The following is a 43,536-nucleotide window of genomic DNA, read 5'->3' on the forward strand; positions in this document are numbered from 1 at the left end:
ACGAAGCGTCGTTAAGCTGCAGCTTTTCCAACGCGTCACGCAAGTCCGGGAAATCTTCCTGGGAGATCGGGAACATGCCGGAATAAACCATCGGCTTCGGTTCCTCGTAACCCTGCAACGGTTCTTCCGCACCCTTGCTAGCCCAGGTGATGGTATCGCCGACCTTCGTTTCGCGCACGTCTTTCACGCCAGTGATCACATAGCCCACCTCACCGGGACCGAGACCTTTACACGAGGTCGGCTTTGGCGAGACGATACCCATGTCCAGAATCTCCAGCTCAGTGCCGGTGTTCATCATGCGAACTTTTTGGCGTGGCTTGAGCTGCCCGTCGACGACCCTGATATAGGTGACGACGCCACGGTAAACATCGTAGACCGAGTCGAAAATCATCGCACGCGCTGGTGCATCGTCCGGATAATCGGTGTGTGGCGGCGGGGTCAGTTCCACGACTCGATCGAGCAGCTCGACTACGCCTTCACCAGTTTTACCGGAGACATGCAGAACGTCTTCTGGCTCGCAGCCGATGATGTTAGCTAGCTCCAGAGCGTATTTTTCTGGATCCGCAGCCGGCAGATCGATTTTGTTCAGAACTGGAATGATCTCCAGCTCGTGTTCCATGGCGAGGTACAGATTCGCCAGAGTTTGCGCTTCGATGCCTTGGGCAGCGTCGACAAGCAAAATTGCAGCCTCACACGCATCTAGGGCACGGGAAACCTCGTAGGTGAAGTCGACGTGACCTGGGGTGTCGTTCATCTGCAAGACAATGTTTTCGCCCTTGTGCGGACCAGAAGTAGGAACCCACGGCAAACGCACCGATTGAGCCTTGATGGTGATACCGCGTTCGCGCTCAATATCCATGTTGTCGAGGTACTGATCACGCATATCGCGCTCGTCGACGACTTTCGACAACTGCAGAATACGGTCTGCCAGGGTGGATTTACCGTGGTCAATATGCGCAATGATGCAGAAGTTGCGCAGGCGTTTAGCTTCGGTGAACGTCTGCGCTGCAAAATTATTCGACATTACTTCCCATTACTTCCTCGGACTACCTCTCGTTATAAACTCCCACCAGCCTACCCAACGACGACGCACCAAAGATAGCTAGCGAGGACTAACCATTCCTAGGAGCCCAAATAGCTAGGATTACAGGTATGTTTGCGTCGCGACGGAAAAATAAACGCTGGTCACCGTCTGCCCCAAATGAAGACCAATTGGAAAAAGGGCTGACATTGATCAACCAGCGACTGGGGATGTACAACACCTCCGGCCGCTCGGTCGCGCGTGCCGCAGCAAAAATTCGGGTATGGAAATCCCGCGCGCTCAACCGCAGCATCTTCTATGCCCCGGACATGGACGGACATGCGGATTCTGGGGAGGTTGTGTGGGTATGGACACCGACCGACGGCACCGATTCCCCACCCCGAGAACGCGCAGTATTGGTAATCGGGCGTACCAGCAACAGCGTGCTTGCATTGCTGATCTCGCCGAATCCCACGCACGATCACGATCCGCGGTGGACGAGCATCGGCACGGGCGAATGGGATGAGGCTGGTCGGCCGTGCTGGATCCGTGTCGATCGCGTGTTGGAAATCCAGGAGAAATATTTGCGTCGGCAAGGCGTGTTATTTCCGAAACGTCGGTTTGAACGCATCGCCACCCGTTTGCGAACTGAGCATCAGTGGGACTGAGCACAACTGGGACTAGGCCCCCATGGGACTGAGCATTAGTGGGACTGATCTCGAGTGGGACTGAGCATCAGTGGGACTGAGCACGAGCGGGACCGAGCACGACTGGGACTGAGCATGCGGTAATGGGCCTAAGCCCGCAGTTCTGCTAAACTCTATGAGGTTGCTCGTCTGTTGAGCTGCACCAAGCGGGGCGGTCAGGACCTTGGGTCCGCCCGATAACGGTTTGGTGACGCGCACAATGGCCATTAAAACACTGGTCAGCGTGTTGGAAATGCCCAGCAGAAGGAGTTTTCACGTCATTGTCTATCGACTATAAGAGGTATTTTCACCATGGCAAACATTAAGTCCAAGCAGAAGCGCATCCTCACCAACGAGAAGTCGCGTCGTCGCAACCAGCACGTTCGCTCCCGCGTTCGCACCATGATGCGTAACTTCCGCAATGCTGTAGAGGCTGGCGACAAGTCCGTTGCCGAGGAGAAGCTGCGCGTAGCTTCCCGCGAATTGGACAAGGCCGTTTCTAAGGGTGTTTTCCACCGCAACACTGCTGCCAACAAGAAGTCCGGCATGGCCAACCTCTTCAACAAGATGGAAGGCTAAGTCAGTTTCTCACTGAATAGCTGGTGACTTCGCAAGGTTGCCAACGAACGCCGACCTGGGTTTTACTGCCCAGGTCGGCGTTGTCGTCTCTACAGCAAACTCTTTCACTGCAGGATTTCCGGGTTATGCGACAAAAGTGCGTCTGATCGGGGCGTCGACCAGAGTATTGTGTCTTTTTTGCAAATAGGCCACCTGAAACCGGCCTTTTTCGCTCACTATTTGCAAAAAAGACAACATAGACATGATTACCGGCGATGGGCTAAGCGGGTGACGAAGCAAAAAGCGGGGGATATACGACAAAAGTGCGCCTGGGATTGTTACCCCGTGGTCGGGGTTAGGTTCCTATTCGCCCTTTCTCTACGCCTAAGTTGTGGTTGTAGGCGTTTGGGATAGCGTTGTCGTAGAGAGCTGCTCGTCCTGTTTGCTGGTCTGCTTTGTTTGCGTTGTGGGGATTATAAATGCGCTGTTTTTATCTCTTGCTTTTTCTTAAATGCGCCCCTAAAATTGGGGGACGCGCCGCACGGTGCTGCGCCGTAAGGTGCAATCCGGAATTATTGCGAGAATTTCACATTACTGATTCCGCAACTACTACTAAGGAGCCCCCATGAACGAACTTTTCGAGCAGATCATCTTCCAGCAGCAGGCAACCACCTTCTCCAGCGTTATCGAATCCATCGGCGTTGGCATCGCCGCTGTCATCTCCGCTGTGGTTGACCCAATCTTCCAGCTGGTTTCCTCCAGCAAGTAAAGCAGGCAAACCCCGCCTGAGCTTAGGTCTAAACCAAATTAGACTAGCCCCGCTAGCGCCGAAGCGCTGGCGGGTTTTTTATGCCCAGATAACCTCGTTTATTCGCTGCTTGCTTGAACAATTCACTTAGCCAATAATTACAAAATGAGCAAAGGTTAAATTAACTTAGTTGCGAAGTTGATCACACCACACGTCGCTTAGCTGGGGTTTTAATTCCCTGCAACACCTTTCGGTTGCTTTAGTTTTCCCCTGCCCCTAAAATTAGGGTCGCAATATAGAACGAAGCCTTAGCGAATAATTTTCGGCCTGGCCCATTCCAACATTTAAGGAGTTCTCTTGAACAAGCTTCCTGCAGACGTACCAACCACTACCGGCTTCCTGGCTATCATCGAACAGATCGGCGTTGGCATTGCATCCGTCATCTCCGCTATCGCTGAGCCTTTCATTCAACTTTTCGGCTCCAGCCTGTAATTTGAGCTAAATCAACTACGCTCACTCGGGATGGATGCACATCCCAGCAAATACGCTAAACCGCTAACGCACCTACGTTAGCGGTTTTGCTTTCGACTCAGCACCGGAAATACCGAGTCCTGAATTCCTAGCGGTAGTACCACACCTAAGTAACCGCGATCGTTGCAACGACCCCTAGAATCCAAGCGTTCTTAAGGGAAAGTGCTACAACGACCCCCTGAACTCAAGGTCGGTTACGAATACACAAAACTCCCCGGTGGACAACCACCAGGGAGTGTGAAAAATGCAGGCAGAGGATTAATCCCCTGCCTTAGCTATTCGACAGCTAATTAAAGCTTAGAACAGGCTGGAGGAACCCAACAGGTTGGTAGCAACGCCAGCGGTGCCAGCCAACAGGAACTCAGCAGCGTTGATCAGGTAGCCGAAGACGCCGTTAGCGGTGGTGGAAAGAGTAGCAAGAATGTTGTTGGCCATAGTCAACAATCCTTTCATTTGAAACGAATGGTACGGACCCCAGTCTAACAACTGATGATCCGTGATCCACAACCCAGAAAACCATTAAGAACTGATTCAATCCCCGCTCTCAGAAAGCATTTTTCGAATGCTCCACGTGTGATTGATCTAATTCTTGACCAAAAATACCGCTTGAACTCTATAAACCTTTAGTGATATTTTCCGAGGTGCCACGCCTGAATTCGTTACATTCTAGCCCCGGAATAGGGCATTACAGATTCTAGAGCCCCATATTTTAGGGGCAACACCCAGGCCTCATATGTAACCTGAATCACATGGGTTTAATCTTTATCTAACGCAAACTCGGCATTAATCGCCCATGAAGATCGCATAAAAAATGCCCAACCGTTTCCGGTTGGGCATGAGTCGAAATCGAAAGGCAAATGATAATTCCCATCAGCGCACAATAGGCGCACCCGTGGGCTAGTTTCCAAACATGGCCAGCAGTCCGTTAATAGCCAGCGACCCACCAATCACGATAAACAACGCTCCGGCAGCAATATCAATCCACGGCCCCGCAGCGAGCACTCGGCGTCGCACAGCCTTCGTCGACAAGAAAAACGCCACGAGGACGAACAAGAAAAACGCCGACAGCGTCAACGCAGCAATGACAGCGATGGATAAACCAAGAGACGGGCTTTGTGGCAGCAATGGAGCAACGATCGCAGCTAGAAACAGCACGATCTTCGGATTCGCGATATTCGTCAACAAGCCCGTCTTAAACGCAGCTTTCAACGAACCTAAACGCAACGCGGCCTCCGCGAGATCGACCGGCTTCACATTACGGTCTTGCCAGCCGCTTTTCGCCATATTGCGGCCCATCCATATCAGTGCGATGCCACCAATCAACTGCACGAAAGCCAGCACAGAGGGATACGCGGTCAGCACCGCCGACGCACCAAAGACCGTGAGGCTGCACCACATCACCACGCCCAGCTGAATCCCCGCCGCAGCAGCCAGCGCATGCGTACGCGAGCGCGTCGCCAAGCGCATGATCAAAATCATGTCCGGCCCGGGGCTGGCGGCACCCGCGAGGTTGAGCGCTAACAGGCTGGCCCACTGCGCGAGCGTCACTTGGTGTTCTCGAAACGCTCAAGCAAATCTGCACGCTCGAACATGCGCGCAGTATCCACCGCCGTCGGGTGCCCGTGGTTCGGATCCGCACCGGCTTCTAGCAGCACGTCGACGACAGCGTCTTCTTTCTTAAATACCGCGCCTGCCAGCGGCGACTGGCCACGATCGTTGAGCTTGTCGACGTCACCGCCGCGCGCAGCCAGTCCGCGCACCAGATCCGCGTGGCCGTGATACGCAGCCATCATCAAAAGGCTGTGACCTTCGTGGTTGACCAGATCTGCATTCAGGCCATGGTCTATATATTCCAGCAACGTAGCATCGCCAGCGCGGGCGAGATCAAAAAGCTTGGTGGCAAATTCTTGCAACTGCTGATCTTCAGCAGAATCTGTCGTGTGCGAGTTGTCTTGCGTATTGTTCTCAGTCATAGCGACACAATATTAGCGCGCAAGTTCAGAGATTTTCCGCACCGCAGATTCCAGCGCGTATTCAGCATCGCCACCCTGACCTTTGACGGTGGCATCCAATTCAGCAATGATGATCACCGCTCGCGACACGTTTTCCCCACGCCAGCGGCGGGCAACCTTCAATGATTTATCTACCAGCCACGGCGGCATTCCCAACTGCCCAGCAAGTTTCTGCGCGTTGCCACCATGCTCTGAATACAACCGGGCAATCGTTCCGACCTTGCTCGCCAACGCGTACGCCAGCTTCACCGGCGGCTCCCCTAATTGCAACGCTCGACGCACCGACGCCACCGCCTGTGCGGTATGCCCAGCAACCGCGGCATCAGCAATATCAAAGCCAGAAACCTCAGCAACACCTTGGTAATACTCCCTCACCGCAGCCTCAGTGACGTTGCCGTTGGTATCAGCAACCAACTGACTGACCGCAGAGGCCAATTCTCGCAGGTCTGAGCCAACCCCTTCTAACAAACCATGCGTGATTTCCGGACCCACGCGCACACCATGCCTGCGGAACTCCTGGTTTACCCAGCCGGCACGCTCGGAGGGTTTCAGCTTGGCGACGTGATGGTTTTCGGCAAGCTTGGCAATTTTTTTCATAATCGCCTGGTTACGCCCACCACCGGCATAAACGATGATGATCGTCACCGATGGTGCTGGGTCAACACAGGCATTAAGCAACAGATTCAGCGGTTCTTTGCCTGCGGATTCTGCCTGCGTGATCACCACAATCCGTTCGTCGCCGAACAACGAGGGGCTGGTCGCCTCAATCAATTCTGGTCCAGTGATATCCCCGGCGCGCAGCGTGGTCTGATGTACTTGTTCACCATCAGCGGCTGACTCGCGTACCGCCGCTGTCAGTTCCAGGCGCACCCGTTCTGCAAGGTATTCCTCATCCCCGGTAATCAGGTGCACGCTTGCGGTCGTCGACATGCCTCTATCGTGCCATAGCTGCCCCAAAGAATTAGCCACCTCGGCCGTTAGAACGCGCCGCTTTCAGCATGCTGGGTGCCATCAACGTGGATGGTCACCGGACCATCGCGTTGTGGAAACACGATCGGAATTCCGTTGGGGCTTACTACCGGCCTTGTTGCTGGCCGTCCGGTCGGGTCGGTGACAACAATCGCTTCGGTGTGCGGTGGAATGGTGTGTGGATCAATCTGTCCCGAATAATCCGTGATCTGTTCTAGTTCGTCGATGACCAGCACGTTATCCGGGTCAATATAGGCTGCGGCTGGTAGGCGTTGCTGCCAGCCCGCAAAGATCATGAAGGCAATCAGCACCCCGGCGGTAGTGCGCACAAAACCAGCCAGTAACGCGGCGATAATCCAGCCATAAACGAGCAACGCTGACCATGGCGTAATCTCAATGGTCGCCACTGGCAGCTGCTCTGCCTAACTGGCAACTCGATAGATCCACCAGGCGGCTGGCTCAACAACCGCGAACACGATTGTCTCGAGCGCTTCAGGCACGGGCAACGCTGCTAGCACCGTGGCGACAAGCCCCAAAACCAGTGCGGGGGCAACCGCCGGAGTCACAACTACATTGGCCACTACGCTCACTACTGAAACCTGACCTGCCATCAACGCCACCAGTGGCATCGTCACAATATCGGCAGCGATCGAGACCGCGAACGCACGCACCAAAATATCGGGAAGCCGGGTGCGGGCCAATGGGCGATACAACAACGGCTGCAATGCGATGATGCCAGCAGTTGCTGCCACCGATAACGCGAAACCGAAAGACACCGCTAAATCGGAATCATAGAAAAGCAGCGTGATCACCGCGATACACAACGCGTGCAGTGGCGGCATCCGGGATGAGTTGACAATTGCTGCCACCCCAACGAGCCCAGTGATACTAGCTCGCAGCACCGACGGGGCTGGCCCCACGACGCAAAAATACAATCCCATCACGCATGTCGAAGCGATCGCTTGGCCAACCGGGCCCAGCCGAACCGCCCGCGCGACGATTACCGCGGTAGCAACCACGGTTGCAACATGTAGCCCACTGACAGCCGTTAGATGTGTCAGCCCGGCATCGATGTACATTTGCCTTTCCGCTGTTGATTGCGCACTCGTATCACCGAGCACCATGCCAGGCAGCAGCGTCGCAGTATTCTCCCCCAGATACTGCTGGCTAGCGGTATGTAGCGATTGCGCAACGTTGTCTGCAAACTTGGCTAGCCCCGTCGGCGGGGCGATCTCAGTGATCTCGCCGCGAACCACCACCGGCGCCAGCCCTGGTCGGTCAGATTCACGGTAGGTAGCATCCACGAGGATGCGCGAACCCACTGCCAACCGTTCTGAGCTTTCCGGTTGCTGCGCAAACACCGCCAGCTTAGGGGCAAACCCATCGACGCGGACCGGCAAATAAATTCCGCCGTAATCGAGTGGTTTAGGGGCACCAGCGACAGTGGCAGATAAATGCTCAGGATACTGAAACTGCTCAGCCCGCCTCATTCTCACCGTAGCGACAAACACGCTGGCACCAGTAACGCCTGCCACAAGTACCGCATGTTGCCAATATCCGCAAACAACACAGCCCAGCACAACAGCAACCACCAATGCTACTGCCCAAGTTGGAGAACCTGTCACCAGTAATAAGATGACCGCACCCCACCCACACAGTGCGGTAGGCACTAAGCGTAAATCATGCATGTGCCTCCTTTCCGGATATTGCCACTACCCCACCAACGTTGCGCTCAGACCGTGACTTCATCCTGCAAACGAGAAAACTTCGCCGGTCCAATACCGCTGACATCAAGAAGCTGGTCGACGGAACTAAAGCCCCCGTTGGATTCCCGAAATTCGATAATGGCTGCCGCAGTGGCTTCCCCCACCCCGTGCAAGGACATCAGCTCAGCTGCCGTAGCACTGTTCAACGAAATCGGTCCCTTGCCGCCCCCACTGTGTCCACTTCCATGCACACCACCGCCAGAGTTGCCGACGGCATTAGCCGACGAAGTATCAGGTGGAGCCGGGTCATCGGGTCCTAGCACCACCAGCTGCTGTCCATCGCTCAAACGCTCGGCCTGGTTGATGCGCAGCAAATCTGCTTCAGGTAACACGCGTGCTATCGCCAGTGCATCGGCGGCACGGGCTCCCTCAGGAAGCGTCATCACCCCAGGATTTTCTACGAGCCCAACCACAGAAACCACGATCTCACCAGCTGCCTCGGTCGGTGCGGTCGCATCGCCTGGCTTGGTCTTCGCGTTGCCAGCCGCACCATCACCCGAACCACCAGCCGCGCCATCGCCGGAACTGGCACCTAGCGATTCAGGATTGGTCGCTGCACTAGATTCCGCCTCAGACCGTTGCGCCAGCGCCGCAAGCTCATGACCGTTATCCCCCTGCTTAGCGCCCGAGCTGGTAAGAAACCACACCAGGCACACCACCACCGCGATGCTCGCCCCGGCCAGCGCTGCAGCTTTGGACAGCGAAAACCTAGGTTGCGGATAAGCAACCGCCATGAGGTCTTCTTCCCCAGTCGGTCGCATCAACTCTGCGATGCGATCACGCACCCGCGAAGGCTGTATAGGCCTGCTCAACCGGGAAAATGGTTCAGTGCGGGGATGGTCTGGGGTGGGTGATTCTGTGGTCTCCATGTGCGTGATCCTAAAACCAGCACCGAAGAAGCAAAGCCCTGGTGAGCGAAAGCCTGTGAAAACCTTAGTGACACGACAACAAAAACCAACCAGCTGTGGATAACTACTGGACAACCACTACGCAGCTGCTTCGAAGCTACAAGCAATAAGTCGCTACTCACCCACGGTAAACACCGCAGAGACCCCAACTGCGCCTGAGCCGACGTGAATTTGTAATACCTCGCCCATTTCTTGGACCATCACCGACGACCCCGGCGCTAAAGCCTCTACCAACAGGTCATACAAGGTATCTGCGGCATCTTCAGCATCGCTATGCTGGATAGCCACGAACGCAGGCTCGCCCCCGGCTTCTTGGGAGATCAACTCCACCAATTTGTTAAACGCCTTTGCCTGCGTGCGGGTTTTACCCACCAGCTCCAGCTTGCCGTCGACAAACTGCATGATTGGTTTGGTCGCCAACAACGCCGTCGACAGAATCGCAGTGGTCGCCGACAGGCGCCCCGAACGGCGCAAATCATCAATCCGATGAAGGTACACCCAGGTGGCAGAACGCGAGAGCACCCCCAAGGCAGCATGCTGGCACTCATCTAAATCAGCGCCTTGCTGCGCAAGTTTCGCTGCCGTCATTACCGCTGCACCCATCGCCATCGCGATCGCCGGGGAATCAATAATGCGGATCTCATCGTCGTCGAAAAGCCCCACCGCGGTTTGCGCCGAAGTCCACGTCGAAGACAATTCCTTCGGCAAATGCATTACGAGCACACCATCGCCTTGACTGCGTTCAACCAACCGGCCATAAACCGCAGCCAATTCCAACGACGACAAACCCGCCGTGGAACGCTCCACAGAGCCATCCTTGGCGGGTTTTTCCACCACGTGCAGATCCAACACGGTGATGCCAAGTTCTGCGATAACGTCCTCGCTCAAACTAGCTGAGGAATCCGTAACCACCTGAACCGCCATTTAATCCCCTCGGCCCATGTTCCAGCCCTCCAAGAACCACTGGGCAGAGCGGGCATCAGCAGCGTCCGCAAACCGCGGCGCGCGACGATCAGCCGCCGGATCAAACGCCGGGCGAGCCACCAACTTAGCCCAGTGCGTGTTCTTGAGACTAGAAAGCATCGGAAATTGTCCAACTTCAAGATCCAACAATGCGCAGGCCAGTGCCGAAATCGCACCATTATGGGCAACCAACAGCACCCCGCCGTCGTCCCATTCAGAATATTCTTCCATCAACTCATCGACCACCGGCCGGATGCGTCGGCAAACATCCACCCGGGATTCACCACCCGGCGGCGTCCACGTCGCATCGTTGCGCCACTGCGCACGACTGCCCGGGTACTGCGCATCAACCTCGGAACGAGCCATCCCTTGCCAATCACCAAGATGCGTCTCACGCAAACGGCTATCAATGGTCACTTCCAAACCCAACCGCTCGGCAATATAGCCAGCAGTCGTTGCCGCGCGGTTCAAATCCGAAGCGACGATGCGGGTGATGTGGACGTCGGCAAGCAACTCTGCTGCTTGACGGGCCTGGGCATGGCCGCGTTCGGAAAGTTCGGTGTCGAGCTGACCCTGCATCCGCCCAGAGGCGTTATACGTCGTCTCCCCGTGGCGGACGAGGTACAGCGGGCGGTTCATGGGTGCTCCTCGCCCACCACTGGAATATCATCAATACGCCGAGCAGAACGAACCTGCTCGCCATCGGAATCCGCATAATTGCCTGGACGGTGGTACTCCACACCCTCGACCTCAACCAGCGGGCAATCGCCATACAAGCGATCCAGGCCGTAGAAATCACGCTCATCATTGTGCTGAACGTGCACGACGATATCGCCGTAATCCATCAGCACCCAGCGGTAATCGTGCTGGCCTTCCCGGCGCAACGGCTTGCGGCCGGCGTCTTTCAATTCCTCTTCAATCTCGTCGACGATGGCCTTGACCGCGCGCTCCGTATCCGCCGAGGCGATGATGAAAACCTCAGTGATGCCCAGGACATCAGAAACGTCCATGGCGACGATATTGGCCGCCGATTTTTCATCGGCGGCGCGAACGGCCACACCTGTGAGTTCGCGAGCGGTATCAGTAACGGTCAATGCGCACCTTCCTTAGTACAACGGGGGTTCTTAATACAACGGGGGTGGCCGTTGTTTAGCGTCTTCGAATCTGGTTTAGTTTCAGCCTCAACCCAAGCGTAGATATATTTTCGCACGAAAAGATCACTTTGGGCTAGTTTTGAGATTTTTTTCGGCATATAAATTGTTTTTCGAAATATACTGCACCACCCCGTCCGGCACCAAGTACCAGACTGGACGCCCTTCCTTCGCGCGCTGTCGGATATCAGTCGAGGAAATCGCCAACGCTGGAACGTCGACAAGATCGACGCGACGCTGATGAATATCCGGCATCATTGACTCGGACAATTCATAACCTGGACGAGTCACCGCAACGAATCGAGCCATTTCGAACATTTCTTCCCAGTTGTGCCAGGAGACGATATTCGCCATGGCGTCGGCGCCGGTAATGAAAAACAGCTCTGCATCGGGGTAAGTTTCGCGCAGATCGCGCAGCGTATCGACGGTATAGGTAGCACCACCACGGTCAATATCGACGCGGCTGACACCAAAGCGTGGGTTTGATGCGGTCGCGATCACCGTCATCAAATAGCGCGACTCTGCGGCGGTAACCTGCTTTTCGGCTTTTTGCCACGGTTGGCCAGTGGGCACGAAAATCACCGAGTCCAGGGAAAATTTGTCTGCGACTTCACTAGCCGCGACCAAGTGTCCATTATGGATCGGGTCAAAAGTTCCGCCCATCACCCCGATGCGCTTCCGCATGGGCTTTGCTGGGCTGGCCTGCGCAGGAGACGCGTTGACTCCAGCGGCGCTCATGGCACTCAGCCCCATGAGCGCGACTGCAAGAGATCGCGACCCGAAAGAAAAATTCATATCAGGAATTATTGCAGGTCACGAACCCGAATGCGAGTTTACTTATGGGGCTGTAATCTCCGCACCTTATGGGCGGGTGTGACCAGTGCCCTGCAAAATCCACTTGCTAGAAGTCAGCTCCGGCAAGGCCATAGGGCCACGAGCGTGCAGCTTCTGGGTGGAAATACCGATCTCTGCACCCATGCCGTAGACCTCACCATCGGTGAAGGCGGTAGAGGCATTCAACATCACTGCAGCGGCATCCACCTCGTTGGCGAACTTCTGCAAAATATCTGCATCTTGCGCCGCGATACCCTCGGTGTGCCCAGTGCTCCACTGTTGAATGTGTGCGATAGCACCATCGACACCGTCGACAACCTTGGCGTTAATATCCATGGATAGGGATTCTTCTGCCCAATCTTCCTCGGTAGCTTGCACCGCATTTTCCACACCGAAAGCGGAAAGCTCTTGGACTTCACCGTGGATAGTGACATCAGCGTCCTGCAGTGCGCGCACAACCTTTAGCTTGTCTTCATCACTGAGCGCGGAATCCAGCAGCACCGTTTCGGTGGAGTTGCAGACAGAGGTACGACGGGTCTTGCCATTGACCACCATCGCGATGCCCTTGTCGAGGTCCGCCGATTCATCAATATAGAAATGGCAGTTACCAGTACCAGTTTCGATCGTCGGCACGGTAGCGCCCAGCACAACGGCGTTAATCAGGCCAGCACCACCACGCGGAATAACCAGATCAACCAAACCACGGGCGGTAATCAGGTCCTGCACGGAATCACGAGACTCACAAGGCAAAAGTTGCACGGCCTCACGTGGGTGACCCAATTTTTCTAGGGTATCCTGCAAAAGCTCCACCAACTGCTTGTTGGACTCACGAGCGGACTTCGAACCACGCAGCAACGGCACGTTGCCGGACTTAATAGCCAAACCGAAGGCGTCGACCGTGACGTTCGGACGCGCTTCATAAACCATTCCCATGACACCGAGTGGCACGCGCACCTGCTTCATTTCGATGCCGTTATCCATGGTCGATCCCTGCAAGATCTCTCCTACCGGATCCTGCAAGCCAGCGACCAGGCGCAAGCCGTTGGCGATGCCAGCGATGCGCTCTTCATCCAAACGCAGCCGGTCGAGCAGCTGGTCGCTCAGACCAGCTTCTTTACCGTTGACGATATCGCGCTCGTTGGCGCCAAGGATGAGCGAGGTATTATCCAGCAAGTGCTGGGCCGCAGTTTCCAGGATTTCATTTTTCTGCGGAGTTGAAAGTTGGGCAATCACCGGGGCCACGTCCTTAGCGGCACGGGCCTTGGTGAGAACCTCTTCGCGCTCCTGGGCGCGTTCGGGCGACAAGTTTTCTGTAGCTTTGTCAGTCATGTCGCCCAGTATACGTGTTTAACAGCCTGCTTCCAGGTTTAAATAAAACGGTTGTCCGGTTTAGTAGCCTGCTGCAACATCAACTTCCGTCGGCATCTTCTCGCCTGCCGCGAAAGCTTCCATATTTTTCAACATGTGCGCACCGATGCGCTTACGCACCGAATACAGGGGGTTCGCCAAATGTGGGGTGATGACGCATTCCGGCATCTTCCACAACGGGTGGCCATCCGGCAATGGTTCAGGCTCAGTGACATCCAAACCAGCACCAGCGATGACACCGTCACGGAGCGCGTCGACAAGATCATCAGTGTTGACCAAAGGACCACGGCCCACATTCACAACGACGGCGCTATCTTTCATCTTCGCAAAAGCATCAGCATCCACAATGTGGTGGGTTTCGTCGGTCAACGGCATCAGCAGCACAAAATAGTCCGCACGCGGCCACACCGAATCCAACTCGGTGCTCGGCACAGTCTCATCCGCACCTTCAACAGGGTTTCCAGAGCGATTAACCGCAATAATCTCCGGGCCGAAGCCCGAGAGCATGTTGATTAATTCCGCGCCAATTCCGCCCGCACCGACAATGGCGACGGTGGAATCTTCGCACAAAAAGCGCGTCTTAGGTTCCAGCTCCTTCGGCAACCAAGTTTCCGCCTGCGTGGAAGGCTTGTGTGCATGCAGTTGCGCCAAAAGAAGCGCAATCGCGGACTCTGCCACAGTCTTGTCGTACAGGCCTGCAGCATTTGCCCACCGAGCCGACGAGGCCTTCATCTTGTCGACGTAAGCATCAACGCCGGCCAGGTGCAGCTGCACGAAACCAAGGGATTCTGGAATCTCCGGCAGCTCATTCGGCTTACCGTTAAACAACATGCAGTCCGCGTCGTCGATGTCGTCGACAAGCGTGTGACCGGCGTCTTCTAGGGTCTTTTGTACTTTATCCCAGCTGTGCGGGTACATCATAAACTTCATGGCCCCCAGGTTACCGGGATTTTCGGCGAAGCAACCAGTCCTAGCTTCTTCGCCGCAACTTCAAGACACCAGTTTTACAGACGCGAAGCGTAGTTCGAGAGGTAGTCCGCGTGCACAACCGGACGTTGCATTTCTTCTGGCATGTCTTCGGTCTTCTTACCAATGATCGATTTCAGCGCCGACGACGAGTAGTTGACCTCGCCACGGCCGACGACCTCAGAATTCGGCCCGACGATATCCACAATCTCACCGGCACGGAATTCACCATCAACATCGGTGATGCCGACTGCCAGCAGCGAGTTACCACCACGGGTAACTGCCTTGAGCGCACCTTCATCCAAGCGTAGAGTTCCGCCCGAATCGGCGGAGTACAGTGCCCAGAATTTCCAAGCAGACAAGCGACGTTCCTCACGAGTGTGGAATACGGTACCAACTCGGGCATCTTCCAACGCCGGGCCAATATTATCCGCCGACGTGAGCAGCACTGGCACGCCACCGCGGGCTGCCAGGCGGGCCGCAGAAACCTTTGAGGCCATTCCGCCAGTACCAACCTTGCCGCCGTCGCCTGCGGCAACACCTTTCAGGTCCTTACCGGTGACAACTTCGTCGACGAAGTTAGCATCTGGTTCCGCCGGATTCTTGTCATACAAGCCATCGACGTCGGAAAGCAAAAACAGCGCATCCGCGCCAGTCAGATGGGCTACGATTGCCGATAGGCGGTCGTTATCACCAAAGCGCATTTCGGAGGTCGCCACGGTGTCATTTTCGTTGACAATTGGCACCGCACGCAGAATACGCAAACGATCAATGGTGCGCTGTGCGTTACGGGTACGGTCGCGTCGACCAGCATCCGAGGCAGTCAAGAGCACCTGGCCACACGTGCGGTTATAGCGAGCAAACGAACGCGACCACTCATAGGCCAAATGCACCTGACCAACAGCCGCGGCTGCCTGCTTCGTCGCGAGATCCTGCGGGCGTTCCGTCAACCCCAGCGGCTTCATGCCAGCGGCGACAGCTCCCGAAGAGACCACGATGACGTCGGAGACTTCCATACGCGCCTGCAGCGCATCAACAATGTGATCAATCTTTTCCGGGGAGACGGAAAAATCATCCGTCAGCGAGGACGAACCGATCTTGACGACGACACGCTTGGCTTTCGTAATCTGCTCACGCAAAGCAGATTCGTGGCCCATGGCCAAGCTATCTTTTGCTTCTTCCGGCGGATCCGGGAACTTCGCTTCCGGCGAATTATCCTGGTACGGATCCAACGGGAGGTGGGCATGAATGTCACGGTCATGGGCGTTGTGAGGCATACTGTGTAGTTTACAAAAATCCGCGCTCGTTCTCACCCATCACACGATCTTAATGCTTAGCCCTGCCAGCGCTCGCGATCAGCACGCTCGTTCTCCACGTCGTCATAGACCAGCTCATCGATCAAACCACGACGGGCCTGGGATGCACGCTTACGCTCAGCAGCCGTGGCACGCTGCGTGGTTTCCAAACGAGCATCGCGTCCGCGTCCAGCCAAGGTTGGGTCACCGCCGATCATTGGCTCCCATTCAAAGGTGATCTCGCCAATAGTCACCGGGCAGCCTTCAACCGCACCTTGTCGGAACAACTCTTGCTCTACCCCGGCACGCGCAAGACGATCCGACAAGTAGCCAATGGCTTCGTCGTTTTCGAAGTCCGTCTGGGAAATCCACCGTTCGATCTTCTTACCCTCAACGATGAAGCCACCGTCGACTTCCTTATCTGGAACCACCGTGAAATCAGCATGGTGGCCGCCGCGCTTTACCCCGCGCCCCGCCACTGCCTGTGGGCGAATGATCTCTGGGGCAGGTTTGTCATCGGCGGCCGGGCGTTCGGCACGGTCTGCTTCGACGATTTCTGCCAGCTTGTAGCGCAACGCATCAAGGCCTTGGCGAGCGACCGCAGAAATAATAAAAACTGGCCAACCGAATTGTTCTTCCAGGTCTTGTTTGACGAATTCCGCCAGCTCGCGGGCTTCTGGAACGTCGGCCTTGTTCAACACGATCACGCGTGGCCGTTGCATGATATCGCCAAGACCGGTGTCTTCTTCCAATGCGTCTTGGTATTGTGCCAGCTCGTGCTCCAGCGCCTCGATGTCAGAAACAGGATCGCGGCCAGGTTCAATCGATGCCGTATCGACGATGTGAGCCAAGACGGCGGTACGTTCAATGTGCCGCAAAAACTCCAGGCCTAAGCCTTTGCCCTCGGATGCTCCGGGGATCAAACCGGGCACATCGGCAATCGTAAACACGCTTTCGCCGGCGCTGACGACGCCAAGGTTGGGAGTCAACGTGGTGAACGGGTAATCACCAATCTTCGGCTTCGCTGCCGACAGCACCGAGATCAGCGAAGATTTCCCTGCCGACGGGAACCCCACCAAGCCGACATCGGCGACGGATTTCATCTCTAAGATCAGGTCGTGCTCTTCGCCGGGCTCACCACGGAGAGCAAATCCCGGAGCCTTACGTGCAGCATTAGCCAGCGCAGCATTTCCCAGCCCGCCATAGCCACCCTCAGCAGCCATGAAGCGGGTGCCGATCGTGGTGAGGTCGGCGAGCATCTCGCCTTTCGCGTTGCGGACCACAGTGCCGACGGGCACCTCCAAAATCAGGTCTTCGCCGCGCTTACCTTGGCGGTGATCGCCTTCGCCGTTGCCTCCGCGCTCGGCCTTGATGTGTGGCCGGAAGTGAAAATCAAGCAGCGTGTGCACCTGGTTAGATACTTCCAGGATGATATCGCCACCGTGGCCGCCGTTGCCACCATCTGGGCCTCCGAGTGGTTTGAATTTTTCGCGGTGCACTGAGGCACAGCCGTGCCCGCCGTCGCCTGCAGACAGGTGCAGGGTTACTCGATCAACAAAGCGAGACATGGCGCAAGACCTTTCTAGAGATTTGAGTGGTGCCGGAGCCTGGCACCATTAAAGCAAAAACGCGCAGCCCCACGATCAGGTGGGAACTGCGCGTTGGAACCATTACGGCCCCGTTGAGAAGCTCAGTGTGCTTATGCGCTGGCTTCTGCGGCTACTTCTTGTGCCGGAACGATGTTAACGACCCGACGTCCACGCTTTACGCCGAAGCTGACGGAACCAGCTTCGAGAGCGAACAGGGTGTCGTCGCCGCCACGGCCGACGTTCTCACCTGGGTGGAACTTGGTGCCACGCTGACGAACGATGATCTCACCAGCGTTGACCTTCTGGCCGCCGAATCGCTTAACGCCGAGGCGCTTGGACTCTGAATCGCGACCGTTCGAGGTGGACGATGCGCCCTTCTTGTGTGCCATTGTGCTATCCCCTTAGTGCTTTACTTAATTCCGGTGATCTTGATGACGGTCAGAGGCTGACGGTGGCCCTGACGACGCTTGTAGCCGGTTTTGTTCTTGTACTTCAGGATCCGAATCTTTGGACCCTTGGCCTGTTCTACGATTTCAGCGTTGACAGAAACGCCGCTGAGCTCATCAGCCTTGGTTTTGACAGTTGCGCCATCGGCGAGCAGAACCGGGGTAAGAGCCACGGCATCGCCTGGCTCGCCCTCAAGCTTCTCAACCTTGACGAGGTCACCTTCAGCAACCTTGTACTGCTTTCCGCCGGTCTTGACGATCGCGTACATGGAGGGTTACCCCTTATCTATACTCGGCTCGGAACATGGCACCCGCTTCACACGGTGCACCAGCCCCAAGATGGACTTTAACTTCTTAAGCGTTACCCGCCGCGCGTTCCAGCCAGCAAAGTCTAACTGCTGGCTGTCTACATAGTTACCTATATAGCTACGCGCAGGCGCATAACAGCGACTGCCCAAGACTACCGTGTACACGCCCTAAAAGACAAACCCAGTTATTTCTTTACCAGCTTGCGCACCACGCGACGGCGCCGTGTGCTCTTGCGCACCACGCCATCAGCCTCGGCACCTCGCCGCTTCTTGTCGACGGATTGTGCTCCCGAATCGTCGGACTGTACTCCAGACTGCTCGCCGCTGTGCTGCTCACCGTTGTGCTGCTCAGCGGCAGTATCGCGGGCATTCGATAACCGTCGGACGACGCGACGACGCTTGGTACTCTTTCGCACTGCGGTTTTCTCTGCGGCACTCTCGAGTGCTGCACCACGCGCCCCCTCATGGCTAGCGTGGTCGTCGCTGTGGAAATCTTCCCGGCGCGGCCGATGATCAGACCGCGAATTGCCCCGCGTGCGTCGGCGCCGACGTGGGCTGGCCTCAAATTCTGCCACGGCTTGTTCATACGAACCTCGCCCAGACTCCGCCGCGGCGTCGGCACGGCTTGCTTGTGCATTCGCAGCCTCTGCTTGCTCAGGTTCCGGCTGTGCCTTGCCAATCACGCTCGCAGCCAAAGACTCGAATTCTGCGGCACTCGCCCGCTGGCGTTTTCTCTCGGCACGATCGGAACGCCCGGCACGATCACGGCCGTAACCATTTTCCGGTTCCTGGTGGTGCGTTTTCGCGGCCACCTCTGCCTGCTCGCGAGCATCAACCGGATCGCTGTTGATCACCACGCCACGCCCCGCACACGTCGGACACTCCATGCCATAGGCCTCCAACAAACCGGTGCCGATGCGTTTACGCGTCATCTGCACCAAGCCCAGACTGGTGACCTCAGAAACCTGGTAACGGCTGCGGTCTTGCGTGAGACGCTCTTTCAAACGCCGCAGCACCAAATCCTGGTTTTCTTCCAGAACCATGTCGATGAAGTCCATGACAATCATGCCGCCCAGATCGCGTAACCGAATCTGACGCACAATTTCGTCGACGGCTTCCAGGTTGTTGCGGGTGACGGTTTCTTCCAGGTTGCCGCCTTTGCGTTTACCCGTGAACTTACCGGTGTTGACGTCGATGACGATCATCGCCTCAGTACGATCAATCACCAGCGAGCCACCCGACGGCAGCGGAACGTGGCGGGAAAGCGCCGACTCAATCTGTTCATCGATGTGATACGCCGTGAACGAATCCTGGCCATCGAACTTGCTGGCGTCGTGCTTGGTGATGCGCTTGAGCAAATCCGGGGCAATGGATTTCACGTAGGAATAGACGACGCTATAGGCACGGTCGCCGTCGACAATCAGCTCGCTGTAATCCTCGTTAAACAGGTCGCGAACAACCTTGACCAGCATGTCCGGCTCTTCGAACAACGTAACCGGCGTGGTCGATTTCAATTCTTTTTCTTCTTCAACGCGCTGTTGAATGTGCAGCCACTGGTTGTGCATGCGATCAACGTCGGCTGCAATAGCACGCTCCGGAACGCCTTCGGCTGCGGTACGGATGATGGTTCCGCCGTCTTCAGGCACCACCCGTTCCAGCATCTCTTTCAGGCGCGAACGCTCTGGCGCTGGAAGTTTGCGGGAAATGCCTGCGTTGTGGCCGCCTGGTACGTAAACCAAGTAACGGCCAGAGAACGAAATATGCGCGGTCAGGCGTGCGCCCTTGTGGCCAAGTGGGTCTTTGATGACCTGCACAAGCACCCGATCACCAGGCTTCAGCGCAGCTTCAATGCGACGCTGAGAGCCGTGGAGACCACGCGCCTTCCAGTCCACTTCACCCGCATACAGCACGGCGTTGCGCCCTTGGCCGATGTCGATGAACGCAGCTTCCATGTTGCGCAGCACATTTTCGACGCGCCCCAAATAGATGTTGCCGATGATCGAGCCCTGGTTATCAGCATTGACGAAGTGCTCAACCAACACGTCGTCTTCCAGCAAACCCAACTGGGTGACGGTTCCCGGTCCATCCATGCGAGGGCGCTCGCAGACCACCATCTTGCGGGTGATGGCATCACGACGTTCCTGAAATTCACTCGCTGAGACGATGCGCTCGGTTTTGCGGGTTTCTTCGCGCAGCTCATTGCGACGACGGCGTTGCGCCTCCAGTCGGGATGAACCGCGCAATCCACGTGGCTCGTCAATCTTTTCGACGCTCTCGTGCTTGGAATTTTTGTCTTCGCGCGCAGGCTTCTCGGAAACAGCTCCCGTCGACTCGCCACCTTTGTTGTGCTTGGTGGATTCGTCCTTCGTGGTCGCGTGATCGTCATCATGCGACTGCTGCGTGCCAGCGTTCTCCGCGTTGCCTCGACCGCGAGAGCCACCGCGGCGCCCACGGCGACGACGTCCCCGCGAGTTCGTGTTGTCGTTGTTCCCGTTGTCGTTGCGGGAATCCTCATCTGCGGGTGCCTCGGTTTCGGCACCGGATGTGGTTGCTGCACCACCGCGAACACCACCGCGTGAGTCGGTGCGTGAGTGGGTTACAGTGGTTTTCCCGGTCGCATCTTCGGCTTGTTCAGTGAAAGCCACGATCTCATCGATATCGGATGTGGTGAGCTCCGATGGCACATCCGGTGCGCGAAAGACTGGCACATTCGCGCTCATCGCAGGTTTCGCTGCAGCCGGGACATCTGGTGCAGGCGCTTCAGCGAATGGGCGGGCAGGTGCTTTAGCGGCTGGGCGGGCAGGTGCTTCGACCGGAGCATCCGGTGCATATGTTTCGGACGCTGGGGCGTCTGCGAGAGTTTCGGTAGCTTCGACAGATGCCTTAGAGGACGCCTTAGACGACGTTGCAGCAGGAGTTCTTTCTGCTGTTGCGTTGTTCTCGTCAGCAACCACCGCGGTGATTTCTGCATCGACCTTTTGTGCGATCTGGTTGATTTCATTTTCGACGTTTTTACGTACGCGGTGGCGCAGTTTTTCGTCGGCAAGCTTGTCGTCTGGAACCTTCGTCGATTTCTTCGGAGCCTTGTTGGCTTTGTCTAGCTCGGAGGCTTTAGCACCCTCGGTGGTTTTGTCGGCCTTGCTACCCTTTTTGGCTTTGGGCTTGTCGGCCTTTTCTTTAGCCTTCTCGGCAGTGTTGTTTTCTTCAGCCTTCGAAGTCTTTGCAGCTTTAGTCGTCGTTGCAGCCTTAGTTTGCTTGGTGCCTGCCTTCTTGTCGTTTGGCTGCTTGTCGCTTGACTGCTCGGGGCTTGGCTTCTTGTCGCCGGTAGCGGCAATATAATCCAGTACCGACGTGATCTCATCCGGCGAGACGTTCGATTGCGCGCGCTTCGAGATCTGCAGCACCGCCAACAAGTCGATCATCTCGCGTGAGGAAAATCCCAGGTTCTTCGCCAACGTGTACACACGGGTTTTCTCGGGCCAGGCCGCGCTTGTCAGCGTCGAGGCTTTTTCAATTGTTTCCGGGCTAAATTTCACCGCTATCATGTCTCCTGACATCATGTTGTGCCCCGGGCGCAGCCATCCGGCCGCTGCCGCACAGGGCATCGCAAATATTCAAATATCAAGCTCACACCGAGCTTTTCCTACAAAACTTTGTGTTGCTATTTTCTTCGTCTTCGCGCCTGACAGTTTGCCGCCCGCGCAGGAACAACACACCTGGCATTATGTCACAGAATTCTTTACGACGAACATACGCGCTGGTCTAACTGCCACCAGGAATGCGCCATGGACAATTCTGCGTAATTAAAATGAGAGCTAGCTGCCGGCCAGAGTAAACCCTAGTTAGACTAAGGGCATGCTCAGCAGAAAGGGTCACCACCGTTCGACAACCACACAACTGTTTTTTAACGCTGCCGCCGCCGTGCCCGCAGGGCTTGGTTATGCCTTGATACTGCACGAACACTGGCTGTGGGGGCTGCTGAGCTTCGCATGTTTCATGGCCACCGGCGTATGGACGATGCGCGATCATGCGGTAACTGTGTCTACCGAAGAATACCGGGATACCGACTACACCCCGAAGCAAAAGCTCATGCTGTATCTTCCGTTATTCCCGTGGGGAGGAATTTTGCCGCTCCCATTTGCACAATTAGACGGTGTGCTCCACCCAGCTGCTTCTATCGCGACGACCGCAGCAGTAGCGACCATCGGCTTGGCCTTCCAGATCCTCGGCATTTATATCGGGCCACGACGCGTCGGAAAGCGACGGATCCAGCAGGTTCTTGCGAAAAGCGATCTGGAGGCTGTTACCCGTGAGCGCCTTGAGATCGTGGCCCAAAACCCGAAGGTGCTTCGAGACCTGTCGACCATCGGCGCCGGGGACAATGTATTCGTGCAAGTCGCCGAGTTTGCAAGCGCTAGTCGCCGTGACACTGATGAGTTGATCGCGGAGCTCGAGGAGCTGCGCAAAGCTGGTTTGGTGGATGCGCAGAAAATCACCGTGCGCGAGCAGCCGCACAAATGGAAATATAGCTTAACCCCTGCTGGTATTCAGTGCTTGCAGCACTACCAGCAGGGGCGTTAGCGGGGTTTCGTTCCAGGCTGCGTCACTGAGGTGCGTTCCTGCGCCCCCGTTAGTGCGGGGTTTGCAACGCCACCCTTGGCACAGACATTGGCAGCAATCCCTAGCTACGGTCAGTGTGTCTTTTTTACAAATAGTGCTACGAAATCGCCGGTTTTGCGGCCACTATTTGTAAAATTCGCACATAAACTGCGTCGGGTTATATAAATGCACGGAACGAGAACACCGAATAGATACAGATTCTTGGAACCAGATTCCGCTGCTTACAGGTTCGGGAACCAAATTCCGATCTCGCGCTCGGCAGATTCTGGCGAGTCCGAGCCGTGCACAACGTTTTCTGCCACGGACAGGGCGAAATCACCACGGATGGTGCCCGGAGTGGCCTTGCCGACGGGATCGGTGCCGCCTGCAAGCTGACGCCACGCGTCGATGGCACGCTCACCTTCGACGATGCCGGCGATCAGAGGTGCAGAGGTGATGAACTCGACGAGCTCACCGAAGAATGGTTTATCAGCGTGCTCGGCGTAGTGCTTCTCAGCGGTTTCGCGGTCTGCCACGCGCAGGTCGAGTTCTGCCAAGCGCAGTCCCTTGCGCTCAATGCGGGAGATGATTTCTCCCACGTGGCCGTTTTGTACGCCGTCGGGCTTGATCAAGATCAAAGTACGTTCAGTCATGGCTTCCATTCTACAACTTCCGCTTTACGACGCCCGCACCCTGGCAGAGTGCACAGACAGGCATCGACACTGCCCGTCCGAAGCAAACCGGGGCAGCTATTCCGTGCCCAAGTGCTGCGTCGTCAACAGCCCCCGGCGCATGCGTTCTAGCAGCATCGAACGCAAATAAAGCATGAAGCCCCAGACACCGATGAACAACAGCATGATGATGCCGATGGACCAGTGCACGAAAAACATCAGCAGCCCCAGTGCTTGCAGCACCAGAATCATCTTCACGGCCCATGGCTTGCGGACGAAGAACACCGCGACCACATGCAGGGAGCCCAAAATTGTGACGGCGAGCCAGTTGGGAGTCGTCCAATACGCTCCTGCGTCGATTTTCAGGATCACGGTCAGGCCCAAAAAGATACTGATCGCTTCCATCACTAGCGTGCCAGACATCATTCCGGCAAGACCACGCATCGGGTCTTTCACCGGTGCTTTACCTGGGCCTAACGGGCCGTAGTCTGTGCTGTTTGCCCGGCTGGCACGGTCATTGCTGGCAGCGCCGCCACCGTTAGCAGCATCGGCGCGAGCGTATCCATTGCTCCTGGCACGGTCATTGCTGTCGCGGTTGTGCGTCATGACGGTTCCTTTCCAAACAACGTGCGCGCTTCACCAGCGGTGACCACAGAACCTGTGATCACGATGCCGGAGCCCGACTGCACTTCTGCATCTTCCGCCAGCTCCACGGCCAGCGCATAGGCTCCGGGCAGGTCGTCTATGGTGTGTACGCGTTCTTCACCGAAGATCTCGGTGGCGTAGTCTGCCAGCGTATATGCATCGAGAGCACGCGGGGAACTGTTCTGGCTGATGACGACCTCGTCCAAGTGTGGTTCGAGCGCCAACAGCACGCCCTTGGCATCTTTGTCGTCAAAGACCGCAAGCACACCGATCAGGCGTTGGAAATTGAAATCGCGTGACAGCGCAGCACCCAGCGCAGTCGCGCCGTGCGGGTTGTGCGCAACATCGATGAACGTCGTCGGTGAGGTGCGCACGCGCTCCAGTCGCCCGGGCACGGTCACGGTACGGAAGCCTTCGCGCACGGTATCCAGATCCAGGCCATGCCCGGCGCGAGCACCGAAGAATGCCTCGACCGCCGCCAGAGCACACGACGCATTGGCTGCCATGTGGCTACCAGATAGCGGAATAAAGATCTCTGGGTATTCCCCACCCAGACCACGCAGGTGCAGCTGCTGACCACCGACGGCCACCGAGGTTTCCAGCACGCCGAATTCGCTGCCATAGCGGGCAACTCCGGCATCGACCTCGACAGCGCGTCGCAGGATAACCTCCATCGCCTTCGGGTCTTGCTCACCGATGATGGCGATATTTTCGGCGGGCTTGAGCACGTCGTCAAGATCGTCGCGTTTTTTGATGATGCCGGCTTTTTCTGCAGCGATCTCTTCGATGGTCTCACCGAGGTAGTTCTGGTGATCCAGCCCGACGGGCATGACGACGGATACTTCTGGGTTGACGACGTTGGTGGAATCCCAGGTGCCGCCGAGCCCAACTTCGACGACGGCGACTTCCACGGGCGCATCGGCGAAAGCGGCATAGGCCATGGCGGTGAGGATCTCGAACTTGGACAAGCGTACGTCGAAATGCGCGTCCGTCATCTGCACGAAGGGTTCGATCTCTTCCCACTGGCGGACATAATCGCGTGCGGGGATCGGGTTGCCGTCGATGCAGATACGTTCGGTCACCGTTTGCAAGTGCGGCGAGGTGAACATACCGGTGCGCCGGTGGAACCCGCGGACTAACGAATCGATCATGCGCACCGTCGAGCTTTTGCCGTTGGTACCGGCGACGTGGATGACGTGGAAGTTTTCTTGCGGGTTACCCAGCAAATCCAGCAGGTATTCGATGCGCTCCAGGCTGGGATCGATCTTGGTTTCCGGCCAGCGCGTATCCAGCTCCGCCTCAACGGCGGCGAGCGCGCTGAGTTCTTCCGGAGTTGCTTGCAGGGGTGCCGGTGGGTTGAGGTCTTCATCCGGCAGGCCCAGGTTCAACTTCAGGCCGTGCTCGTCCACCTCAACGTCGCCGTGGTCGAGGGCAGCGAGTTCTTGATCGAGATCGACGCCGTCAGCAGCCCCATCGGCTCCAAATGGATGTTCGTTATCTGCCACTATCCCAGTGCCTCCAAACGCGCGCCGATGCGGTCGACTTCTTCTTGTGCCAACTGTTGACGGGCTTTGATCTTGTCGACGACATCTTGTGGTGCCTTCGCCAAGAATTTCTCGTTACGCAGCTGGCCGCCGGTTTGCGCCAGCTCCTTTTCGGCCTTCTTCAAATCCTTCTGCAAACGCGCTCGTTCTGCTTCCACGTCGACGGCACCAGAGGTATCCACCGCGATGGTGATCGTGGCTTGGCTCAGGCGAACTTCCACCGAAGCGGATTCGGCGAAATCGGCACCTGGGGTTTCGACGTTCGCCAGGCTGCGCACCAGTTCCTCCTGACCAACCAGGTCAGCGGCGGCGAAGTCCAGCTTGCCGGGGATCTTCTGCGAAGGCTTCACGCCTTGGTCGGCGCGGAAACGACGCAATTCGGTGATCAGCACCTCGGCGTCGGCGATGCGGCGCGCAGCAACCTCATCGGCGTCCACTCCACCGTTGGTATCGGCCGCCGTCGGCCAGTTCGCGACCACCAGTGATTCGCAGCCGGTCAGCGCCTTCCAGGTCACCTCGGTGACATACGGCATGGTCGGGTGCAGCAGACGCAGCACCACATCGAGCACACGCCCCAGCACGATCTGTGTGTTACGGCCCTGGGTGGATTCGCCCTCACGTGGGATTTGGGTTTTCGCGATCTCGACGTACCAGTCACACAACTCGCCCCACGCGAAGTGATAAAGCAGCTCATTGGCTTTGGCGAACTGGTAATCGTCCAGGTATTTATCGACCTGCACACGCACCTGCTCGGTGCGGTCCAAAATCCAGCGGTCAGCGTCGGTCAATTCGCTGCGCGGCGGCAACTCATCAATGCCAGCGCCATTCATCAGTGCAAACTTCGTCGCGTTGAACAGCTTGGTGGCAAAACGCTTGGATGCCTCAGCCGCCTCATCACCAACCGGTAGATCCACACCTGGGTTGGCACCGCGTGCAAGGGTAAAACGCAGCGCATCGGCACCGTAATCGCGCACCCAGTCCATCGGGTCGATGCCGTTACCCAGCGATTTCGACATCTTCCGGCCGTGCTCATCGCGGACCAGACCATGCAGATAGAGATCATTAAACGGCACCTGCGGGCGACCGTCCGCAGCCGTACCGAAGGTCTCTGGGTCTTGGCTGGCAGCGAAGGTGCCGAACATCATCATGCGCGCAACCCAGAAGAACAAGATGTCATAGGCGGTAACCAGCACCGAGGTTGGGAAATAGCGTTCCAGATCAGCGGTTTTGTCCGGCCAGCCCATCGTGGAAAATGGCCACAGCGCGGAGCTGAACCAGGTATCCAGCACATCCGGGTCTTGCTCGTAACCTTCTGGGGCTTGCTCATCCGGGCCGACGCAAACGATGTCGCGCTCGCCGTTTTCATCTTCCGGTCCGTACCAAATCGGGATGCGGTGACCCCACCACAGCTGACGTGAGATCGTCCAATCGTGCATGTCATCGACCCAGTCGAAGTAGCGTGGCTCCATCGACGCCGGGTGGATCTTGGTATCGCCTTCGCGCACGGCATCGCCGGCCATCTGCGCGAGTTTGTCGACCTTCACGAACCACTGCAGCGACAAGCGCGGCTCAATCGGCTCACCACTGCGCTCCGAGTGCCCCACCGAGTGGGTGTACGGACGCTTCTCAGCGACAATGCGGCCCTGCGCATCCAACGCTTCGCGTACCTTAACCCTGGCTTCTTCGCGGGTAAGGCCATCAAATTCTGTGCCAGTACCAGCGATATGGCCCGTGGTATCCATGACCGTGGGCATGTCGAGGTTGTGGCGCAGCCCCATCGCGTAGTCGTTCGGATCATGCGCTGGGGTAATTTTCACCGCACCGGAGCCGAATTCCGGGTCCACGTAATCATCAGCGATGACTTCCAATTCCAGATCATCGCGGAATGGGTGCGCAAACTTCTTGCCCACCAGGTGCGTGTAACGCTCGTCATCTGGGTGGACGGCCACGGCGACGTCGCCAAGCATGGTTTCCACACGGGTTGTCGCGACAATGACGTGGTCTTCGTCATCGTTGAGCGAACCGTAACGCAGCGAAACCAACTCACCGTCGACGTCTTTGTGGACAACCTCAATATCGCTCACGGCGGTTTCCAGCACCGGTGACCAGTTAACCAACCGGTGCGCGCGGTAGATCATGCCCGCATCAAACATCTGCTTAAAAATGTGTTGCACAGCGCGCGAAAGCCCCTCATCCAGGGTGAAACGCTCGCGCGACCAGTCGACGGAATCACCGATCGCACGCATCTGCTGCTGAATGGTGCCACCGTATTCTTCTTTCCATTCCCAGACCTTGGCAATGAAGTCTTCACGCGAATAATCCCAGCGAGTCTTGCCTTCTTCTTCACGCAGCTTGGCTTCGACCTTCGTCTGGGTGGCAATGCCCGCGTGGTCCGATCCCGGAAGCCACAGCGTAGAAAAGCCCTGCATACGCTTGCGGCGAATAATCGAATCCATCAGCGTGTGGTCCAAAGCATGCCCCATATGCAGCTGGCCGGTGACATTTGGCGGCGGCAAAACCACGGAATACGCCGGCGCATCGGCGTCTTCACTCGGGCGGAAATAGCCTGCGGCCTCCCAGCCGTCGTAAAGCTCTCGTTCTACCTCGCCCGGCTGCCAATTCTTCGCGAGCAGCCCGCTGCGGTCGCGGCCCGGCGCGGCATCATTCACGCTCTGGGCGCCATCAGCGCCATGCTGGTCGTTCGAATTGCGGTTGTCTGGGTTTTGCTGGTTATCCGTCATCACGGCGCCTATTCTAGCGCCCGCCTGCAACATGAGTCTCGCTGCTTGCCGGCAACGCGGCGGCGACTTTCCACACTGCTAAAATTCGGTGTTATGTCTACCCAACCGTCGCAACCTGCAAAACGACTGCGCACTCATTATTTTTCCCGCGCCAAAGCCGCAAGCGAGCCCTTCACGGCACTCACTAGCTACGACAGCTTAACCGCAAGTATTTTCGATGAAGAGGGTATCGATCTGCTACTCGTCGGCGATTCTGCGGCGAATGTGGTTTTCGGGCACACCTCTACCCTGCCGATAACCACGGATCAGCTGATCAGCTTGTCGGCGGCCGTCGTGCGTTCTACCAAACGTGCGTTCGTTGTCGCAGATTTGCCGTTCGGCAGCTACGAAACCTCCCCGGCCCAGGCGGTGGATACGGCGGTGCGTTTCATGAAGGAAGCCGGTGTGCAAGCAGTCAAGATTGAGGGTGGGGTGGAAATCGCCCCGACCATCAAAGCGCTTGTCGACGCCGGCATCCCGGTCTGCGCGCACATTGGATTCACCCCGCAAGCCGAACACGCGCTCGGCGGCTACCGTGTGCAAGGTCGTGGTGAGGCAGCCGCCAAACTCGCTGCCGATGCGAAGGCGGTTGCCGACGCCGGTGCTTTTGCCGTCGTCATGGAGATGGTTCCCGCACAATTGGCTGGCGAGATCACCCGCGATTGCCCCATCCCTACCATCGGCATTGGCGCGGGGAACGACTGCGACGGGCAGATCCTGGTATGGACGGACGCTTTTGGCTTGGGCACTGGCAAAGCTCCCCGGTTTGTGCGGCAATACGCCCAGCTTGCCGACGAGCTACGCCGCGGTGTACGCGCTTATCGCGCCGACGTCGCAGACCGGAGTTTCCCGAATAGCTCGGAATCGTTTAGCGACGAATCCTAAGTCCAAGCCCGAGAAGTCTCCTAGCACCAAGCCTGAGACAGAACCTAGCTCCAAGCCCGAGACACATCCTGAGATACACCCTGAGATTCATCCTGTGACCGAGATGCAGATTTTCACCACTATCGCCGAAATGCGGGCCTTCCTGGCACAACACCGCAACCCGTCAGCCGCAGGCACGGCCACCGCTGCCTCACACCCACCAAGCGTCGGCCTGGTGCCGACGATGGGTGCGCTACATGACGGCCACGCTAGCCTGGTGCGCGCTGCCCGTGCAGACAACGACCTGGTAGTGGCATCAATTTTTGTCAATCCATTACAGTTCGCTGAGCTCGGTGATTGCGACGACTACCGCAATTATCCGCGGCAAATAGAAGCCGACGCTCAGTTTTTGCAGGGCTTGGGCGTCGATGCGGTCTTTGCGCCTGCGGTTGAAGAAATGTATCCGGGCTTTCACGACGCACGCGAATCGGCCCAAGGCAGCTCTGCAAGTCACGGCTCGCCTGCAGATCAAGACGGCTCTGCGGTGGCCCAGGCAGCCAGCGTTCCCCACATTTGGGTGCGCACCGGACGCATGGGCGAAATCCTGGAAGGGGCTTCACGCCCTGGGCATTTCGACGGGGTGGCGACGGTTGTCGCCAAGCTGTTTCAGATCATCACCCCGCAACGTGCCTATTTCGGGCGCAAAGATGCCCAGCAGCTCGCGATTATCGAAGCGCTCGTGCGCGATCTCAATTTTCCGGTGGCAATCCAGGGCATGCCCATCGTGCGTGGCGACGACGGCGTTGCCGAATCAAGCCGTAACCTGCGTCTGAGTGAACAAGAGCGTCGGCAAGCACGTGCGTTGTCGCAGACGCTGTTTGGCCTGCGCGATGGAGAGTTTTCCAGTGTGGAATCCGCCCGCGAGCACCTAGCTGGCAGCGATGGGGTCGAATTGGATTATTTCCGCTTGGTTGACCCGGCGAGTCTGCGCGATGTGGAAGCAAGCACCCGGCCCGCCTTGGCGCTGACCGCAGCCTGGGTCGGCCCAGTCCGGTTGATCGATAACCTGATGCTGGAAACCCCACGAGCCACATAACCGCCCCGAAAGGCACGTGACAATCATGACTACCGACGGCACCAACGCTAGCAGCAACATCAATGCCACGATCACAGAGTTCGTGCGTTACGGCTACGATAACGCGCGGTTCAGCGTCGACAAGCATGAGCGCTACACCCAAGCGCTGAACGCGTGCCTGGCCACCATCACCCCTCCAGTCGAGGCGCTGCGCGTGGATTCACCGATTCCGGCCGAGGGCATGGCGCACATCGTCAACGCGGTGTACACGCAACTGGATGCGCACCGTGATGCCGTCGCGCTGCTGGCTGCAGAATCGCTGCACCCGGTACTCGATTCCGATACTGCAACGGCGGTGATGGAATCGTCCGAACTTGGTCTGCATCTCGACCGGGTGCTGCTGCGCGGGCAAGAAGCTGGAGTGTTTCGTCCAGGCATTGCTGCCCAAGATGTGTTTTATTTGCTCATCGCGCTGAGCTTTTTCCGGCTCAACCACCGACATTTGCTAGCGACGACGACGCGGGTCGATGCCCTATCGACAACCAACAGCGCCGGCATTCGACGGCTGGTGGTCGATGCAGTGTTGTCGTTTTTGACGTCGAATATCGCCGATTCCGAGCACGAATCGTATCTCGTCACCTCGAGTGAGGATAGCGACAGCTCGGGGCTCGGCGTTTACTGGGATTAAATGGCCGTTTTGGGGGCGGGCTGAGCCGACTGCACAGTCTGAAGCGATGCCGACTGCACAGTCTGGGGGCTAAGCCGACTGCACAGTCTGGGGGCTAAGCCGACTGCACAGTCTGGGGGCTAAGCCGACTGCATATTTTCGGAATAGCGCAGCTGTGGGGAGTCTTCTCCCCGCACGGCTTCCGCGGTAACAACCACCTGGTTGATGTCCTCGCGATCCGGCAGCTCGTACATCACCGGAACTAATAGATCTTCCAGAATCGCGCGCAAACCACGCGCACCGGTTCCGCGCTCAATCGCGAGATCGGCGATTTCTGCCAACGCATCGTCGTCGAAAAGCAGCTCGGCACCGTCCATCGCAAACAGGCTACGATACTGCTTGACCAGCGAATTCTTCGGCTCGGTCAGCACCTGAACCAGGGAGTCTCGGTCCAGATTATCCACCGTCGCCACCACCGGCAGGCGGCCAATAAACTCTGGAATCAAACCGAACTTCACCAGGTCAGCGGTACGCACCTGGGCGAATAGGGCGGAATTATCGGTGTCCTTACGCGATTCCACCTCGGCAGCAAAGCCCAAGCCTTTCTTGCCGACGCGCTCCGCGATCACCTTGTCCAACCCATCGAAAGCACCCGCGACGATGAACAGGACGTTCGAAGTATCCAATTGGATGAACTCCTGGTTTGGGTGCTTGCGCCCTCCCTGCGGCGGAATGGAAGCCGTGGTGCCCTCCAAGATTTTCAGCAGGGCCTGCTGCACGCCCTCACCAGAAACATCGCGGGTGATCGAAGGGTTATCGCTCTTGCGAGAAATCTTGTCGATCTCGTCGACGTAGATGATGCCGCGCTGAGCACGTTCAACATCAAAATCGGCGGCCTGCAGCAGCTTCAGCAAAATATTTTCCACGTCTTCGCCAACATAACCAGCCTCGGTCAACGAGGTGGCATCGGCGATGGCGAACGGCACATCCAGCATGCGCGCGAGGGTTTGCGCCAGGTAGGTCTTACCCGAACCTGTCGGCCCAAGCATCAAGATATTGGATTTCGCAATCTCGATTTCTTCATCAGCATGGATGGAATCGGTGCGCGAACCGTATTTCACCGCGCCTGATCCGCGCTGGCTATTCTTCGAACCAGCACCAGAGCGAGAGAATTCGTCGGCACGCATGCGCTTGTAGTGGTTGTACACCGCCACCGACAAAATACGCTTGGCTTGGTTTTGACCGATAACGTAGTTATCCAAAAACGCGGAAATTTCCGACGGGCGTGGCAGGCGTTTGCCGGTTTCGGCTTCCTGCGCGCCCGGCTCATTCGCGATCTCTTCTTCGATGATTTCGTTGCAGAGCTCAATGCACTCATCACAAATGTAGACACCGCCGCCGGCGATGAGTTTTTTCACCTGCTTCTGGCTCTTTCCACAGAAGGAACACTTGAGCAAATCAGCGCTTTCTTGCATACGTGCCATAGGATCTTTTACGTACTTCTCGTTTCGCGATTGTGGATTGGTGCTTAGATTTCTGCAGCGCACACGCGCAACGCTTTTGAGTGCGTCACGGTGGCGCCGACTGGTTCTTCCTAGTCTAATCACCAGCGCCGCCGGAACTGGTAGCCACACGAAGGGATCTCTGACCACACAGGCCCAAGCCCAGGCTCGCGTCCAAGCCCAGCCCGGCCACACACCCGTGCTTCGTGCTGCTACTCCCCGCCACAGTTTAGCCCGGCATTCAGCCTGCACCCAGAAAAATGGAAAAATTACCCCTATGCCCACATTTCACAATTTCAGCGAAATGCCGACGCTGCTTAGCCGGGTCAAACGTGCGATGAGCGCAGACTCCGTGGAACTCATGGCGCTACGTATTTGTTGCTGCGCAATGCCGTGTGCCTTATTGCTGTATTTGCTGATTCAGTATCGCGCATTCGGCTCAGACTACATCGGTGATTGGTACGGCTACCTCATCAGCATCGGCCTGGCCAGTTGCGGGGTGTTTATGCTGGTGGCGGCGATCGTCGGCAAGCTCACGTGGCTGCGTTATTCGCTGTATTGGAATGCCGTTGTGCTCGTGACGGCCATGATCATGTTCCCGGTGGCGTATTACACGATGACGGATCTGGGCCCGTCGATTCTGCGTTTTACGGATTTCACCGGCCTCCTCGCGATTAGCGTGGTGCTGCTGTCGCCGACGAAACGGGCGGTGATCGCAGCCATCTTGATTCAGGCGATCCCGGGTGCAATGCATACCATCGTCTACGGTCGTACAAGCCTGCCCGAGCTGATCACCGCTTCCGGTTTCGCGGTGTTAATGAGTTTGATTCCGTTCGTGCTGGGCGCGGTGACGCTGATGCGCGTGGCCCGCACCATCGACGAGATTGAGGAGCGAGTGCGTAATTCCCTAGCAGACTCCGAGTGCAAACGGGCGGGCATCGCGGAGCGCAAGCGCCTGAACGGTCTTGTGCATGATCATATTTTGGCGTCCTTGGCGGCGATTGCCCGTGGGCAGACGTTGACGGCATCCTCTACGCTGTCGCTGCCTTCGCGTCCGGCCACGGGCGAAGACATTCCCTTGCAGCATTTGCTTGTCGACGTTAAACGCAGCCTGCACGACATAGTTCCGGATTGCGAGGTTATCGTTTCCGGCAGCACGACGCATGCCTCCATCAAGGCCTCTGCTGCAGAAGCAATTCGGCTTTCCGTCGCCGAGGCTGCCCGCAACTCGTGCAAACACGCGGGGATTGGCTGCCAGCGACGCTGCGAGATCAGCATCGTCGACGGCGAGCTCACGGTGGAATTAAGCGACAACGGGCGCGGGTTCGATGTTGTCAACCGGGATCCGCAGCGCTCTGGCATTCAGGTTTCGATTCTTCATCGCATGCGCAGCATCGACGGTGGCGACGCCACGATCACGTCCGCAGAAGGAGTGGGCACGACCGTGACGGTGCGCTGGTGCTTACGTTCCGTAGAAAGCCAGCAATTCGGGTCCAATGCAGAGACCGCCACTGAGATTTCTGAGTCTGAATCCACCGCGGGCAGCCTTGAGCAGCGCCTGTTGCAACCGGCTCACGTGTCACGCGCTGGGCTCGACCGTATCTCGCGCTGGCGGTTATCACTGTGCTCTGCGCTGCCTGGATCAGCGACGGAAGATTCCTCGCTGCCCTACCTGCGGCGATCACCAGCATCGTCGTCCTAGCGTTAATCCTGTTAGATAACTCGCAGCGGATTAGTGGTTTCCGTCGAGCCATCATCATGGTTGGGTTTATCGCCATCGGCCCTCTGAGCTTATGGCAAAGCGCCGACTATCACGGCATCTCAGAAAATCATTGGGCTCTCGCGATCACGACGCTTATCAGCAGTATTTTGGTGCTGCGTGGCATGGTGGCGTGGACACTGGTTGGTTTCTTCGCTAATGCTGGGTTGATGCACGCGATTTCTTTTCTCAGCGCCGGAGCAATCGACAGCCCATCACTGGTCACGATTTTGAGTTACAGCAATCTGATTATTGCCGCCGCAGTCGTCTACTTCGCTAACAGTTCGTTGCTCAAATCATTACCAAAGCTGCGTGCAAAAAAGCGGACCGCCAATGCAGAGGCTGCTCGAATCCAGCAGGTGCAATCTGTGTATCGGCGTTGGCATGAGCGTATCGAATTGGATGCTGCCCCGGTTTTCGAGGCCGTACAGCACTTTAGTTCTCCGCCACCGTTACTTCGTCAGCGTGCGCATCTCACTGAGCTCGCTATTCGTGATGTTCTGCGCGCCCCACTACTGGATCGTCCGGAATTAAAGGCGGCGGTGTGGGATGCCCGAAATGCTGGGGCGACGGTGCTGCTTCTCGACGATCGCAGTGAGCGCGTTGCGGGCGACGGCCGAGATTCTGATGACACGGACGCTGCTTCGGCAATGGAAAAACTCATCCCGGTGGCATTGCAACAGTTGTTGCAGGCACGCGAGGATAAAATCACCATCCGGGTATTACCGCCAGGCAGGAAGTATTTCGCTACCATCAGCAGCGACGCCAATGGCATGACGCGCATCCCGTTCCCGAAGGCTAGCTAATCTCGGTGGTTTAGTCTGTCGGTGGCCTGCTCTGTGGGTGGTCTGCTCTGTTCGAGCACGATCTAGTGCCCTCTAGTGTGGGTCCATCGGCCCCGGCAGGAACCCGTCTTCCTGGGCGCGCTGGTACAGATCAGTCTTGGTATAAGCCGCACGCCCAGCATTGGTGTATTTTTGCCGCACCCGGTTGAGATAGTCATTGACCGTATCCTGTTTCAGTCCCGTCAACCGAGCCACGCGTTTAGCGGCTTCGCCGGAGGCATACAGCTCAAGTACTTCGCGCTGCCGCTCGGATAGGTCCACCGAGTCGATAATGGGATCGGAATCCATCGCCGCTGCCATCTCAGTCGAAACCGTTGGGCGGCCATCAAGGGTGCGGCGGATCGCGGCAACGATTTCATCTGTCGGCTGCGCTTTGCTGAGCACTTCTGCCACGTTGGTAGTTAAAACCTGACGCAACAAATAAGGGCTTTCCAACGATGACAGCACCACGATATTTTCTGTGAGCTCTTGGATCTTCTCGACGTTGTCAATCGGCTGGCTGCCGTCGGCAAGCCGCAAATCCAACACCACGAGATCAATCTTGCGTTTCCTACCAAGCTCCGTGAAGAGCTCTGGCACGCTGGCAGCACTAGCAATAACTTCTAGGTCTGGATAAGCATTGAGAGCCGAAGAAAGTCCTTGCCGCGTCAATTCGTGGTCTTCCACGATCGCCAGTCGATAGGATTTTGAGCCCGAGGGTTTCATGCCAGTCGCCTTGTATGTTCGTTTTTGGTTTGAGGTAAGCGCGTTATCTCACGCGTGAGGCCATTTTTCAAGTTTAAGGGAATAGTGGCGGAGATAACGATTATGGTTGACACCTCAACCTGCCCCTACTTTAGGTGGCATTAGATATGCGAAACGCCCGCCGTAGCACGCGGGCAATCAGGCGGGCGTCATGTGCAGAAAAGCGGCAATGCCTTAGTTGTCACTGGCCTTAGTTGTCACTGGCCTTACGGTATTCAAAGACACGGTCGATAATTCCGTATTCCACGGCTTGTTCTGCTGTCAGAATCTTGTCACGGTCCGTATCAATGCGGATCTGTTCTGCTGAGCGGCCGGTGTGTTCTGCCAGGGTGTTTTCCATCAACGTACGCATACGCTCAATTTCTGCAGCCTGGATTTCCAGGTCAGAAACCTGGCCTTGGGTGCCGGATGTCGCAGGCTGGTGAATCAGCACACGAGAGTTCGGCAGCGCCGCACGCTTACCTGGCGAACCTGCAGCCAGCAGCACAGCCGCTGCAGAAGCAGCCTGGCCCAAGCAGACGGTTTGCACGTCGCAGCGTACGAAACGCATCGTGTCATAAATCGCCATCAACGCGGTGAACGAGCCACCTGGGGAGTTGATGTACATGGTGATATCGCGGTCTGGATCCTGCGATTCCAGCACCAACAGCTGCGCCATGATGTCGTTAGCAGCGGTGTCATCAACTTGGGAAGCCAAGAAGATGATGCGCTCTTCGAACAGCTTGTTATATGGGTTGGTTTCCTTCGTGCCGTTCGCGGAATGCTCCAAAAACGACGGCAGCACGTACCGCGAGGCTGGCATCTGGGATTGGTTCAACATAAAAGTAGTTCTCCTCTTACCTGGTTCGTGGTTCGTGCCTAGTTGGTGACGGTGCCGCCCTGGGCAGCGGAAATAACATGATCAACCATGCCGTATTCCAGTGCCTGCTGCGCAGTGAACCAACGGTCGCGGTCAGAGTCTTTGGTGACCTGCTCAAAGGTCTGGCCGGTGTGCTCAGCGATGAGCTGTGCCATCTCGCGCTTAGTCTGCGCGAACTGTTCCGCCTGAATAGCGATATCGGCGGCGGTACCACCGACACCAGCGGAAGGCTGGTGCATCATGATGCGTGCGTGAGGCAGCGCGAAACGCTTGCCAGGAGCACCAGCGGTAAGCAGGAACTGCCCCATCGAGGCTGCCAAGCCCATACCGTAAGTGCGAACATCGCATGGCGAATACTTCATAGTGTCGTAAATTGCCATGCCTGCGGTCACAGAACCGCCCGGGGAGTTGATGTAGAGAGAGATATCGCGGTTCGGGTCTTCCGCCGAAAGCAACAAAATCTGCGCGCACAGCTTGTTGGCGATTTCATCATCGACCTGAGTGCCCAGGAAGATAATGCGTTCACGCAACAGACGCTCGTAGACGGAGTCGCCCAGGTTCATACCCGTCGAGCCTGCCTCGCTCGTAATTTTGTCAGACATTAGTGTTTCAAACTCCTGTTGGTCGTCGTCCTCAATGACACCAGCGTACCCGCCGACCGCACGGCCGTCAGGCGTGTTCGCTATCAGCGTTGGCACACCTATTAGCCGACTGCTAGCCAAGCACCTAGCATCGGCAAGCGGCAAGCGGCAAGCACCTAGCATCGTCAAGCGGCAAGCGGCAAGCACCTAGCATCGTCAAGCGGCAAGCATCGCCAAGCAGATACACTGCTTACAGATACGCGAAACCCGCCGACCTCAGCTGCACTAGCCGAACCCGACGGGCGGTATTCACCGGTAAAGGTTTACTTCTCCTCGGTGCTCTCCTGTGCCTCAGCACCTTCGGCACCCTCGGTGTTTTCTTCTTCACCGAAGTAATCCTTCGGATCCACCGAATTACCATCGGTGTCTTCCACCGAAACGTTGCAGATAGCCATTGCCAGTGCCTTGCCGCGACGAACGTCGGCGAACAAGTTAGGCAACTGGTTAGCCTGCTGCAGCTGCTGCATGAACTGGCCTGGCTCCATGCCGTAGGAACGAGCAGTGAACATGATGTGTTCGGTCAGCTCTTCCTGGGTTACCTCTGGCTGCTCCTTCTCGGCAACAGCATCCAGGAACAGCTGGGTGCGAACGGAATCCTCGGCGGATTCGCGAGCTTCCTTATCGAACTGCTCACGGGAAGTGCCCTGTGCCTCCAGCAGCTGTGCCAAAGCCTTCTCATCGCCACCAACCTGGCCGAGAACCTGGTGGTACTGGTTGTGCACCTGGTCATCGACAACGGTCTTTGGCAACTCGAACTTGACGTTTTCCAGGGCTGCTTTCAGTACCTCATCGCGGATTTCAGCAGCCTGCTGCGCCTTGACGGATTCCTCCGACTGCGTGCGGATAGCCTCGCGCAGCTCGTCGGCGGTGTCGAACTCGGAAGCCATCTGTGCGAACTCGTCGTCAAACTCAGGCAGCTTGCGCTCCTGGGTTTTTTGCACGTGCACCGAAACCTCAGCTTCTTCGCCAGCGTGCTCACCGGTCTGCAGCTTCGCGGTGAAGCTGTTGTCCTCACCAGTCTTCATGCCACGCAGTGCGGTGTCCAGGCCCTTCACCAGGTTGCCGGAGCCGATCTGGTAAGACATTGCCTCAACTTTGGCGTCTTCGATTTCTTCGCCATCAATCTCAGCGGACAGGTCAATGACAGCGAAGTCATTGGTCTTGAGCTGGCGCTTGGTCTCTTTCAGCTCACCGAAGCGATCACGCAGCTGATCGATCTGCTCATCGGTGGCCTCATCCAGCGACTTCAGCGGGGCAACCTTGACGTTGATCTTGGAGAAGTCTGGGACCTCAATCTCAGGTTGGACGTCAACCTCAGCAGTGAATTCCACGAATTCGTTGTCTTCGATCTGCTTGATATCAACCTCAGGCTGGCCGATCGGGTTAATATCATTTTCCTTCATGGCCTCTTCGTACTTGACCGGCAGCATGTCGTTAACGACCTGCTCCAGCACTGGGCCACGGCCAAAACGCGCGTCAATCAACTGACGAGGCGCTTTACCTTTACGGAAACCTGGGATAGTCACCTGCTGCGCGATGGCCTTGTAGGCGTTGTCAATTTCCTTGTCGAGCTCAGAGAATGGAACATTCACGGTGAGCTTCACGCGGGTATCGCTCAGCTTGTCGACGGTTGTCTTCACGAGTAACTCTCCTGGTTTCTCATCGAGGGATAATGCTAGAACTTATTTTATTAAATAGGAGCCCCGGCTATCTCACCTAGGACCCCATTTGTCGGGGCGACAGGATTTGAACCTGCGACCTTCTACTCCCGAAGCAGATGCGCTACCAAGCTGCGCTACGCCCCGTGGCCTCCCACATGCGCGATTCACATGTGAGCACGACCCCGTAGTCTACCTTCCTTATTTTTCTCCTGCACGGACAGGGTGGGCTATTTTCCTTGCACCCAGAAGCGGTAGCGAGTTTTTGTTATGCAGCACACACGCTAATGTGTAACGCATGACACAATCCATGACTGATTCTCCTTCTAGTTCCCAATCCGGCACCCACGGTGACTTTTCACGTTTACTCTCACCACTGACCGTCGGCAAGAAACGCTTCCGTAATCGCGCGATCATGGGCTCGATGCATACCGGCTTAGAAGATGATCCCGCCGATGCACCAAAACTAGCCGCCTATTTCGCCGAGCGCGCCAAAGGCGGGGCCGCAGCTGTAGTTACCGGTGGATACTCACCGAACCAAGTCGGAGTCTTAAGCCCTTTTGCTCACCCCTTCAACAACAAGGACATGGTCGAGGCACACAAACAAGTCACCGCGGCAGTACACGAGCATGACAGTTTGGCATTTTTACAATTGCTCCACGCTGGCCGCTACGCATTCCATATGGAATCAGTCAGCGCTAGTGCCACCCAAGCACCAATTAGCCCATTTCCTGCGCGCGAACTAAGCGACGACGAAGTTGCCCAGACCGTGCAGGATTTTGCACACGCTGCCAGCTTGGCAGCCGAAGCCGGTTACGACGGTGTGCAGATCATGGGTTCAGAAGGTTATCTGATCAACCAGTTTCTTTCGGCGCGCACGAACCACCGCGAGGATCGCTGGGGCCAACAACGCAGCCTCTTCGCATTGGAGATCGCGCGTGCGGTGCGGGCAGCGGTTCCGGAAGATTTCCTGGTTGATTTCCGCATCAGCATGGTGGAATTAGTGGAAGAAGGCCAAAGCCAAACCGAGATTCTTGAGCTTGCACGCGGCTTGGAAGAAGCCGGCGTCGACATGCTCAGCACCGGAATTGGCTGGCACGAAGCACAAGTGCCGACGGTCATCACTAGTGTTCCGCGCGCTGCATTCAATTGGGCAACCGCGCGACTAAAACAGCACATAAATATTCCGGTGGTGGCCTCAAACCGCATCAACACCCCCGAGGTTGCCGAAGATGTTTTGGCCGGCCGCTGGGACGACACCGGCGTTGAAGTGGATTTTGTTTCCATGGCGCGGCCATGGTTAGCCGAACCGGATTTTATTAACCGCGTGCGGTCAGGCGAAGCCGACCAGATCAATCACTGCATTGCCTGCAACCAGTCTTGCCTGGACCACGTTTTTGAAAACAAGCGCGCTAGCTGTTTGGTGAACCCGCGTGCCGGTTATGAAACCGAGCTCAAGTTGCTGCCGATCAACGAAGTGGGAGAAAATGCGTCGGCAAGCTCTACAGGCACAGGAACAGCAAAAACCAAAGCCGCTGTCATCGGCGGTGGTGTGGCCGGATTATTCGGCGCCGAAGCCTTGGCCACGCGTGGTTATGCCGTAGAGGTTTTCGAAGCCGCCGATACCGTCGGTGGGCAGTTTCGCTTGGCCATGCAGATCCCGGGCAAAGAAGAATTTCATTATTCATTGCAGGCAGTTTTGGCACGGCTGGATGCCTTGGGCGTAAAAATCACTACCTCGACGCGCACTAGCGCAGAGGAAGCTTTTGCCGCTGGTTTCGATGAGGTGGTCATCGCCACAGGCGTGCGTCCACGGGTCCCAGAAATTCCAGGTCTCAAAACGGCGCGTGCTGGTGAATACAATGTCGACGTCATCACTTACGCTGAGTTGCTCTCCGGTGTTAAACAAGCCGGCAAGAAAGTGGCAATCGCTGGTGCTGGTGGTATCGGATTCGATGTCGCCGAGTATTTGATCGAGGAATCCGGCAGCGGCACAGATTCCGCAACCACAGAGCCAACCCCAGCAACCATCGAGGAATGGGAATCTGCCTGGGGCATTAGCCGCCGCGCGGATCTGCCGGGAAACCTGGACCGCCCGCATCCGCCGCGTGCACAACGAGAGATCACCATGCTGCAACGTAAACCTACTCCGCAGGGCACGGGTCTAAACCGCACCACTGGTTGGGTGCACCGCATAGCGGTTGCTACCGCCGGGGTGAAGCAATTAAGCGGTATCGCCTATACCGGGATTGATAACGACGGGCTGCACCTGAATGTTCCAGTCAATGATGCAGCAAAGACCTCAAAAGCGATCCGCAAAGCGCACAAAGCTGGCGACAAAGAAAAGGTAGCTGCGCTGGAAGAAGACCTGCAGAAAAACCGCACCGACATTGTGCTTGATGTCGATACGGTTGTGCTGTGCACCGGACAAGAATCCGTCGTCGAGGACCTCGATAGCTTGTCGGAAGACCAGCGCAGCCACGTGCACATCATTGGCGGCGCGGATGTGGCTGCCGAGCTCGATGCTACGCGGGCAATCCGGCAGGCCGTCGAGCTCGCTGCCAGCATCGAGCAATAGCAGCTTACGGGCGTGGGATATTCCGCAGGTTCGACCGCGCCATCGACAGCATCTTGCCCACGCCGCCATCGAGGACGGTGCGTCCGGCTGCCAGCGCGAAGCCCTTGAACTGCTCGAGTTCCAGCTTTGGCGGCATGGACAGCGCGTTCGGGTCAGTGATCACGTCGATCAGCACTGGGCCATCCATCTCCAGGGCTTCTTTGAGCTGCTGGCGCGCCTTCTTCGGATCCGTAATGCGCACGGCAGGAATGCCCAGTGATTCCGCGGCACCCGCGTAGTCGACGCCATCGTGATCGGTGCCGAACTCTGGCATGCCCTCGACCAGCATCTCGAGTTTCACCATGCCCAGCGAAGAGTTATTGAACACCACTGTCTTCACCGGCAGGTTATTGCGGCGCACCGTCAACAGCTCACCCATCAGCATCGCCAGCCCACCATCGCCGGAAAAGCTTACGACCTGCCGGTTGCGATCAGCCTGCTGTGCACCAATGGCTTGCGGCAACGCGTTGGCCATGGTGCCGTGCTTCCAGGAACCGATCACGCGGTTGCGCCCAGTCGGGTTGACGTAACGCGCTGCCCACACATTGCACATGCCAGTATCGACGGTGACGATGGCGTCGTCGTCAAGCAATTCATCAATCTGATCCGCCAAGAATTCAGGGTGGATCGGGGTGTGCTTTTCGACGTTCTTCGTATACGCATCAACCACCTGGCTGAGCTCACGCTCGTGCTTTTTCAGCATCGCATCCAGGAAGGAGCGATCCGTTTTCTCCTTAGTTTTCTCCAGCAACGCGTTGACGGTTGGTAGCACGTCGCCGCAGATCGCGTGGCTGAGCACCGCGCGGCGCCCCAGGTGCTCCGGATTATTGTCCACCTGCGCGATGGCCACCTCGTCGCCGTCAGGCAGAAAATCCACGTATGGGAAATCCGTGCCCAGCATCAACAGCAGATCCGCATCTTGGCAGGCGTCGTAGCAGGCACCGTAGCCCAGTAGGCCGGACATGCCGACGTCGTAAGGGTTGTCGTACTGGATGATTTCCTTACCGCCCAGCGCGTGCCCGATCGGGGCGTGCAGGTGGGTTGCCAGCTCAATGATCTCGTCGTGCGCACCCGCCGATCCCGCACCGACGAACAGGGTGATCTTCTTCGCCTTATCAATTGCTGCGACGAGCTTGTCGACGTCGTCAGCAGACGGAATCATCTGCCCCTTCTTGCGCGCGATCACACCACCACTGACGGGCTCGCCGACGTCTTCCGCCGCGAGATTGCCCGGGATAACCAGCGTGGAGACCTGCTTGTTACCGATCGAGTTCTGAATCGCGGTGTGCAAGATGCGCTGGCCCTGCTTGGCAGAGTGCACGACTTCGATGTAGCCAGAGCATTCTTTCAACAAATGCTCTGGGTGCGTTTCTTGGAAGAAGCCGGTGCCGATTTCTTCGCTTGGGATGTGCGTCGCCAGCGCGAGGACGCGAGCTCCATTGCGGTGGGCGTCGTATAGCCCCTGCACCAGGTGGGTATTACCTGGACCGCAGGAGGCAGCGCACACGGCGAGTTCACCGGTGATCAGCGATTCTGCCCCTGCGGCAAAGGCAGCGGATTCCTCGTTATGGACGTGGATCCACTCCATATCTTTGTGGCGGCGCACGGCATCGACGATGGGGTTGAGGCTGTCACCGACGAGGCCGTAAATGTGGCGCACGCCTTGTTTGGCGAGGGTATCGATCAGAAAATCGGCGTAGGTTTTCGACATCTAGTCAAAGCTCCTTGGGATTACGCTGCTTGAGATTAAACGGTGTTGTTCTTAAATTGTTCAACAGCATCCCAGCCTACGCCGAATTGGCAGTAGAAAAATCCCGTGAGACTGATCTTACAACTGAATGTTTATATCTTTAGAGATAACATCAATGCTTTTCGCGATCAGCCCCACGGGATGACGTGGAGGGAATGACGGGAATCGAACCCGCGTCTTCAGCTTGGAAGGCTGAG

Annotated in this window: 40 protein-coding genes and 1 tRNA gene; 11 read left to right on the top strand and 30 right to left on the bottom strand. The window is 57.0% G+C overall.

Annotation, left to right across the window (positions count from 1 at the left end; genetic code table 11):
• On the bottom strand, positions 1–1,024 hold a 1,024-nt coding region (locus tag RCH87_RS00535; protein WP_306514793.1), incomplete at its 3' end, for a GTP-binding protein.
• 128 nt (positions 1,025–1,152) lie between these two features.
• Between RCH87_RS00535 and RCH87_RS00540 the strand changes: the two genes are divergently transcribed.
• From RCH87_RS00540 to RCH87_RS00555, 4 genes are all read left to right on the top strand, one after another.
• Complete coding sequence (locus tag RCH87_RS00540; RefSeq protein WP_306514794.1) at positions 1,153–1,689, top strand: type II toxin-antitoxin system PemK/MazF family toxin; 537 nt, start codon at positions 1,153–1,155, stop codon at positions 1,687–1,689.
• A gap of 330 nt (positions 1,690–2,019) precedes the next feature.
• Positions 2,020–2,286, top strand: coding sequence for a 30S ribosomal protein S20 (gene rpsT / locus RCH87_RS00545; protein WP_306514795.1), 267 nt, complete (start codon positions 2,020–2,022; stop codon positions 2,284–2,286).
• A gap of 604 nt (positions 2,287–2,890) precedes the next feature.
• On the top strand, positions 2,891–3,034 hold the full coding sequence (locus tag RCH87_RS00550) for a hypothetical protein (protein ID WP_306514796.1): 144 nt from the start codon (positions 2,891–2,893) through the stop codon (positions 3,032–3,034).
• A 336-nt stretch (positions 3,035–3,370) separates the two neighbouring features.
• The gene (locus RCH87_RS00555; protein ID WP_306514797.1) at positions 3,371–3,505 is read left to right on the top strand and encodes a hypothetical protein; all 135 of its coding nucleotides are present in this window, start codon (positions 3,371–3,373) and stop codon (positions 3,503–3,505) included.
• Positions 3,506–3,841: 336 nt separating this feature from the next.
• On the opposite strand, the gene RCH87_RS00560 is transcribed toward RCH87_RS00555, so the two are convergent.
• The 18 genes from RCH87_RS00560 to RCH87_RS00645 form a co-directional block, all read right to left on the bottom strand.
• Entirely contained in the window at positions 3,842–3,979 is a 138-nt protein-coding gene (locus RCH87_RS00560) for a hypothetical protein (RefSeq protein ID WP_306514798.1), read from the bottom strand.
• Positions 3,980–4,441: 462 nt separating this feature from the next.
• Positions 4,442–5,092, bottom strand: a complete 651-nt coding sequence (locus RCH87_RS00565) for a LysE family translocator (RefSeq protein ID WP_306514799.1) — start codon at positions 5,090–5,092, stop codon at positions 4,442–4,444.
• Positions 5,089–5,517 carry an ankyrin repeat domain-containing protein gene (locus tag RCH87_RS00570; protein WP_306514800.1) on the bottom strand — a complete coding sequence of 143 codons (429 nt, stop codon included), beginning with the start codon at positions 5,515–5,517 and terminating at the stop codon, positions 5,089–5,091. The genes RCH87_RS00565 and RCH87_RS00570 overlap by 4 nt, the downstream gene beginning before the upstream one ends.
• 12 nt (positions 5,518–5,529) lie before the next feature.
• A complete protein-coding gene (holA, locus tag RCH87_RS00575) occupies positions 5,530–6,486 on the bottom strand; it encodes a DNA polymerase III subunit delta (protein ID WP_306514801.1) in 957 nt (318 codons plus the stop codon).
• 47 nt (positions 6,487–6,533) lie between these two features.
• On the bottom strand, positions 6,534–6,932 hold the full coding sequence (locus RCH87_RS00580) for a hypothetical protein (protein ID WP_306514802.1): 399 nt from the start codon (positions 6,930–6,932) through the stop codon (positions 6,534–6,536).
• A 15-nt stretch (positions 6,933–6,947) separates the two neighbouring features.
• The gene (locus RCH87_RS00585; RefSeq protein WP_306514803.1) at positions 6,948–8,213 is read right to left on the bottom strand and encodes a ComEC/Rec2 family competence protein; all 1,266 of its coding nucleotides are present in this window, start codon (positions 8,211–8,213) and stop codon (positions 6,948–6,950) included.
• 44 nt (positions 8,214–8,257) lie between these two features.
• Complete coding sequence (locus RCH87_RS00590; RefSeq protein ID WP_306514804.1) at positions 8,258–9,160, bottom strand: ComEA family DNA-binding protein; 903 nt, start codon at positions 9,158–9,160, stop codon at positions 8,258–8,260.
• A gap of 153 nt (positions 9,161–9,313) precedes the next feature.
• Complete coding sequence (locus RCH87_RS00595; RefSeq protein ID WP_306514805.1) at positions 9,314–10,123, bottom strand: DegV family protein; 810 nt, start codon at positions 10,121–10,123, stop codon at positions 9,314–9,316.
• Positions 10,124–10,801: a histidine phosphatase family protein gene (locus RCH87_RS00600; RefSeq protein WP_306514806.1), complete on the bottom strand. Its 678-nt coding sequence runs from the start codon at positions 10,799–10,801 to the stop codon at positions 10,124–10,126. It lies immediately after the preceding gene.
• Positions 10,798–11,256 carry a ribosome silencing factor gene (gene rsfS, locus RCH87_RS00605; protein WP_306514807.1) on the bottom strand — a complete coding sequence of 153 codons (459 nt, stop codon included), beginning with the start codon at positions 11,254–11,256 and terminating at the stop codon, positions 10,798–10,800. Before rsfS ends, RCH87_RS00600 begins: the two co-directional genes overlap by 4 nt.
• A 123-nt stretch (positions 11,257–11,379) precedes the next feature.
• The gene (nadD, locus tag RCH87_RS00610) at positions 11,380–11,997 is read right to left on the bottom strand and encodes a nicotinate-nucleotide adenylyltransferase (RefSeq protein ID WP_306514833.1); all 618 of its coding nucleotides are present in this window, start codon (positions 11,995–11,997) and stop codon (positions 11,380–11,382) included.
• Positions 11,998–12,174: 177 nt separating this feature from the next.
• Complete coding sequence (locus RCH87_RS00615) at positions 12,175–13,476, bottom strand: glutamate-5-semialdehyde dehydrogenase (RefSeq protein ID WP_306514808.1); 1,302 nt, start codon at positions 13,474–13,476, stop codon at positions 12,175–12,177.
• A gap of 60 nt (positions 13,477–13,536) precedes the next feature.
• Positions 13,537–14,445 (bottom strand): D-isomer specific 2-hydroxyacid dehydrogenase family protein, encoded by a 909-nt coding sequence (locus RCH87_RS00620; protein ID WP_306514809.1) that lies wholly within the window; start codon positions 14,443–14,445, stop codon positions 13,537–13,539.
• 74 nt (positions 14,446–14,519) lie between these two features.
• Entirely contained in the window at positions 14,520–15,758 is a 1,239-nt protein-coding gene (gene proB / locus RCH87_RS00625; protein ID WP_306514810.1) for a glutamate 5-kinase, read from the bottom strand.
• A 56-nt stretch (positions 15,759–15,814) separates the two neighbouring features.
• A complete protein-coding gene (gene obgE / locus RCH87_RS00630; RefSeq protein WP_306514811.1) occupies positions 15,815–17,344 on the bottom strand; it encodes a GTPase ObgE in 1,530 nt (509 codons plus the stop codon).
• Between the two features lie 131 nt (positions 17,345–17,475).
• On the bottom strand, positions 17,476–17,754 hold the full coding sequence (gene rpmA / locus RCH87_RS00635; RefSeq protein WP_306514812.1) for a 50S ribosomal protein L27: 279 nt from the start codon (positions 17,752–17,754) through the stop codon (positions 17,476–17,478).
• A 20-nt stretch (positions 17,755–17,774) separates the two neighbouring features.
• Positions 17,775–18,080, bottom strand: coding sequence for a 50S ribosomal protein L21 (gene rplU / locus RCH87_RS00640; protein ID WP_306514813.1), 306 nt, complete (start codon positions 18,078–18,080; stop codon positions 17,775–17,777).
• A 224-nt stretch (positions 18,081–18,304) separates the two neighbouring features.
• The gene (locus tag RCH87_RS00645; protein ID WP_306514814.1) at positions 18,305–21,724 is read right to left on the bottom strand and encodes a translation initiation factor IF-2 N-terminal domain-containing protein; all 3,420 of its coding nucleotides are present in this window, start codon (positions 21,722–21,724) and stop codon (positions 18,305–18,307) included.
• 250 nt (positions 21,725–21,974) lie between these two features.
• On the opposite strand from RCH87_RS00645, the gene RCH87_RS00650 reads away from it, so the two are divergent.
• Positions 21,975–22,700 (top strand): hypothetical protein, encoded by a 726-nt coding sequence (locus RCH87_RS00650; RefSeq protein ID WP_306514815.1) that lies wholly within the window; start codon positions 21,975–21,977, stop codon positions 22,698–22,700.
• A 260-nt stretch (positions 22,701–22,960) separates the two neighbouring features.
• Here RCH87_RS00650 and ndk read toward each other — a convergent pair whose 3' ends face one another.
• The 4 genes from ndk to RCH87_RS00670 form a co-directional block, all read right to left on the bottom strand.
• Positions 22,961–23,371, bottom strand: a complete 411-nt coding sequence (ndk, locus tag RCH87_RS00655; protein ID WP_306514816.1) for a nucleoside-diphosphate kinase — start codon at positions 23,369–23,371, stop codon at positions 22,961–22,963.
• A 96-nt stretch (positions 23,372–23,467) separates the two neighbouring features.
• The gene (locus RCH87_RS00660; RefSeq protein ID WP_306514834.1) at positions 23,468–23,833 is read right to left on the bottom strand and encodes a DUF4233 domain-containing protein; all 366 of its coding nucleotides are present in this window, start codon (positions 23,831–23,833) and stop codon (positions 23,468–23,470) included.
• A gap of 158 nt (positions 23,834–23,991) precedes the next feature.
• Complete coding sequence (locus RCH87_RS00665) at positions 23,992–25,539, bottom strand: folylpolyglutamate synthase/dihydrofolate synthase family protein (protein WP_306514817.1); 1,548 nt, start codon at positions 25,537–25,539, stop codon at positions 23,992–23,994.
• Positions 25,539–28,319, bottom strand: a complete 2,781-nt coding sequence (locus RCH87_RS00670) for a valine--tRNA ligase (protein WP_306514835.1) — start codon at positions 28,317–28,319, stop codon at positions 25,539–25,541. The genes RCH87_RS00665 and RCH87_RS00670 overlap by 1 nt, the downstream gene beginning before the upstream one ends.
• Before the next feature lie 93 nt (positions 28,320–28,412).
• Here RCH87_RS00670 and panB point away from each other — a divergent pair, with 93 nt between their 5' ends.
• The 3 genes from panB (at position 28,413) to RCH87_RS00685 (ending at position 30,985) form a co-directional block, all read left to right on the top strand.
• Positions 28,413–29,243 carry a 3-methyl-2-oxobutanoate hydroxymethyltransferase gene (panB, locus tag RCH87_RS00675; RefSeq protein ID WP_306514818.1) on the top strand — a complete coding sequence of 277 codons (831 nt, stop codon included), beginning with the start codon at positions 28,413–28,415 and terminating at the stop codon, positions 29,241–29,243.
• A 103-nt stretch (positions 29,244–29,346) separates the two neighbouring features.
• On the top strand, positions 29,347–30,318 hold the full coding sequence (gene panC / locus RCH87_RS00680) for a pantoate--beta-alanine ligase (protein ID WP_306514836.1): 972 nt from the start codon (positions 29,347–29,349) through the stop codon (positions 30,316–30,318).
• A 25-nt stretch (positions 30,319–30,343) separates the two neighbouring features.
• Positions 30,344–30,985, top strand: coding sequence for a TetR/AcrR family transcriptional regulator (locus RCH87_RS00685; RefSeq protein ID WP_306514819.1), 642 nt, complete (start codon positions 30,344–30,346; stop codon positions 30,983–30,985).
• Positions 30,986–31,104: 119 nt separating this feature from the next.
• Here the strand turns inward: RCH87_RS00685 and clpX are convergent, their stop codons facing one another.
• Entirely contained in the window at positions 31,105–32,448 is a 1,344-nt protein-coding gene (gene clpX / locus RCH87_RS00690; RefSeq protein ID WP_306514820.1) for an ATP-dependent Clp protease ATP-binding subunit ClpX, read from the bottom strand.
• A 295-nt stretch (positions 32,449–32,743) separates the two neighbouring features.
• Here clpX and RCH87_RS00695 point away from each other — a divergent pair, with 295 nt between their 5' ends.
• Together RCH87_RS00695 and RCH87_RS00700 are read left to right on the top strand one after the other, a co-directional pair.
• Positions 32,744–34,168 (top strand): sensor histidine kinase, encoded by a 1,425-nt coding sequence (locus tag RCH87_RS00695; protein WP_306514821.1) that lies wholly within the window; start codon positions 32,744–32,746, stop codon positions 34,166–34,168.
• Positions 34,090–35,031, top strand: a complete 942-nt coding sequence (locus RCH87_RS00700; protein WP_306514822.1) for a hypothetical protein — start codon at positions 34,090–34,092, stop codon at positions 35,029–35,031. Before RCH87_RS00695 ends, RCH87_RS00700 begins: the two co-directional genes overlap by 79 nt.
• A 72-nt stretch (positions 35,032–35,103) precedes the next feature.
• Here RCH87_RS00700 and RCH87_RS00705 read toward each other — a convergent pair whose 3' ends face one another.
• From RCH87_RS00705 to RCH87_RS00725, 5 genes are all read right to left on the bottom strand, one after another.
• On the bottom strand, positions 35,104–35,775 hold the full coding sequence (locus tag RCH87_RS00705) for a response regulator transcription factor (protein WP_306514823.1): 672 nt from the start codon (positions 35,773–35,775) through the stop codon (positions 35,104–35,106).
• Positions 35,776–36,004: 229 nt separating this feature from the next.
• Positions 36,005–36,634 carry an ATP-dependent Clp protease proteolytic subunit gene (locus tag RCH87_RS00710; RefSeq protein WP_306514824.1) on the bottom strand — a complete coding sequence of 210 codons (630 nt, stop codon included), beginning with the start codon at positions 36,632–36,634 and terminating at the stop codon, positions 36,005–36,007.
• Positions 36,635–36,672: 38 nt separating this feature from the next.
• Positions 36,673–37,275 carry an ATP-dependent Clp protease proteolytic subunit gene (locus RCH87_RS00715; RefSeq protein WP_023018287.1) on the bottom strand — a complete coding sequence of 201 codons (603 nt, stop codon included), beginning with the start codon at positions 37,273–37,275 and terminating at the stop codon, positions 36,673–36,675.
• A 302-nt stretch (positions 37,276–37,577) separates the two neighbouring features.
• A complete protein-coding gene (tig, locus tag RCH87_RS00720; RefSeq protein ID WP_306514825.1) occupies positions 37,578–38,954 on the bottom strand; it encodes a trigger factor in 1,377 nt (458 codons plus the stop codon).
• A 91-nt stretch (positions 38,955–39,045) separates the two neighbouring features.
• A tRNA-Pro gene (locus RCH87_RS00725) sits at positions 39,046–39,119 on the bottom strand.
• Positions 39,120–39,282: 163 nt separating this feature from the next.
• Between RCH87_RS00725 and RCH87_RS00730 the strand changes: the two genes are divergently transcribed.
• Positions 39,283–41,550 carry an NADPH-dependent 2,4-dienoyl-CoA reductase gene (locus RCH87_RS00730; protein ID WP_306514826.1) on the top strand — a complete coding sequence of 756 codons (2,268 nt, stop codon included), beginning with the start codon at positions 39,283–39,285 and terminating at the stop codon, positions 41,548–41,550.
• A gap of 4 nt (positions 41,551–41,554) precedes the next feature.
• Here RCH87_RS00730 and RCH87_RS00735 read toward each other — a convergent pair whose 3' ends face one another.
• Positions 41,555–43,300, bottom strand: a complete 1,746-nt coding sequence (locus RCH87_RS00735) for a pyruvate dehydrogenase (protein WP_306514827.1) — start codon at positions 43,298–43,300, stop codon at positions 41,555–41,557.
• Positions 43,301–43,536 lie beyond the last annotated feature (236 nt).

The sequence above is a fragment of the Corynebacterium sp. genome (assembly GCF_030826625.1).
In the GTDB taxonomy this organism is placed as follows: Bacteria; Actinomycetota; Actinomycetes; order Mycobacteriales; family Mycobacteriaceae; genus Corynebacterium.

Excerpts from the sequence above, each read along its gene's own strand:
- RCH87_RS00615 (WP_306514808.1), bottom strand. The coding sequence starts at position 13,476 with ATGACTGACAAAGCTACAGAAAACTTGTCGCCCGAACGCGCCCAGGAG.
- holA (WP_306514801.1), bottom strand. The coding sequence starts at position 6,486 with ATGTCGACGACCGCAAGCGTGCACCTGATTACCGGGGATGAGGAATAC.
- RCH87_RS00735 (WP_306514827.1), bottom strand. The coding sequence starts at position 43,300 with ATGTCGAAAACCTACGCCGATTTTCTGATCGATACCCTCGCCAAACAA.
- RCH87_RS00560 (WP_306514798.1), bottom strand. The coding sequence starts at position 3,979 with ATGGCCAACAACATTCTTGCTACTCTTTCCACCACCGCTAACGGCGTC.
- RCH87_RS00620 (WP_306514809.1), bottom strand. The coding sequence starts at position 14,445 with ATGAAGTTTATGATGTACCCGCACAGCTGGGATAAAGTACAAAAGACC.
- proB (WP_306514810.1), bottom strand. The coding sequence starts at position 15,758 with ATGCCTCACAACGCCCATGACCGTGACATTCATGCCCACCTCCCGTTG.
- RCH87_RS00550 (WP_306514796.1), top strand. The coding sequence starts at position 2,891 with ATGAACGAACTTTTCGAGCAGATCATCTTCCAGCAGCAGGCAACCACC.
- RCH87_RS00685 (WP_306514819.1), top strand. The coding sequence starts at position 30,344 with ATGACTACCGACGGCACCAACGCTAGCAGCAACATCAATGCCACGATC.
- RCH87_RS00540 (WP_306514794.1), top strand. The coding sequence starts at position 1,153 with ATGTTTGCGTCGCGACGGAAAAATAAACGCTGGTCACCGTCTGCCCCA.
- RCH87_RS00570 (WP_306514800.1), bottom strand. The coding sequence starts at position 5,517 with ATGACTGAGAACAATACGCAAGACAACTCGCACACGACAGATTCTGCT.
- nadD (WP_306514833.1), bottom strand. The coding sequence starts at position 11,997 with ATGCGGAAGCGCATCGGGGTGATGGGCGGAACTTTTGACCCGATCCAT.
- RCH87_RS00650 (WP_306514815.1), top strand. The coding sequence starts at position 21,975 with ATGCTCAGCAGAAAGGGTCACCACCGTTCGACAACCACACAACTGTTT.
- rplU (WP_306514813.1), bottom strand. The coding sequence starts at position 18,080 with ATGTACGCGATCGTCAAGACCGGCGGAAAGCAGTACAAGGTTGCTGAA.
- RCH87_RS00705 (WP_306514823.1), bottom strand. The coding sequence starts at position 35,775 with ATGAAACCCTCGGGCTCAAAATCCTATCGACTGGCGATCGTGGAAGAC.
- RCH87_RS00585 (WP_306514803.1), bottom strand. The coding sequence starts at position 8,213 with ATGCATGATTTACGCTTAGTGCCTACCGCACTGTGTGGGTGGGGTGCG.
- RCH87_RS00715 (WP_023018287.1), bottom strand. The coding sequence starts at position 37,275 with ATGTCTGACAAAATTACGAGCGAGGCAGGCTCGACGGGTATGAACCTG.
- obgE (WP_306514811.1), bottom strand. The coding sequence starts at position 17,344 with ATGTCTCGCTTTGTTGATCGAGTAACCCTGCACCTGTCTGCAGGCGAC.
- rpmA (WP_306514812.1), bottom strand. The coding sequence starts at position 17,754 with ATGGCACACAAGAAGGGCGCATCGTCCACCTCGAACGGTCGCGATTCA.
- rpsT (WP_306514795.1), top strand. The coding sequence starts at position 2,020 with ATGGCAAACATTAAGTCCAAGCAGAAGCGCATCCTCACCAACGAGAAG.
- RCH87_RS00600 (WP_306514806.1), bottom strand. The coding sequence starts at position 10,801 with ATGAACCGCCCGCTGTACCTCGTCCGCCACGGGGAGACGACGTATAAC.
- RCH87_RS00660 (WP_306514834.1), bottom strand. The coding sequence starts at position 23,833 with ATGCGTGGTCTTGCCGGAATGATGTCTGGCACGCTAGTGATGGAAGCG.
- RCH87_RS00695 (WP_306514821.1), top strand. The coding sequence starts at position 32,744 with ATGCCCACATTTCACAATTTCAGCGAAATGCCGACGCTGCTTAGCCGG.
- RCH87_RS00590 (WP_306514804.1), bottom strand. The coding sequence starts at position 9,160 with ATGGAGACCACAGAATCACCCACCCCAGACCATCCCCGCACTGAACCA.
- RCH87_RS00710 (WP_306514824.1), bottom strand. The coding sequence starts at position 36,634 with ATGTTGAACCAATCCCAGATGCCAGCCTCGCGGTACGTGCTGCCGTCG.
- RCH87_RS00595 (WP_306514805.1), bottom strand. The coding sequence starts at position 10,123 with ATGGCGGTTCAGGTGGTTACGGATTCCTCAGCTAGTTTGAGCGAGGAC.
- ndk (WP_306514816.1), bottom strand. The coding sequence starts at position 23,371 with ATGACTGAACGTACTTTGATCTTGATCAAGCCCGACGGCGTACAAAAC.
- RCH87_RS00645 (WP_306514814.1), bottom strand. The coding sequence starts at position 21,724 with ATGCCCTGTGCGGCAGCGGCCGGATGGCTGCGCCCGGGGCACAACATG.
- panC (WP_306514836.1), top strand. The coding sequence starts at position 29,347 with ATGCAGATTTTCACCACTATCGCCGAAATGCGGGCCTTCCTGGCACAA.
- RCH87_RS00670 (WP_306514835.1), bottom strand. The coding sequence starts at position 28,319 with ATGACGGATAACCAGCAAAACCCAGACAACCGCAATTCGAACGACCAG.
- RCH87_RS00730 (WP_306514826.1), top strand. The coding sequence starts at position 39,283 with ATGACTGATTCTCCTTCTAGTTCCCAATCCGGCACCCACGGTGACTTT.
- clpX (WP_306514820.1), bottom strand. The coding sequence starts at position 32,448 with ATGGCACGTATGCAAGAAAGCGCTGATTTGCTCAAGTGTTCCTTCTGT.
- panB (WP_306514818.1), top strand. The coding sequence starts at position 28,413 with ATGTCTACCCAACCGTCGCAACCTGCAAAACGACTGCGCACTCATTAT.